This is a genomic window from Coleofasciculus sp. D1-CHI-01, from assembly GCF_040218875.1.
Classification (GTDB): domain Bacteria; phylum Cyanobacteriota; class Cyanobacteriia; order Cyanobacteriales; family Coleofasciculaceae; genus Coleofasciculus.
Map to the genome: position 1 here is coordinate 57,672 of NZ_JAVJQP010000153.1, position 57,671 is coordinate 115,342.

Consider the following 57,671-nt stretch of genomic DNA (forward strand, 5'->3'; position numbering starts at 1 on the left):
TTTAAAATTGCATTCATTTCTGGATCACTGCCTAAGTAGGCGTAGAACTGTTCGGCTACCTCTGGTGCAATTTGTTTTCCCCAATCAGCCTGGGAGTTCAAGAGGGATTTATCGGTTTCAGTGAAATGAATCCGAGCTTGCATTTTTTGCAGAAAATCATAAGCGTTCAGGGTCATATTTTTCTCTGATCTAGATTTATTTTAGGGTAAGTCTCAAAATAGAGTCTTCTCTAGTTTTAGCAATTTTTATAGAGTATTGTCTGCTTGTTTTATGATAAAAGTATGAATATTTTGAATAAATGGTAAAATGCAAAGGACGTAAGCTTTATTATGTGTAAGTGGTTGTTTAAGCCGTTCAATCTGTCCTAATCTTTATGGGGACAGCTATACCATTAAGGCTATTCAATGTTTTCCATGATTTTCTCCAAAATCCGGAAGATCTGGTATTTTTTTTTTGCGCTAAGTATGTATAGTTTTATGAAGTTAATTTTTAGAGTTACACAACTCTAAAAATGAGCCAGTGGATTAGATGTTTCACCCCGTTAACATAATGATAGACAGAATTAAACTCATCACCAGGATAAATGCGCCCCCCCAATAAAGAATGAGACGCTGAGGCTGAGGCGTCTGAGTGGAAGAAGAAGTTTCAACGCTTTGTCCTTGAATCGACTTTAACCATTCAGCGACTCGTTGAAACTTGGGTAAGTTTGGTTGAAGCTTAGTCAGCGAATCTTGCCATAATTGAATAGCTGGTATTGGCTGATTATCTTGAGCATAGTAAATGCCCATATTGGCTAATGTCTGACCTTCTCGGTTGCGATCGCCTAATTCCTTGAAAATGGACAGACTCTGCTGATAGCAATCGATCGCGTTTTGATTTTGCTGTTGCTGAAAGTACACATTCCCCAGATTATTCAACGTCTTCGCCATTCCGGGACGATTGCCCAACTCCTTAAAAATACCCAGACTCTGCTGATAACATTGATGAGCTTTCTCCCATTGACCCGCTAAGGAATACACATTCCCTAAGTTAATCAGCGTCTGCGCCTCTTTCGCCCGATCGCCTAATTCTCGGCTGGCTGCCAAAGCCAACCCATGAGTGCGTTCCCAGTCTTTCCAATACCCATAGGTATTAAAGAAGTTGACCAAATTCTGAGCGAGGGACACCACCACATCCCATATCTCCGCTTGATGCGCCCACTCCACCGACGCCAGTATATTTGGTCGCTCAATTTCAAACCAGTATAGAGCCATCAACAGCGAATGACGCTCGGTAGACCATTCATCTTTATCTTTATCCTTATCCTTATCCTTAATAAAGGATTGGACAAACTGACTACGAGTTTCTGGATTAATTGCTAAATCCACAATTAGAGCCTTTTCCAAATACCAGCAACTCAGCCGCAATCGAGCCGCTTGTCGGACATCAGCAGCTTCTTCTTGTGCTAGCTGTCCCCGGACAAACAGGCGTACCACATCATGGAAACGGTAGCGTCCTGGTGTCACTGGTGTGACAAGCTGCCATGCCACTAAAGTATCAAAGGATTGCTGGGCAATTGTCGGCTCAACCTCTAAAAACCTGGATGCAACATCAGCCGTAAAATTGACACCGACTAAAAGTCCCAGTAAGCGGAACAAACGCGCCGAGGGTTCATCCAGTGACTGATAACTCAGCACCAGGCTGGGGCGCACCGACAAATCACTCAGCTGCATTTTTGCCAGTCGCTGTTTTTCATGCTTCAGCGTGCTGGCATAATCCGCCAGTTTACAGTCGGGGAATTGACGCAGAAACCCGCCTGTAATGTTTAGCGCCAACGGCAGAGAATTGCACTGAGCCATAATCTGTTGAGTAGCGTCTGGTTCAGCCGCGATCGCATCTGCACCAATGAGATTTTCCAACAGCGATCGCGCCTCGGGTTCGCTCATCACCGATAACTTAACAATCGTTGCTTCCTCCAACCCCTTAATCTGGCGACGAGTCGTCATTAACACCGCACAAGTGGAACATTGGGGTAACAAAGGACGAATCTGAAACTCATCGCGGGCGTTGTCCAGGATAATTAATACTCGTTTCCCGGCAATCACCGAACGATACAGTTGAGAACGTTCACTCAAACTTTGAGGCATTGACCGATCCTCCACACCCCAAATCCGCAGAAACCCCGCGAGTACGTCTAAGGGGTCGAGAGGTTGCCCTTCACTGCCACGCAGGTTGACATACAGTTGAGCATCGGGAAACTCAGATTGTAACTCATAGGCAACTTGCACCGCTAAAGCAGATTTGCCCACACCCGCAACACCCGTGACGATTGCGGTCGGTGTCTGGAATTCTTGACCGGATGTTGCCCGTCTTAGCACACTGGTGATACATTCGAGTTCCTTCTGGCGACCCGTAAAATCAGCCAGTTGCAGGGGTAACTGATAGATCGAAGTAGGCTGAATCGAACTTTCTTGATAAATCTGCTTGGCGTGACTGGGTTCAACTGTCACTGCATCTTGCACTAGACCATGAAAGTGTAGTTCATACCTTGATTTATTTACACTCATGAATTGCTCCAATGGTTTATCGCTAAACATCATTACCACTCTGGCTTAGTTACCCCTAATATAAGCAGCTTATAGATTTAATTTTACGAGAACACAGACTGAAAATTGTCTGTTTTAATACAACCGTATTTTACTCTGACAAAGATATAAAAAGCCCTTAAATCTATCCTGACTCAAACTTTCATAAAACGCCAGCTATAAGTGTAAAATCTACTCAAAATAGCTTTATTTTTATCTGTTACAACATAAAATTAGCTAATGTCAACCTCTTTGAGGATATGAGATTTTATCATCATGAGGATATTAATCACCGAGGTATTATCCATCGGATTAACTGTCACGATGCTTGGGCAGGTTTCGTCATTGAGACAACCCATTTCTCTGGTCACGTCTTCTACAGACTTGGCGTTTGGGCAATCGGTATGAGTAAGACCAATGAGCATCGGCAGTTTGACACGCTGGCGCATATAGGCAAGAATTTCACGAGCTGAGGAAAAATCATCCGCACGATGGGCTGCTACTAACAGAATGTAAGCATCAGCTCTTTGAATTAACAACTCCCACATAAAGTCAAAGCGGGATTGACCAGGAGTCCCGTAGATATGCAGTTCCATTTCCGGACTGAGGATCAGGCGACTAAAGTCAAAGGCAACAGTCGTTTGTGGCTTCAACAAAGATGTGGCATCAGTGGCAAAACGTTCGGTTTCAATAACGCCAGTGTCACTAGCGGTTTTCACGAATGTAGATTTCCCCGAACTAACCGGACCTGCGACAATCACCCGTAAAAATTTCATTAATTTGACTCCATAACAACACAGCGCAATTCATTCATTTTTTTGCCGACTGCATCAACTGTCTTCCTGATTAATAGATATAAATCATTGAATCTATTGGATTTGAAGAGAATTGGTTGCAAGATTTTGCTCGTTTAGGGGCGACCCGCTAAGATGAATTCACAACTGAAGTTCATTCCATTGACCCGGGTCACCCGCTCCTAAGGTTGACAAGTTTTAAGATTTCGCCAAAGTGAGTTCGTACAGTAAAGCAGCTACAGCCCCTCCTAATAAAGGACCAACCCAATACACCCAGATATTACTAAGTCCTCCACCTAATAAAGCGGGTCCTAAATGTCGTGCTGGATTCATCGCCCCTCCACTGATGGGACCTCCAGCGAGGATATCTAGGGCTACGGTTAAGCCAATAAATAAGCCCCCCACTTGGGGAGCGCGGGGATCAATGGCGGTACCGAAGATAACGAAAACTAAGAAAAATGTCAGAAAAAACTCCATCGCCACTCCAGCAATGGGACTAATTCCTGATCCCAACGCTGGTGTACCCATACTGACGGCACTTAAAACCTGAATGGGAATACTCAGTTTAATCAGACTAGCGGCAAAAATTGCGCCTAAACATTGGAAAAGAACATATCCACCAGCATTTTTGGGATCAATTTTACCGGTGAGCAATGCTCCAAATGTCACAGCGGGATTCAGATGTCCACCACTGACGGCGGCTGTGGCGCTCACCATTACCGCAATGGTTAATCCATGGGCGAGAGCGATACCCGTTAATCCGGCATCTCCTTCGGTGATATGGTTTGCCGCGATTGCGCCGACTCCAATGAAGATTAAGGCAAAGGTACCAATAAATTCGGCAATGAATGCTTTCCATTTCATCGCTGTTCTTTCTCCTAACAGTACATCGTGTCCGTTGACTAGTTGATAAACGTTAGTTTGATTTAAGGCTACCAACGAGTCCAGTCCTAAATTTTTTTGATTGATGTCCCTGTATTGGAGATGCAACACCTTGATTGTTTTTTAACTGAGTTGGTTAACCTATGTCTAACTCAGGTTAACCAACTCATCGTGTGAAGCTTGAAACTGGATTGATTCAGACTTTACAGAAAAGCGAATGTCCTTCCCATTTTTGATGATTAACAAGAGAGACGATAGAGAATTGAGTCGGTTCTCTTAAACGTAGAGTGCCAATTGACTAGAAACTTACTGTAATTTTTACACAACCCACTTTTCTGTTAAGTTTATATACAAACTTTGACTACATCTTAGCCTAAGATTGGGGCGATAAAAATTACAACTTGTTTCGCAGGTTAGTCAATTTATAAATTGGCTAATATAGACTACCTCATTGCAACTTTCAAGTCAGAAACGATACGCTGAATTTCTAACTGTAAAACACCCTGTTTTGCATCTTTTCCAGCGAGTACGATTAAAACAGCATCGTTACCACAATTGGTCAAAATGCTAAACCCTTCACCACTGGCAACGCTGATTTGATCCATGCCGCCTTTAGCAAGTTCAGCTCCAACTTTCTCGCCCAGAGACAGCATCGTAGCTGACATTGCAGATACCCGCACATCATCAATACCACCGGGTAAACTGGATGCAAGTGGCAAACCATCTGGAGTTACCACGGCAGCTCCCTCAACATCAGAGATCTTAGAGACAAAGTTGTGCAGAATACGGGTCATTTTGTCAGAGTCAATCGGCATTTTTTTGCTCCTAATACATTTTAAAGGATTCAGATTCAGTTATTTGGTAGCCCAAGACTAATGAAACAAGCATGATTGGTTTGCTTCAATTAACCTTTCTGTCGAAGTAAGATAATATCCGGCATTTTTTGATAAAGTTTCATTGAAGACATGAAAAATAAATTAGAAATTATAGAAGTCAGCACCATCCTATATTTGGTATCTTTAAATACCAAATATAGAAGTGCCTATTGATAGAGTTATTGTATTGATTAGTTCACTTTTATTAAAATCATGATTTGATTATAAAGGTAAGGCTTGAAGTCTTTATCTGTGAAAAATATGACCCAATAGCGAGCGTCTCGCTCGTACTACTGTTGCCTTCTGCCTCTTCTGCCCACTACAAAACTTATTCAGCAGATTCTACTGAGTATAGGGCTTTCTGCACAACCCAAAAACCCTTAGCCAGCAATGCTTTGAGGTGTGTTAACAGTTACTTGTCTTCTCCTGAATCGGGTAGCATCCTTCACGGATTATGGCATCACTGAACCCAGGAAAATGTACTATGGCTTCCCCTTAGTGGTACTCATTAAGTGACCGACAGGTTTTGGCAAATAAGTGGATCGCTGATATTTGCAAATTTGCACTAGCTAAAAAATTTGACTCCCTGAGAAGTAGAGACATACTAGGTATGTCTCTAACAACCTGTATGGCATCTAAAGTCTAATGCGATCGCCGGAAAATTGCCAACCTAGTTAAGTATTTGTTTTTAACGTCAAGCCAGAAAAATTTTTTATTTATCATTGACATTCCATAACTGTTAGCTATCAATTTTTTGAGCCGTATTGACAGTTGTGCAAATACAAGGAAATAGGCTAAAACCTATTAAAACCCTAGCTTCCCCAGCTTCCCTGCTTCTCCTGCTCCCTAACCCCACCACAACACTCCCTACAGCAACCTCTACATTACTCTTAGACATGAAAAAACCCGGTTAAAACCGGGCCACACTACCATTTGATGGAAAACCTACTCAGTCATCAAGCTATGTTGACAAATTTTTGAATACCAAATTGAGTACTACTTTGTAGGTTCCGAGTCGCAGGTGAGTGGGCAAGCTGCAAAAATTGACTTATGAAGAATATTCTGCTCACCATGTAACCAGCTCAACCAACGGACTTCCTTCGGATTGACGCCCTTAAAGGTTAATACAGCGGCTCCGAATAAAATTCCCAAAACATTCGCGCCAATCAAACCAACGGCGACGAGCAAAACGGCACTAATCGGCAAAAGTGATTGTAAGGAAATCGCCATAATTGCTCCAAGCGCCACCATTAAGACAATCAGCGGAAACCCTGCCACTAAGAGACTTACGGTTAGGGTAAATGTCCAAATTAAGAAGCCTTTGACCTTTTCGTTGAATGAATACGTCTTTGTAAAGTTTTCACGGGTTGTCATTTCCATGGACGTTCCTCCTATCGGGGGTAAAAAATGGTCTTTATGTAACAAACCTTTAATCAATTTCTGTAATGTAAGAAATTACGAAGGTAAAACCCAGTATAGTTAACTTCTCCGGAGAAATGAGCTTTTTTTAAAAAAAATTTACAATCCAGCGAGACCCTTTATGGATCGCTAAGAGGATTAGACCAACAATTAAGGTTAAGCCTCAATTCTAGTTTGTCTCTTCCTATCGATAGATATTACTGCACTGCGTAATCTCTAAATCCTTAAACCGTATGCCTTTGACGCCTTCATCTTTTGACGATGACCCATCCTCTAGATAAACGGTGTTAACATTTCTTATACTTTTATGCCATGCTTCTCATAAATTCTCGGTAACTTCAAAATAAGTATCTGGATATACAATTCTATTCACTTTACTAAGAAATGTTAATGAGCGTCCAGTTCGCCCCTGTCCAACTAAGCAAGATCCCCGACAACTCCTACGAAGTCGGGGATCTGTATACCTGCCTAGATTGGTCAATCCATTAAGACAGAACCATCCGTAATTCACCAACGGTGCGCTTGATGTCCAACATCAACAGTCCTTGCTTCGCCGTTTTAGTCGCCAGAACTAGAAACACGGTATCTTCACCACAACTGGTGAGGATACTCAAACCTTTATCACCTTCGACATAAATACGGTCAATGGTACCGCGAACTAATTCTTTGCCAATCCGTTCCCCTAACGAAAGCATCGCCGCCGACATTGCAGAAACCCGTTCGTCATCCATACCACTGGGTAATGTCGTCGCCAGAGGTAAACCATCTGGGGTGACAATTGCAGCACCTTCCACATCAGAGGCGGCAGCAGCAAACTCTTTGATGATCATTCCCAGTTTTTCGGCATTAATAGCCATTGTGATACTCCTTGTTCAATTTCAAATAGTCTTTGTAGCGATAGATACTGAACGAAAACTCGAACCCTTTTAATGATTGACTACAGGAAGATCCGCGTACTCTAATAGATCAAAATTGCCACCCCGTAAGACGGATTCAGATTGAGTTCCCCGTAGGCGCTTACCTAAAAATGCTTCGAGAAATCCTTGAATTGCCCCCATGGTGAATGTACATTGCCGGGATGAGCCTTGAGATTCGCCGGCTGAACAAACAGTTTCGTGAGTATAAACTTTGTAGATATCACCCTCTTGGGTAACTTTGTCAATGACGCACAAACGAGTTCCCTCTTTGCCCAAGGCTTCCTGCATTTTTACCGTCACATCTTCCAGGGACATGGAGGAACCCTTGCCCGCCAAATCCAGATCTTCGGCTAGCTTTTTACCCCGTTGGCGACCCGCAGAAATCATCGCGATCGCGGCAGCTTTTTCGCCCAGCGCTTCTTCAACTCCGACAACGATTGCTTTCAAGCAAACAATGCTGCTATAGTCTCCAAGTTCTTGACGTAGTTCATTCTGTGCAATTGCCATAATATTTTCCTCATTTGAGGCTAAAAATGCTGACATTGATAGTTTGTTTAGCTGTATAAAAATAATATTCCTATACAGCTAATTTCTAGGGTTTGTTTTAGGTAATAATCCCTACTTCTGTTTTAGCAATTAATTATAAAAATGTCTGTAGTTTCCTATGATGTTTTAATGAAGCATATATAAAGTCTATGGCTGAAGTATATTTTTAAGAAAAAATAAAATTCATTGGCGCAATCAATGCCTGCACCAATGCAATATTGTCAAGCGATAATTTTTACGGCAAAAATAAATTAAATTGAGTAATCGTTCGTTTGATTTCTAATTTTAACAGTCCCGGTTTAGCTGTCTTACTGGCTAAAACCAGAAAAACAGCATCTTCCCCGCAACTGGTTAAAATACTTAAGCCATGGTTACCTTCCACAGAAATACGAGCAATAGTTCCCCGAGCCAGTTCCTTACCAATCCGCTCACCCAGAGATAACATCGCTGCTGATATTGCTGATACCCGTTCATCATCCATATCAACTGGCAAACTAGCAGCTATGGATAAACCATCGGGAGTCATCATTGCTGCACCTTGCACATCAGGAGTATTGCTTACAAAGGTTTGTAAAATACGCCCTAATTTGTAAGGATTAATTGCCACAGCCGTCGTTTTGCTTAAATTGATTCAATAATCTCCTTTGTGCAAACGTCATGTAGAGACGTTCTCAGAGAACGCCTTTACTCAAATCATGACGATGTTCAGCTTTTTTGCGTATTTATTTTATTGACGCTATTCTGTACTCGTACAATCCAATTGCAAAAACCAGATTATTTTTGGACAGCGCCTAAAATCTTGTACTCGAAAACGTCGTGAGTTCCTTCCCGTAATGTTGATTCAGTCTGAGTTCCCCGTAAACGCTTACCTAAAAAGGCTTCAAGAAACCCTTGAATTGCCCCCATCGTAAATGTGCATTGCCGAGACGAGCCTTGAGGTTCACCTGCTGAACAAACAGTTTCGTGAGTATAGACTTTATATCCTTCGTCTTCCTGGGTGATCTTGTCAATCACGCACAAACGAGTCCCCTCTTTCCCTAGAGCATATTGGACTTTTTGGGTCACATCTGCTAAAGAAATTTCTTTGCCCTTGTCCACTAAGTCAAGCTTTTCAGCTAACATTTTGCCCCGTTGACGACCCGCAGAAATGAGCGCAATTGCTGTAGCTTTATCGCCTAAAGCTTCTTCAACACCAGTAATAATGGCTTTGAGGCAAATAATACTGCTAAAGTCTCCAAGTTCTTGACGTAGTTCATTCTGTGCAATTGCCATATCCATCTCCTTAGTTGTGTTGATCTGATTGTAATCAGTTAACTTTCTATTTACTATTTCTTAATTAAAAACATTATTCAGATATTTCTCTATAAAAGTATTTTTAAGTTTGATTAAAGGCAAATTAAATACTTTTATAATAATATCTTTAGTTTATGAATTGTCTTGTAATTAATTCAGATAACTTTATTTGTTAAAACTTTTAGGGCAGTCACAACCGAAATTTTTAGTCGAGGATTAACCTTCAAAATAGCTGGATAATCTTTATCATTTAAAATGCCTAAATGTTGGACTATTTCTTCTGTCGGTATAGCCCCCGAACAATCAGTATGAGTTAAACCAATAACCATCGGTACTTGAACGCGATTATTCATAAAAGCTAAAATATCTTTAGCGTAGGAAAAACTATCTGCTTGATTAGCCTTCACCAGTAGAATATAAGCCTCAGCCCCTTTAATTAAAATATCCCACATAAAATCAAAGCGGGTTTGACCGGGAGTCCCATATATATGCAAGTTTTTATTGGCATCTAACGCCAATTTACCAAAGTCAAACGCAACAGTAGTTTTATCCTTAAATGAGTATTCTTTTTCGGAATTACTAACCTTACGTTCTATTTCTACAACATCAATTTCACTAGCTGTACGTACAAAAGTAGACTTACCTGCTCCGACAGTTCCAGTTATAACTACACGTATATTTTTCATGAACTTTATTTGACCATTTTTTGTTGTTAGTTTTATTAGGTGGCATAACGATAGCATAAATACTTATTACATAAAGTTGTTTTAGTCACCTCCAGAACTGCAAAAAATAAATCACAACTATCTTGAACTCAAAGAATACGTTTGGTATTTGATGTGGAAGTAAAAACAGAAAATGCTATTAAGGGGATAGTTGAGCAATGTCAGGATATTTATTGCTATCATTTTGTAATTAATTCCAGCCTTTTAAATAGTGCCTGACAATTGTTTTTTGCTTTACAGTAAGATAGACTTAAGGTCACTAAGAGTCCGTTTTATTTCCAACATCAAAAGTCCTTGTTTGGCTTGTTTAGTCGCTAAAACGAGAAAGACAGCATCTTCACCACAACTGGTCAAAATACTCAAGCCTTGGTTACCTTCAACATAGATGCGATCAATTGCACCTCGAACCAGTTCTTTACCAATTCTTTCACCTAAAGATAGCATCGCCGCAGACATAGCTGATACCCGTTCATCATCCATATTACTCGGCAAAGTAGTTGCCAGAGGTAAACCATCTGGAGTGACAATAGCAGCACCTTCAACATCATTCGTCGCCGAGACAAAATCCTTAAGAATATGTCCTAATTTTTCAGAATTAATCGCCATTGCTTGTTTGACTCCTGCTGAAATTTGAGAGATTGCTAATACAGTTAAGCGTTGAGTTACATCGAAGCTGCACCTGTGGAAATGAGGCGTTTGAATAAGCCTTCTGTCCAGCCAGTTTCTTGAAGTACGGCGGCTGACGTGACTTCAATGTAGGCTTGTTCAATAAACGCCAGATCGATCATGCAAATTAGACTGAGGGCATCCCGTAATTCTTCATTTTTGTCTGCCTCTTTTAGCTTTTTACCCACAGCATTAACCACAATTGCCATGGCTGGAACCACATGCTGTGGTCCAATGCCAATCTGCACATGCACTAGACCAATTCGCCAGCGGCGAGCGGCATAAGCATTACCCCAATCATCCATACCTGTAAACATTTCGTAAAACCATTCAGTAAAAGTTTCACGTAGGCGATGCATTCGTCCTTCTTTGGCATTCAAAATTTCGCTCATTTCTGGATCTCGTCCCAAATAAGCATAAAAATGATTTGCCATTTCTGGAGCGATGTCTTTGCCCCAAGTCGCGTTGGCTTTGAGGATTGCTTTGTCTTCATCGGTAAAGCTAATACGCTTTGCCATTTTTTCCATAAATGCATTAGCATCTAAGGTCATAGTTTTCTCCTAGCATTATGAACTTTTAATCTTCTTTATTAATAACAAATAATTTTTGTGTTTGTCCATATTTTTTTGTGTTGTTTTTGTAAAGAAACTTTGATGTATGAAATTAGGCAGCACATTTTATTTAAATACCCAATTAAAAGTAAGGCATGGTATTTAAATAAACTGAATACAACGCACGTTTAGAATTGTGATTGAATTCAAAGGTATTCAAGTATTAGGAAATAGATGGCAAATAGAATAAATACTATTGTATCTTGCTAGGCTCATGCAGAACTTTATCAGCCTAGACTAATGCTGTGTTAACACTAATACGGTTACACAAACTAAATCTGCCTTAAACCTTTGCCACTGACAAAGGACAAAAGACATAACGTTCCTGACATTACCTTTTTTCGTGGGTTAGCAGATAAGTCCGGAGGTTAGCTCAAATTAGTATTGTGGTTATCTCTAGTCTTGTCTCCAGATATACAGTTTCGCTTATGTATATTTTTATTATTTGTCATCATAATTTAAGGATACTTCGCTTTTGCTGCACGGAAGGGGAAGCAGGGGGAGCAGGGACACCCTCGCTGAAAATTAGGATTGGCAAGGGTTGTGGCTTAAGTTGACACCAATGCTGAAAGCCCCTCCCCTTGCAGGAGAGGGGTCTGAGGGGGCTGACGCCCCAGTTAATTGACCAGCAGTATCCTGGAAAAAGTCAGGGTGTGGGTAAGAGACTGACCGAATTAACCCAAACTGACTTTAATCTGGGTAACAGTTCGACCTATATCCAAGTTGAGAGCGCCTTGTTTGGCATCTTTCCCAGCCAGAACGATGAAAACGGCTTCTGGACCGCAATCGGTCATAATGCTGTAGCCATCATCACCTTCGACTAAAATACGACTGGTTAGACCTCCCAAGAGTTCTTTGGAAATCCGTTCACCCAGAGACAGCATGGTGGCGGACATTGCTGAGATACGCTCTTCAGCCACTGAACCCGGTAAGCTAGACGCCAGGGGTAAACCATCAGGCGTGACAATCGCAGCACCGATCACATCAGTTGTCGTTGAGACAAAATTCTGAACCAGGTGACTCAGTTTCTGAGTATTGATTCCCATTTTTGTGTTTCTCCTTAACGTTAATAGAGGACAATGAAGTTAAGTTATGTAACTAGGACAAGCATGGCTGACTGGTTCGATGTTAATATCCTTTACTTCTGGGTTTTAGCCCAAACGGTAAGGCTACCCAGTCAGCTCATGATGAACAAATGAAATGGCGGCTAAAAGAAGGTTTGCTGAGTGTGATAGCAGGGCAATCCTCATTAGCTGCTTTTTGTTGAATTACTCAACAGTAATAAACTCGAACAAGTCGTAAGAGTCACCTCGAAGGACTGATTTTGTTTGTGAACCCTTTAATTTGTGCTGAAGCAGTTCGGTTAAGACGCCCCAAACTAAACCGAGGGTAAAAGTACATTTGGGAGGTTCTTCATCAGTTCCGCCGATCGCGCAGAGGGTTTCAGTGGTATAAACCTTGACAGTGTCGCCCTCTTGCGTAATCTTGTCGATGATACACAAACGAGCGCCCTCTTCACCCAAAACTTCGGCGATTTGCTTGGTTGCATCTTCCAAGTTTTGGGTCGTCCCTTTGAACCCTAACTTTCCCGCTAGTTCTTGCCCATGCTTACGACCAGCAGCAGTCAGAGCAACGGCTGTCGCTTTTTCACCTAAGGCATCGCTCATCCCTTCAACCAGCGCCCGGAAGGATTCAATACTGCTGAATTGTCCTAATTGATCCCGCTTGAGCTCTAACACGTTTACTCCTTATTCTTGACAACATATAGTTAGAACACTTTATCAACCAAAAAAGTGTTTAGCAAGGCAATTATGGTGAGTTAGACTCCTCTTGTTTTGAGAATTTATTTTTGTTAAATAAATTCTTTTTTAATAGATGTCTAACTCGTTTAATATATATTGTCCTGCTGTTTCTAAAAATACTATACATATTTGATTGGTGAAATCCGGAAAATATATTTTTTTTGCTGCCCATCTAGACATTGATATTGCTGTAATTTATAATTAATATAGTCCCAATTATGTTTGAAAAATTCCTTTTAAAAAGAGTTTTAATTTAAAATATAAACAAATATAAAAATGCAGACCTCATAGTTGCGTAAAAATAGAGTACTCGTTAATAAAGCTGTATCAACAATTCTGTGAAACTTAGTTGGTACATACATTATTAACCTGCAAGTCCCTAATAAAAATCGGGCAAGATGCTTGCACTAAGAATTATGAACTGGCAACTTTAGTATGCACCCCAGCTCCCAGACGCGCCATGGCATGTCTGGAACATGGCTTTCATTCAGGTTCAGTTGGCATCCATGCTCTTGCCCCCGTCCCTCTGCACCTCTTACCTAAAACGTTTCGCTCTACTGAGATTCTCTTCCTGTTCGATTATATTATATGCAAGACATTTGGCAAGTCTTGACACTGACTCAACCCATAGAAGCTAATAAGTAAGCTATACTATAGACATGTGTTAAAAAGGATAACACAACTCTCTATTTTTCTCTGGATCATGGAATTTAGCCTCGAAAACTTGACACCATGTTTCAGATTTGCTAAGGAGAATCCATTCAAAAAAGAATAGTCCTAAGACTCATTAAAATCTGTTGATTAGAGGAAATCAACCATCAGGGCAAAAACTGAGACAATCCTAATAATTTTGAGTGTCTTCAGCAATACAGCCCAGGATTTGTAGAAAAACTAGCTAGTGCAGCGCACTTGAATTTAGCCAATACCTCTGAGTTCAGCGTCGCTACAGGTGTTCATTTTTCGGAAAACCCTGTAACCTGTATCCCACCTCATTACGTTATCAGCCTTTGGCATCGAACTCAGGTTAATACAACGCCGCGATTCAGCGGTAAGGTGAATTATGTTTGAATTAATTGTGCAAAACGAGATTGTCGGGGAAATCGTGTTTACCATCGCTCCCGATGGGTTTGGTGTTATTAATCTCATCGAAGTTAAGCCTAACTGTCGAGGTAAAGGATTCGGAAATCAGCTTTTAAACGAAGCCATCGCTCAACTTAAATGCCAAGGCGTTAAAGGAATACGTCTGACTCCGATCAAAACGAAGACTCCTTTTATCGTAGATTGGTACAAAAAGAAAGGATTTGTTTTAAACAGAGACAGGATGCTTTTAACGTTTTAACGGGTAATACTGAGAGTTTAATGGGCGCAAGGCTTTGCGCCCATTCGGTTTCTGGGTGTGAGGCTAATCTCTTCAATTAGGTGTGCCATGCCACTACTCTCCTACCTACCCATAACTAATATAGAGACGTAGCATGCTACGTCTCTACAAATAGCGGCTTTTATCCATTTAGAACTCTCCTGGAAGAGAATAAAAAGCCGCCCTCTTCACAGATTAAGTGAGTACAGTAAACTCAAACAAGTCGTAACTATCACCCCGGAGTACAGATTCCGTTTGAGTTGCCTTCAGTTTCGATTGAAGTAGTTCCCCTAAGACTCCCCAAACTAGACCGAGTGTAAAAGTACACTTGGGAGGAGTTTCCTCCGTTCCACCGATAGCACAGAGGGTTTCTAAGGTGTAGACTTTGATCGAATCACCGTCCCGAACAATCCGATCAATGATGCAAAGGCGAGAACCTTTTTCTCCCAAAAGTTCCGTAATTTGTTTGGCAGCCTCATCTAAGTCTTGTTCCGAACCTTTGAAGCCCAACTTTGCAGCAACTTCCTTACCGTGCTTCCGACCCGCAGAGGTCAGTGCTACGGCTGTAGCCTTGTCTCCTAAAGCGTCTGTCATGCCTTCCACAATCGCTCGGAAGGATTCAATGCTGCTTAGTTGTCCTAGTTTATCGCGTTTTAGTTCTAACACATTTGCTCCTTACTTTTAGGATAGATTAATGAGATGTGTTCTTCATTTATCTAGGTGTTTAGTTATACAGAAGTAATTCTATAAGTTTCTTAATGTTTAGGCATGATTAACAACCAGGCTTCAACTAAAAAACTCTCAAGAGTTTACACTCATTTTTACATCTGTAATACTTTTAAACCATACTAAGCCTAGCTTAAAACTCCGGAAAAAGCCCAACTTTTTCTGGTTCTATCAATCAAAAAAATTAAACGAAATATTGTTAGGTGAAAAATAATAAAAATTGAATAATTCGTTTCCCCGGAAATTTTCCAAAATATATCAACTCTAACAAATAAGGTTCAAGTTTTAGGTCAGTGGGGTCGTTTGCGAATAAATTTGGATATTTCGACGTTGCATCGCTTGTATAAATAACTCCGTTGCCAGCGCTTGTTCAACCGACCAAACACCAGGTTGACTGAGTTGACCTGCCAAGATAAACTGGGCAATGCTGCCTGTACCGGCACCAGCCGCTGCTGCCGTATTTTCATGCACCAAGGTTGAGATAACTGTGACAGGTTTGCCAGCCTGGTACCCTGTGACTTGGGCGCGAATGGCAATTCCAATGCCACTGATGCGATCGCTAAATTGGGTCATGCGGTAGCTGAGTTGGGACAGATACTCGATATTTTTGGGTTTCCTTAACCAATCGGCGGGAAACAGATGGGCGGTGATCCAGGTGAGGTGGTTATAAATATCGGGAATTGAACCAAACTTGGTGATCACCGTTTTCACAGGGAAGGAATTGACAAGGGTAACGGTTTCTGGTACGTCGAACCAGTAGATACCGACCTTGCCATAAGGTTGGGGGAAATGAACCGTTTCGCGATCGCTATAGGGTTTGACCTGACGCCACTGGTTATCAATCCACGCCTCAAAGGGGTCTGTTAACCCCAGAAACGTGGTTCGCATCACTGTGACGCCAGCGCCACCGGAACCGGCTACACCATAACTCAGGTGAATGGTTTCTGGCTGATCTAGTTGTTCAACCGCCTGACGCACCATGCTATTGGAGATTCCCGGAAAAACCCCAGTATTGATAATCGCCGTGACACCTGCCGCCGCTGCTGCTTCGTGATCGGCGAAGGCTTTGTGAATAAAGGCGCGATTATCACTCACATCCAGATAATTTACGCCCATCTCAATGCAAGTTTTGAGAACCGAGGCGTCGCGATAGAGAAAAGGACCGGCACAATGGATAACCAGATTATGAGACGCGATCGCACGCCTCAACCCATCCTGATCTGCTAAATCTAGACTGAGACACTGCACCTGTGGCGAAAATGCTGTCTCTGATGTCCTGTGACGCCCTGTAATCGTAATTTGTGCTTGGGTATGGGCAATGAGATCTTGCATAACATTGCTGCCGATACGTCCTCGTCCTCCCAGAATCAAAACTTGGTCTGTCATTGCCCAACTTCGTAATGTTCTTACTGAAGCTTACCAAGTCCTTTCCGGTAAGAAGACCTTCACCTTTAGTGGCGGGATGAATTGCCAGAAAAGATGGTAGTATCTGTACATACCGTCGGGCGGACGGAAATTCACGCTTGAGGAGTACGGAGCATACCGTAGACATGAGTGTATAAGACCACAGTCAGGGAAACAAACCTGAACGGCAATATTCAGCCCAAGAATCCCTCGCTTTAAGCCAAGGGAGCGTCAAAGTAAATGTGCTTACCGAAAAAATCCGGATGGATACGGCTGGACTCGGTAAGGAGTGACGTATCTCCGCCCAAGTTGAGATACATTCCATCCCTGACCAATGCAGATAGCTGATCCTGTGGAAAACAGAATGAAGTTACTCAAGAGAGATATCTCTATAATCTCTCCAGAGGATAAAAACTGCCTAAAAACGACACCTCTTCTCAGTTCAAAAATTTGGCTGATTTGAATTGTCGCGGCTATACTGGCAAGGTCTGGATATTTCTGTAACGGCAGTCATAAGTAGTATATGAGTCCTGTGGTTAAAGTTGTTCAACCCTCTGGTATCTTAGATGGCACAAAAGCCGGTCAATTTCGTCAAGAAATTAGCGACCTTGTGCAATCGAATGCCGACATCGTATTGATTGATTTTCAAGACGTTACCTTTATGGATAGTTCGGGCTTAGGGGCGCTGGTTCTTGCCCTTAAGACCGTTCGTGCTGCTGGGGGAAAGCTCTTTGTTTGCTCAGTCAACGAACAGATCAAAATGTTATTTGAACTGACAAGCATGGATCGGGTGTTTGAAATCTTTCCCACACGAGAAGCGTTTGAGGAGGCTGTCTCTTCTAGTGCATAATTCTCCGGGTTAGCCCAATTTGGCAAAGCCCAGTAAGAATCCCCGTGCTGAAGAGGGAGTGTTAAGCTCCTAAGTAACGGATCACCTTTTAGTAACAACCCGCCAGGAATACCAATCCTTGGCGGGCAACTCTTTTATCCAAAAATGGGGTTTTATGGCTAATACCAAAATACCAAATTTTATTAAGTTGGGTACTTTTGCCCTCTGCCCTGTCCTGAAAGGGGGTAGTCAACCCAGATTAAGGACGGGAGGGAATCCCCGACGTCAGCCGTTCCTTCGCCAGCTTAGGAAGTCGGGGAACCTATCAATCAAAGTTAATTTCTAGCAAAGACAAATCATCATCGAAAAAGTCGTTGGGATTTAATATGTCAACGCCCTCTAAGATCGAGTTGAGATTACACGAACTATCTATCCTACACTCACCCAAAAGTTTGACGAATGAGTCAAGTCCCCAGATATTACCATCGGGTTGGTGAATCTCGTAAATCCCATCGCTGAAAATGTAAAGGGAACTGGATTCGCTGACGTCGCAGCTATCATCAACATACTCAGCCTCAAGCAGCATACCCACAGGCAGTCCAGTTGTCTTCAAGAGATTGACCTCCAGACTAGACGATGGCTTACCCGAAAATAAGACAGCTGGTGGATGTCCAGCACTGGCATAAACAAGTTGACGCTTCGTCCGATTATAGACTCCATACCAGATGGTAAAGTATTTATCGTTGCGTTCTGTCATCTGAAAGGTCTGGTTTAACCCTCGCAGAACGTCGCTGGGTTGGTAATAGTCAATATTCGGCAGGGTGCGTGCTCTCAACAGATTTAACACCGACAGCGTTGGCAAAGCTGCTCTCAAGCCATGTCCAGCCGTATCTAACAGATAAATTGCCAGGTGTTCTGAATCCAACCAGTAGTAATCGAAGCCATCACCTCCTAATTGCCGAGATGGAATGAATCGAGAGTCAATAGTCACAGGCGGTTCGGTCATCTGGTCTGGCAGAATGGAACGGACGTACTCCGCTGCTTCTGCGAGTTCCATTTCCAGCAAATGTTTTTGGTGCTGCAAATCGCGGCTGAGTTCATGCAGTCTCAAGCCGGAACGTACTCGCGCCTGCAACTCAGCGATTTCGATTGGCTTACAGATAAAGTCATCCGCCCCAGCATCCAGTCCCTTGACGCGATCCCCAACGGAACCGAGAGAGGTCAGCAGAATGAACATAGTGGTTGATAGTGCTGGGGTTGCCTTAATTTGACGACAGACTTCTAGTCCGTTCATCCTTGGCATAATCCAATCACAAATGACCAAAGCCGGACGCAACTGCTGCACAAGTTCAAGACCCTCTTCGCCGTTACTAGCGATGGTGACGTCATAACCTTGGTTATGAAGCGTCCGTTTCAGCAGTATTTGAATGGCAGGGTCGTCATCAATAATTAGAATTTGGGTCATGGCATCGAGATAATACAAGTCACTCAAGGAGATTGCAGATGCACGCGCTTACAACAAGAAGGAAGACTCGATGAAGCTATGGGTACTTTCATGAGAAAGTGATAAAGATCGCAAGGTCAGTGAATAAATGGTAGAGCAAGGGATAAATCTAGGGTAGACTGGATTTTTTCACAGGGAGTATCTGTTCATTTTAATTCTGGATTTGATGTCGTTGATGTGAAAGGCTTTGAGCAGTTGAGAGAGCTTCAAACATTTAGCAAGCAATTTCCTTCCGACCTGAATGCGTTAGACCAGGTTTTATCGTGGTTTGGGGAGCTTCACCCCTCCTCAATCGAAACAAAAGTCTGGTTACAGTGCAAACTAGCGCTTGCGGAAGGATACACTAACGCGGTGAAATATGCCCAGAAAGACCTGCCACCCAGTGTTTCCATTGAGGTTGAGGTAATTCTGGGGCAATCCCCCCAACGCCTAGAGATACGGGTCTGGGACTGTGGAGCGCCTTTTGATTTTGAACGGCGGCTCCGAACTCCGCCGTCCTTGCCTGCTGATCAGGCGGAAGGAGGGCGAGGATTGGCTATTATGCAAAAAATTGCCGATAAGCTCAGTTATACACGCATGGATGATAACCGCAACTGTTTGACGATTGTTAAATTTTATTAAAAATCCCAGCCGCCCGGTGTCGGGAAGCAGGGGAACGGGGGCTGAGGTGCATGGGTGCATATTTCAATTGATCGGCTTTCCGATAAGCGAAAACCCAGCTTCTCAAGCTGGGTTACTGTTTCGGCTGTACCTTCAATCTAGCTTGATGCTTACTAGAATTCAGCGGCTTACCTGGTGATGTTATCACCATTTAGCGACCGCTGCCGCGATTGTCATCGTTGCCCTTAACATCAAACGTAAGACGCTTGGCTGATTGATTGGACAAAATGGCTACGCTTTCACGTTCTCCCCTAAAATAGGATGCTGGTGAAAACTTGCTCATGTTGTTGCACATCGCTTGTAGATCTCCGTGTCCAAGTTGCTACAGCCTTTTTTCCAATCGACAGCGGGCAAATCAGGACAAACCCTAAAATTGGGAGTAGGATGGGCGGGGGCTTGGGGAGATGAGGGAGATGAGGGAGATGAGGGAGATGGGGGAGATGGGGAAGCTGGGGGAGCTGGGGAAGCTGGGGCAGAAAAAATTCGATTTAGAAGTTATAGCAGCTACCTTGGCTGGGAAAGGAGATTCTTTACTATTCCCTGTTCCCTGTTCCCTGTTCCCTAATCTCACTAATCTCAACCGTTAACTTTCATGAAAGTCCACCTACTTAGCGCTATATCAGAGCAGTATTGGTATGCCGATATGGGGAATCCATTCAGGAGGATGTCAAAATAGAACTACTGCACACTGAACCCTGTGGGGTACAGTGTTTTTCGTCCCGTCCCGCTGTCGTCACCTATTGGAAAGAGCGAGTGTGAACGTTTCGACCCCGAAGATAGACCTTGACCCCAAAAATCTGTTTCCGTTTCCTCTGGATCAATTTCAGCTCCAAGCGATCGCGGCGCTGAATGCGAATCGCTCGGTTGTTGTCTGTGCCCCCACAGGTTCTGGAAAAACGTTGATTGGCGAGTATGCTATTTACCGCGCTTTGTCAAGAGGAGGGCGAGTTTTTTATACCACTCCCTTGAAAGCCCTCTCCAACCAGAAGCTGCGAGATTTTCGTGCTACGTTTGGTGCGGACAATGTGGGTCTGGTTACGGGGGATGTTTCGATTAATCGGGACGCGCCAATCTTGGTGATGACCACGGAAATCTTCCGCAATATGCTTTACGGCACACGGATTGGGGAAATTGGTACGTCCCTAGAAGGGGTGGAAGCGGTGGTCTTGGATGAGTGCCATTATATGAATGACCGACAACGGGGTACGGTTTGGGAGGAGTCGATTATTTATTGTCCTCCAGAAGTTCAGCTTGTTGCCCTATCCGCTACGGTGGCGAATTCCGATCAACTAACGGACTGGTTAAACTTAGTTCATGGCGCAACCGAGCGAATTTATTCCGACTTTCGACCGGTTCCCTTACAATTCAGCTTTGCCAACCCGAAGGGCATTTTTCCCCTGCTGGACTCTAGCCAAACAAAGTTAAATCCTCGTCTCAAACCGAAACGCAACAAAGGGAGAGGACGGGGGGGACGCCCCGAAAGCCCCAGTAATGCCTTTGTGCTGGCGCAACTCCAGCAACGGGATATGTTACCCGCGATTTATTTTATTTTCTCTCGTCGCGGTTGCGATCGCTCGGTGGAGGAGTTGGGAGAATTGTCTCTGGTGAATGCCAAAGAAGCGGCTGAATTGAAACAGCACATTGATGAATTTTTACGTCGGAATCCAGAAGCGGGTCGGGCGGGGCAAGTAGCCCCCCTGTATCGCGGCATTGCTGCCCATCATGCGGGGATTTTACCGGCTTGGAAGGGGTTTGTCGAAGAACTGTTCCAATTAGGGTTGGTTAAGGTGGTGTTTGCCACTGAAACTCTAGCAGCGGGAATTAATATGCCCGCTCGCACCACCGTGATTTCTACCCTCTCGAAACGAACCGATCGCGGACACCGACTGCTGACAGCATCGGAATTTCTGCAAATGGCAGGTCGAGCCGGACGCCGGGGGATGGATGCCACGGGTTATGTGGTCACAGTACAGACACCGTTTGAAGGAGCAAAGGAAGCGGCGTACCTCGCCACCAGTCAGGCTGACCCCTTAGTCAGCCAGTTTACCCCCAACTACGGCATGGTGCTGAATTTACTCCAAACCCACACCCTTCCCGAAGCCAAGGAGTTGGTGGAACGCAGTTTTGCCCAATACCTGGCGACACTGTACCTTAAACCCCAGCAACAAGCGATTACGGAGTTAACCACAGAACTGGCAAAATTAGATATTCAACTAGCACCTGTTGACTTAAACGCCCTGGGGCGATACGAAAAACTCAAGGAACGGCTCAAAGAAGAACGGCGATTACTCAAAACCCTACAACGGCAAGCCCAAGCCGCACAAGTGGCGGAAATTGCCCAAATTATCCCCGAAGCGCCCTTGGGTACGCTACTTTCACTCAAGGGCAAGTATATTCCAGTTCCGGAACCGATTCCGGCGATATTAGTCGCGAAGGAAAAAGGGCGGGGACAATCCCCCTATTTAGTCTGCTTAAGTGCCGATAATCGCTGGTATATCGCCACAACCGCCGATTTGGTTGGGGTGCATGGCTGGTTAGAGATGATTGATTTAAGTGTGCTCAACCCACCGCCTGAACTCACACTCAAACCCGGTCAAACCAGACGGGGGACACCAGACACGGAAGCGATCGCGGCTCAAATTCCCACTGATATAGAACCCATGGTTGCACCTGAAGTTGAGGCGCAGCAGCATCGAATGGATGCGGTAAAAGCCCAACTGGAAAACCATCTGGTGCGACAATGGGGGAATCCGTCTCAACTGATTAAGCGTGATAAACGCCGTTTAGCCTTACAAGAGGAGATCAATGAGCGTCAAACCCTTTACCGGGAAAATCAAGCGATGCACTGGCAAGAATTTCTCAACCTGATCGAAATTTTAAGGGTATTTGGTTGTCTGGAAGATGTCAAGCCGACATCATTGGGACAAGCAGCCGCAGCGATTCGCGGAGATAACGAACTGTGGTTGGGGTTAGCCTTGATGTCTAGTGCGTTTGATCAGTTAGATCCTCACCACTTAGCCGCCTGCGCCTGCGCTTTGGTGACGGAAACCCCGCGTCCCGATAGCTGGACAAATTATCCCCCCTCAGAACCTGTACTGGAAGCGCTAGATAGTTTAAGACAAACTCGCCGTCAGTTGTTTCAAGTCCAACGTCGCTATCAGGTGGCGTTACCCATTTGGTTAGAACGAGATTTAATTGGGTTAGTTGAGCAATGGGCATTAGGTGTGGAATGGACAGAGCTTTGTGCGGATACCAGTTTAGATGAAGGGGATATTGTGCGATTGTTACGCCGCAGTGTCGATTTTCTGTCTCAAATTCCTCATGTGCCATTCCTATCGGATGGCTTAAAACGGAATGCTACTCGAGCCATTCAGTTATTGGATCGCTTCCCAGTTAATGAATTGGGTTAGTAGGGGTTTGGTTGCCAAACCCCTTCCAGGTTATTCAAGGTTGCCAAACCCCTTCCAGGTTGCTTCCAGGTTCCCAAATCCCTTCCAGGTTCCCAAATCCCTTCCAAGATAGCTTATGAACAAATGGGTGATTGGCTTTGCGATCGCGACCACAATCAATACCCTGCTAGGATTACCCAGGGCGTTCGCTCAAACGGTCAACTTAGGGGTGGTGAAAAGTCCGGATAATCAAGCAAATTGGTCAGATATTACCGATCGCTTGCAGTCAACGGGTGTGGATTACTGCGTGGTTGACTTGAGCCAGGTTAATCAACGTTCTGATCTAGGCAATACCCAACTCCTATTTTTACCGAATATTGAACGCCTAGAACCCGAACACCTGGCGACTCTGCAAGAGTGGATGCGTCAAGGCGGACGGGTCATTGTCAGTGGTTCTGTGGGTATTTTATCTCAACCTGAGGTGCGGAATCGTTTGCGATCGCTCTTAGGTGCCTACTGGGGATTTGGTTTGACTCAGCCGTCTCGATTGGAACGATTATCGATTTCTTCCCCAAGCTGGATACCCAATGCGGGATTAGTGGGAGAGGTGCAAGGGGGTGTGGTGATTCCCGCCAGTTTGGATGCTCAAACGGTGGCTGTGTGGAATCAACCGGAAAGTCCCCCGGCTGTGGTGACGACGGATCAATCGATTTTTTTCGGCTGGCGCTGGGGAGTGGATGGAGAAGACGCCGCCCAGATGGATGTAGTTTGGCTGCAAGCTGCACTGAGTCATTATGATATTACGCCGACGCCTGGAAAGATGCCGAATTCATCCCCACCAAATTGTGGTCAACATCAATCCTTGGCGAGGACTTTTGTACCCGCAATCAAACCGGAGCAAAAACGCCAAGATACCCGCAGCGCAACTAATCCGACTCCTGTTCCCAGCGAAGGCGATCGCTTAGTGCTTCCCGCCCAAACTCCAGCGAACAATTGGGGTACTCTCACTCCCAATGAAGTGACGGCGATGAGTCGGGAGTTGGAAAACTTAATTGGTCGGGTGGAAAGTACATTATTAAGGGCTAATGCTCATAACAGTGAGGTTGGCTTGCTCACTCAAGAGAGCGTTGAGTCCTTAGCGGGGATGAGTGCCAAGGAATCGGAACATGGAAATCAACGGCATTCCCATCCAAATCCAAGCACGGTTTCGGCGTTGGCGCAAGCGAGAATCGGCTTAGAAAATTTTCGGGGTGCAGTTGAGCAAGAGGATTACACGGCGGCGCGACGACAGTGGATTAATGCCCGACGGCTTCTCTGGGATAATTATCCGATGGAGCGTCAACTTGCCCAACCGGAAATTCGGGCAATTTGGTTAGATCGGGGGACAATTGTCAAGGCAAAGCGTAAACAGGATTTAGTTCAACTCTTCGATAACCTGGCAAAGGCGGGATTTAATACGGTTTTCTTTGAAACTGTTAACGCCAGTTATCCGATTTATCCCAGTCAGGTGGCTCCCGAACAAAACCCTCTGGTGCGCGGTTGGGACCCTCTAGACGCCGCCGTGGAGTTGGCGCATGAACGGGGGATGGAGTTACATGCTTGGGTGTGGATTTTTGCGGCGGCGAATCAGCGTCACAATGCTCTATTAAATCAGCCGTTGGATTATCCGGGTCCAGTTTTATCGGCGCATCCAGATTGGGCGATTTTTGATAAGCAAGGACGCTTGTTTGCTCCGAATACGAGAAAGGCATTTTTTGATCCCGCGAACCCGGAAGTGCGGGAGTATTTAATGGCGCTGCTGGAGGAAATTGCCAACCGCTATGACGTGGATGGGATTCAACTGGATTATATTCGCTATCCGTTTCAAGATCCGCGCGTGAATCAAACGTATGGGTATGGGGTGGCGGCGCGTCAGCAATTTAAGGAACGAACCGGGGTTGATCCGATTGAGGTGTATCCTCGCGATCGCACCTTATGGCAACAATGGACAGAGTTTCGTATCCGCCAAGTGGACAGCTTTGTCGCATCAGTATCAGCGCGTCTGTTGTCGCAACGTCCAGATTTGATTCTATCGGCTGCTGTATTTCCCCTCCCCCCGGCGGAACGTCAGCAACGGTTGCAGCAAAACTGGGAAGAATGGGCGCTTCAGGGGTATATTGATCTGGTTGTACCGATGACTTATGCCTTGGATACCGAAGGGTTGCACAGTCTTACCCAACCGTTACTCACGGAATCGACACTCAACCAAGCGTTGCTGATTCCAGGGATTCGTTTGTTGAATTTACCCGATGTTGTGGCAGTTGACCAAATCCAACTGCTGCGGGATTTACCCACCGGAGGGTATGCTGTGTTTGCGGTTGAGAATCTTAACCAGAATTTACATCGCATTTTCCAACAGACTCAAGGTCAACCGGAGTCTACCTCAACCGAGCCAATTCCTTACCGTAAGCCATTCCAAGTCGCCATGGATCGATTTGTGGCGCTGCAACGGGAGTGGAACTTTTTGGTCACGAATGACCAACTCGCCATTCATCAAGACGCCTTTACTGAATGGGTGGCTGAAACAGAAAAGCTAAATCAGGCGCTCAATCAACTGGCTATTGAACCCTCACCGCAGCTTATGCAAGCCGCCCAAGCCGCCCTCGCCGCGTTCCGAGCTCAATTCCCCCAATGGATGCAGCAGCAAGGGATGCGCCACCCTTATCAAGTTCAGGTGTGGGATAATCGGCTGGCAACAATTGAACGGCTATTGAACTATGGTGAACGAACCACTTTGCCGAAAAATTCGTCAGATGCGATTAAACGTTAATAACTGAAACTAATTGCCGACATTTGGCTTGAGAGCATGGTAGTTTGTGTAAGGTAAACTATTTTGGGCAGCTAAGGCTCTCCCCATGGGTCTAGCAAGAATTAGCATTCAGAATAGTTGTCTACCCTATCAGTCTCAACTGGGGACACAGATTTGATTGTTCCCCGACATCAGATCTGGGTAAGATTCCCGATCAAGTCGTTTGCCCAAAGGACATATTAGTTGAGATAACGGTAAGGGGTTAGGAGATACTCCCAACAATAGGTTGATGGTTCACGCAGTACTTGCTCGTTTACAGTCGAGTTTTTACCTTGATGAAGTGGTATTTACAGCTTAATGTTTTTGTAAGTTTGCTTTCAGTTCTGACGGGAATTGGCATGGCAACCATGGCGTTTGGTGAAACCCCATCCAAGTTGACTGACTCAACCTCAAAGAGGGTAATGGGTCGCCAAGTCCTGAGTCTGGAAACGTCCAAGATGGGCAGGGTGAAGGGTCAATCGGTCAAGTCTCCCGCTTCACGCCTGAAACCGACTCCGTCTGCGGCGACTAAGCCTCAGTCGTTGAATGTTAAACCAACACCGTCTAGATCAACATCCCGAAAGCCCACGAATCTCAAACCCCAAGCGGTCAAACCCCAACCGCTCCAACCTGCCCGTTTGCCGATCGCAACGCTTCATGATTCTGGTGTACATAGGTCTCCTCGTTTAGAACGCTCAAGTATTGTTTTACATCATATAAATAGGCTAGATAGGCTGCGGGCGATTCTCTTTGAGCCCATTGGTGTACCTGGAGATATCCTCAATCCTACCCCGCCTGATCCCACTGTCTTTCCAAGGGTCAACGTTTCTCCATTCCGTCACCGGGGGGCTAATCTTCCGGGTGGGAGGGTAGATGTTGCCTACCCTAATCATCCCGAAACCCCTGTGATTAAGCAGGTTCCTGGTCATTGGGACAACCATCAACTGTCTAGTCTTTCTCTGGATAATTCTCTCAATGCCAATTCCTCAGAGGTAGAGTCAAAACCTGGGGATGGAGAGAAGGCGAGGATACAGGTTTTGGATACGAGTAACTTAGAGAGTCACTCTTCACGTCATTCTGAATCAACGCCAGATGACCGCCCGGTTCGGGGAACTCAAATTCATCCCACTCGCTTAACAGCGGAAAATCGACAGGCGGCAAGTTTAGCACCATCTCAGATTCACCCGGCGCGTCTCCAACCGGAAAATCGGCAAGCCGCGAGTCTGCTGGGTTCCCCCATTCAGTCTGTAATCGGGCAGGTGGAACGATTGCCAGCAACTCCACCAGAAACGGTTAACCCTCGGCAACGCCCACAACACTCATCCATTACAGTAGAGGAACCTCACTCCACTCCCAGGATTAACGTCGTTGAGCAACCTTTATCCTCCCCGAACCGGAATCAGTCGCCAATCGTTGCCAGTAGCCATGACATTCGTTTGATTTCGGCGAACACCAAACAGAATGATGACGCCTCGCCGGAAGAGAGGCAGATTCAAGTCCAAGAGATTAATGTCACCGGGAGTACGATTTTTGGCGAGGCTGAATTTAACCCGATTATTGAACCAGTGGAAGGAAATACCGTCACTCTCGAAGAACTTAGAAGTGTAGCGGATACGATTTCTCAACTGTATCTAGAACAAGGCTACATTACCTCTAGGGCGGTTCTGGTCGAAGAAACCCTGGATACAGGTGTGGTGGAAATTCGGGTGATTGAAGGGAGTCTGGAAGCCATCCAGGTGGAAGGAAGCAGACGGCTGAATCCCAGTTACGTGCGATCGCGTATTCGATTGGGGGCAGATACACCCCTGAATACAGGTGCGTTAGAAGACCAATTGCGCTTGTTACGAGTTAATCCGTTATTTGAAAATGTGGAAGCCTCGTTGAGGGCGGGAACTGGACTAGGACAAAGTATTCTGGTGGTGCGGATATCGGAAGCCGATCCCTTTGAAGGAAGTGTCGGTATTGATAACTATTCCCCTCCCAGTGTGGGGGCTGAACGTTTCACGACGAATGCTCGTTATCTCAATCTAACCGGGATTGGGGATGAAATTTCGGCACAATACAACCGGACAACGGCTGGGGGTGCCCATACCTGGGATTTTAATTATCGTGCGCCAATCAATGCGATGAATGGTACGGTGCAACTGCGAGCCTCGTTTAATGAAAATGAAGTCATTCAAGAAGATTTGCAGGAACTCGATATCCAAGGAGAATCCGAACTCTATGAAATTAATTATCGCCAACCCTTAATCCGCACACCACGTCGAGAATTGGCTTTATCCTTAGGATTTACCCATCAAGACGGTCAGACTTTTACCTTTGCTGGACCAACACCGTTTGGGTTTGGACCCGATGAAGATGGAGTTAGTCGCACCAGTGTATTTAAGTTTGGGCAAGAATACACCCTACGTCAAACCTCTGGGGCGTGGGCATTCCGTTCCCTATTTAGTTTTGGGACAGGCTTGTTTGATGCTACAGAAAACTCGGATGTTGATGAGGATTTTCCCGATGGTCAATTTGTCAGTTGGTTGGCTCAAATCCAACGGGTACAAATTATCAATCCGGATAACTTTTTAATTATTCAAGCGGATCTCCAGTTAGGCTTTGATAGTTTATTACCAGCCCAACAATTTGTCATTGGTGGCGGTCAATCGGTACGAGGATATCGGCAAAATGTCCGGGCGGGAGACAATGGATTTCGTATTTCGGTAGAAGATCGGATTACCTTAGAACGGGATGAATCGGGTATTGCGACTTTTGTTTTAGCGCCGTTTTTCGATGTCGGTTATGTTTGGAATCGAGGCACAAATCCGAATGAATTAGTAGACCAGACCTTTATTGCTGGGTTGGGTTTAGGGATATTATGGGAACCCTTACCCAATTTAAACCTGCGGCTGGATTATGGGTTACCTTTGGTTGATTTAGATGATCGCGGAGAAAATGCTCAGGATGATGGATTTTATTTTAGTGTGAATTACAATTTCTAGGGTAAGTTCATTATGCCTAAAGCTCCTATCATTGAACCCGGAAAGTCCTACACTTTCCGTAATTATTTCGAGATGACCTATGAGCCAGATGATATCTTAGCTGAATTTGGCTTTTCTCTCCAACGCATCAGTCTTGACTTACCCCTGTCTAATACGAACTTCGACCAATTAACTGAACTTAAGAATAGCATTCAGCGCCGCTTACCCTATGTTAGCCTTACCAGTGAAGCCGCTCGTCGAGAAATCCTGATTGCGCCCGTTGTTTTAGCGCTCATCGACTACACCCAAGCTCAACTCAGAATTGAGTATTCGATTAACGTCTCCGATCAACTCAAAGGCTCTCTCGACTACTACCTCCATACTCAGTATCATCTTCTAGTCATTGAAGCCAAAAATGCTGACCTCGCCAGAGGGTTTACTCAACTGGCTGTTGAACTCATCGCCCTTGATCAATGGACAACTTCAGACGAACCATTACTTTATGGTGCTGTCTCAACCGGAGATGTCTGGCAATTTGGGGTACTGAATCGTGAGCAAAAAAAAGTTCAACAAGACATCAACCTTTATCGGTTACCTGCTGATCTTAATGACATATTTAGTCATCTCGTTGCTATCTTAAATGCCCCATTCCCTACTTGAGGGTGTAATACGTAATGATTACGAACATTCTCACCATGAGATTACTCAAGATTCGTCAGTTTCATCAACAACAAACCAATCTTCATCCAGGGCTTGTTCTAAGGAAATATGAGCATCCTTTGGCAGTGAAAACAGCTTAGAAACCGACTTAATCGCCACAGGATATGCTTTTGCATACATCGCTTCTAGTTCAGGTTTTAAGCTGGGACTGTCTTCTAAACGCTGTTGAATTTGAGCGCGAAAATTGACAATTTCAGCAGCCCAATGATTTGCCGAATACTCTTTCTCGGCTTCCCAATACGATAATTTAAGCAGATGTTCTAATAAACGGGTTAAAAGACTTAATACAGCTCGTCTCTCACTTTTACCCATACTTTCTAATTCTTCTATCAAATTATTCCAATCAACCTGATTAAAATTACGTTCTCGTAATTGGTTGATCGTTTCTTGAATCCATTGATAATAGTCTGTTTTATATCGCGTTTTTGACATAGTATGCTTCTCCTATCAGTTTATCTAGGGTCTGCTGAATATAGCAGTAGACATATCGATTAGGACTTTCCGAACTGTTTTAGAGACGTTCCGCCAGAACTTATGCCGGAGAGATCCCCGACTTCTTCAAGAAGTCGGGGATCTGATTAATCTCGCGATAAATTGGCGTCAATAGATGCAATCGGTTGGGTGTGAGATTGAACCTGCATCACCTCAGAGTGCAGCATGGGCGTATTCGTCACTGAATTATTGGCGAGGGTAAATAGGGGATTCGACAAAATTCCCGCCAGAGACGTAACGACAACAGAAAGAACTAAACCCACCTGTAAGGGACGCATTCCGGGTAAATTCCAGCGGATTTCCGGATAATTTTTCACCGCGTCGGACATTTCTTGAGGTTCTTTAACCACCATCATTTTGAGTACACGGATGTAGTAGTAAATGGAAACCACAGTGGCGATTAGAGCGAGCAAAACTAAGCCATACAATCCGGCTTGCCAACCTGCCCAAAACAGGTAAATTTTACCGAAGAATCCCGCAAAAGGAGGAATTCCGCCTAAGGACAGTAAACAAATACTGAGTCCCAATGTCAGCAGGGGATCTTTCTGATATAATCCCGCATATTCACTGATTTGATCCGTACCGGTTCGCAGGGTAAACAGAATCACACAAGCAAAACCGCCTAGGTTCATAAACAAATAAACCAGGAGATAGAAAATCATACTGGCGTAGCCTGCATCGGTTCCCGCAATTAAACCAATCATCACAAAGCCAGCTTGGGCAATGGATGAATAGGCAAGCAGGCGTTTCATGCTGGTTTGGGTGAGGGCTACCACATTCCCCAACACCAGACTTAAGATAGCCAGGGCGGTGAAGACAAAGTGCCATTGTTCGCTAACCAGGGGAAACGCAGTTACCAGTAAGCGGATGGCGAGGGCGAAGCCTGCGGCTTTAGAACCAATCGATAAGAAGGCGACAACCGGAGTGGGGGAACCTTCGTATACGTCAGGAGTCCACTGGTGGAAGGGCACCGCTGAAATTTTAAAGGCAATTCCCGCGATCGCAAACACCAAAGCGATTAAAATACCCAAGGATGGAGTTGATTCTAAACTCGCAATCCCGGTGGCGATTTCATTTAAGGTGGTTTCGCCGCCAGATAAGCCGTACAGCAACGACACGCCATAGAGAAAAACCGCCGAACTCGACGCCCCAATCAGCAGGTATTTCAGCGCCGCTTCATTGGAACGGGGATCACGCTTCATGTATCCCGTTAACAAGTACGACGAGATACTTAGGGTTTCCAGGGAAATAAAGATGGTAACCAGTTCATTCGCACCACTGAGGCACATCGCCCCCAAGGTAGCGGTGAGTAAAATGCCGATAAACTCAGCTAACGAGGTGCCAGACTGCTGCACATAGCGAATCGACAGCAAAATCGTTACCGCCGTCGATAGGGCGATGATGCCGCGAAAGGCGATACTCATGGCATCCCCATTAAACCCGCCAAAGAAAGCTAGGGGTTGGGCAACATCCCATCGATAGTACAAGGCGACTATGGAAACCAGTAGTCCGCCAATGGCGACGTAAGGCAGGGTATTAGCAGAACGTTTACCTGCAATCAGATCAATTCCTAAAACCAGTAACAGGGTAATCACGACGATTCCCTCTGGCAAAATTATCCCAGCATTAAGCTGGGCAGCAAGAGTAGCAAAATCCATTATGGTCTATGCTTAGGGTCGTATCCAGAGAGTAACGTTCTTATCATATCGGTGATTGGCGCTGATTGTAGAGACGTTGCATGCAACGTCTCTACCCAACCAAGATTGAACGCCACAGCCAAAGTAATCCGAATCAGATGTCGGTTAATCCTTTTGCTTAGCATTTTTGCGCCCTCTAGAATGCTGTCGCTTCAGCACTATTATCTACATTCGCAACGCTGTATTGAGGACAAAAGCTTTAACTGTCACGCCGGAATTAGATAATTTTGCGGCTTGCTGCTCAAATTTTTCTTTGGCTTCCTCAATACTGATTTTTGGTGCTTGGCGCTTTCTAGAATCGCTATCATCCCACTGTTCACAATTAAACCAGGCGATGAGGTAAAGACCATGCTGACATCGATTATCCTGGAGATAGCGATTGACAAGTTGTTCTTCCATTGCAGTATCTAACTCTTTTTTATTCCAGCAGCCTTTCGCTTCAATGATGACAGTTATAGAATCATAAACCTCTCCATTTTGGTTCTTGACTACAGCATCAACTTTAATATCTGTCCGTTCACCTCGACGAATTTCAACTTCCCGGTTGACAATGACGCCTTTTGAATTGAGACAATCTAAGTATCGCGCTACATAGTCAGAAAACGGATTCTCATCTTTGGGAATATAGGTACTACCTTTAACCTTTTTCCAATCTACTTTACTCCAAACATCAATTTTATCAAGATTGAACTGCTTGACTAAGGAATCAGCTAACCTTCTAACTTGAGTCCATTTAATTTCGTTCCATAAATCTATAACAGCAGGATTCTGATCATGAAGTTTTTTCCGCAAACTTTCTAGCGATTCTATTAACACCGCTAACAGTTCATTCCCATCCTTAACCAGACGTTTGTCGGAGTCACTAAAAAGTTGCAGTATTTCATCAGGCTTGGGTGGAGTCCAAGTTTTACGCCGCCTGATATTTTGAGCCTCTCGCAACATCCATTTTAATTTCGTCTCTTCAGGAAATGCTTGAGCAATACGCTGAATCTCAGTACAGGCTTGAGGTGTTCCTTTTTCCTTCAGTTGAGTCAGTACGCTGTCTCTAAACCTAGCAATTGCTTCTCTAACCCCAAAAATGTGAGCGCCCTCATGAACAGGATCTTCATGGTGAGGATATTGCTGAACTAACCAGATATAAAGGTCAGCCATTTGTTTCTCTGTGATGTTTAAGTTAATATCCCATGAGTAACGGTGAGCAAGTTTTTCAAATATCTCTCGTACAAGATTTTGGTCTTTTTGAATAACTGACCAAACGACTGACCAGCTATTGGGTTCTGCATTTTCAATCAATACTCTAGCTGCAACAATAGTTCGTTCGCGTTCTTCTGGGCTTGAAGGAAGTGGAAAAGTAATCAGTGATTTAGCAAATTCTCTTGCTTCAATAGATTCATGAGTCAACAGTTCATCGAGTAACTGCCTCATCCATTGAGGACTCAGCGATTTATCTTTAGCCTTTTGCAAAAAAGCAGACTTTAATCGCTCGTCCCAACATCTTTCAAATTTATTGGTAGAGTTATCTGTCTCTCTTTCTTTGTCTATGACTAGAAAAAGTGCATTAATTACTTCAGAGGGAGCTTTAGAATAAGCTAGTTTGATTAACTCCAGATAATCATCTTGATTGGGGTTGCTGCTAGGGAATGCAATGATAACAGGTATCCACCTATGCCATATTTCGGAAGAAAGAGTATCTAGGCAATCTGGAGATTCCTTTAAAAGTAACTGCAAAGCCCTACATCCAGCGAATGCTGGTGGATTATATTTATTTGTCCCTATCCAGTCGTAAGCTACTTCGTTTTGCTCATGAATGTACTTATTAGCCCCCTCAATAATTCTGCATTGAGTATCTAAATCTGCTTCTCGCCATCCAGGAAGTTGGGTTAAATCTGATTCAAATTCGTCCCCATAATCTTGGCTATCTGGCTCAAGAGTCATCTCAAGGTTGAGTTGCAACCAAGCATCTAGGTTTACCGACTCTAGCTGTTCTAGTAATAAAATAATTGTTTCTTTCGGAGATGGCTCTAAAACAGTAGATGTTTGTCTAGAATTATTCAAATCCTGTCTCTTTCGATGGTTAGCTTTCATTTCTTCAGCTTTAGCTGAACCCAATTCAATAACTTCCAAATCAGAGGCAAACTCTCTACTCAAAATTGTATTAGTTCCAGCTATTGTAACAATAGCATCTATTTCTTTGGTATAGTTAGAGTTATTTTGTGGATTTCCTAGTTGCCAAAACCCCCAATTAATGAGTTTTGCCCAAATTGCTTGTGTTTGCTCAAAGCTAGACTGTTGGAGCTTACCAAGCATCCAAAGAATATCTTTATCTAAACACAGACTATTTGTTGCATAGTTTAGTAAATAAAGTTGCTCATCTTCTGATTCAGCAAGGAATAGAACTACTTGTTCTATTAATTTGTGTCGCTTATTATCTTCATCAGACAGAAGAGACAAAAACTTATTATAATTATAACTGCTCCTCGATGTTATGACTGGCTTATACCTTTGCCACTGGATCAGGGCTATCTTAGCAAAACTCTCTGCGACGCCAGAATTATCAAAATTTTCCCAAGCTTTTAAAAGAATAGAATTTGCTAATACTTCAAATTCAAAGGGATTTCCGCCAAGTCGCGCTCCTTGCTTTTCTACCCAATCGAGAGCTATTAATAAATCATCTGACTGAAGCTTTTCTACAAGTTTGGATTGAAGAAATCTCGGATAGTTACTGCTAGATCTTACTTTTTTAGGAGGAGTTATAACTCTAAATAATTCCTCTGCTGTTAAGTTATCCGACCAAACTGCCATCAGAGACGCACTTTTAAGTTCATCATTTTCATCTTCGGCAAGTTCACCAACAGCTAAAGGTTTCAACTTTAATCTTGTATCTGCATCACCAATTGAACAGATAGCTCTTGCCGCTTTTGCTCTGAGTTGTATAAGTTGTTCAGCTAATCCAGGATACTTTAACTTTTTGTATCTTGTGTAATTATCTAAATTTGGAAATAAATTTTCTTGATCATACTGCTTCAGTAAGTTCTCAATAATAATCTTCTTACTTGCATCTGTGGATATGTCACTTCTTAATATCACATCAGGGTCAGTCCTGATAATTTCCTGAAGAATGTCATCCCTCATACTGGCTAACCACGCAGCCGTTTCATGAAGTTGAGGAACTAATTTGTGTTCAGAATCATCGGAAGACACAATCAGACTCATGACTTGGACTAACGGGATTTTACGCTCAACTAAGTACCAAGCGGCTAGAAATTCAGCATAGGTTTGGTGAGCAAAACCGATGCGATTTGTTCCTCGTCCCGAAAATAAGCCTGTAACAGATAGCACTTCCTTAATACAAGCATCATCAACATCAAACTTTTGCTGTTCTCTGATTTCTTGACCACCCCGCAAATCCTTAATGGCTATATCCGAATCTGGCATATCTGTCGTGTCTGGACTTTTCCAAATAGCGGCTCGATTCGCTAAGATTGTTAAAGCCGCGATACGACCTGCTACAATTAAGCGCTGCTCCTCATTAAATCTACCTGTGACGGCAGAATCCAAGCGATCTTTGTTTACTTCCTTACACAGTTCTAAACACCCCTGTTTATACAATTCTTTCTGAGAATCAGGAAATTGTTGATTTTTCTGATAGATGCTCAGTAAGAATTTTAACGTAATTGGTTTAACTGCCAATGGAACGGCTTCTCGCTGAATAACCTCTTGGATGAATTCATCAGAATTTATGTTTTGCTGCTTTGCGGCTTCAATAACATCACTTTGGCGTAAGGGAGCAAGTTGATATATACCGACATTTTCTTCTCCCCATTTCTGTTTAAGCTTTTGTTCCAAACTATCCGACCAATCAGCGGTTCTACAGGTAATCCGTAGGTAAAGACGCTCACAAGGAAGGTTCTCAATCTCACGCTTCAAAATTCTAACCAGTATTCTTATTGAGAGTAGTCCCTCATCTAAACTATCGAGGAATAGATAGAGTTTATTACTTCCCTTGCGCCACGTTTGCACTGTCTGGTTATCGAAAATTTTCTGACACAATGTTGTATCTGTGTCATATTCACCAAGTTCAAACCACAGACACTCATCGTCAGAATCACGAACTTGCTCTAACCTTTGTTTGTACTCTTGCTTTGCTGCTGTTGTTTTCCCAATACCCGCCTCACCCAGCAACACTAAACAGGGAATATGGGATATATCTGTGAAGGGAACTACATCTGGGTTGGTTAAATATCCATAATCTTCAGGATCAGCTAAAAATCCCAAATAATCAAACTTTAGCTTACCCGTAATTGGACACCAAAAGCGTTTCCAGTTGTACATACTTTTTTCCTGAATCACTTGACTTATCTATACAAGAACACCCCATCAACGCAAAGAGCATTGGTTATGCACGGCTGATACCTCAATACTAGCCATATTAGCAACTTGCCCAGCCGCGCGATCGCACAATTCTTTATAGTGGTATGATGCCTCACTGTGAGTCAGTTTTCTGGCTTGGTAGAAACAGAAGTATCGTTTCCAAAAATCATGCGATCGCGCGTTTAAAACGTCTCATTGAACAATTTCTGATTTCAAAGATACTTTTTCATAATTTGGAATTGGTTGATCTGTTATTGTGGCGTATAAAACATCTGGGTCTAAATCCGCTCCACTTTCCCAGTAAATTGTCCCCCATTCAGGATTTATCTTGACTTGAGCAAAGTAGGTCAAGTCTTGTAAGGGAGCAAAAATTCCGGTGAAATCGATGAACTGGCTGATGTCAATAATTCCTTCTTGGTCATCCTCAAATTTGAGGTAAAGCTGATAATTCTCTAGAGGTTTAACCGATACAATATCTTTGAGCATTTTTTACTCCAATGGTGCGATGGGTTCTAATGGTGTTTGAAGTCGGGCAAGTTGCCAGTTTTGCCTGAGTTCTGCTTGATGAAGGGCAGCCCACTCTACAACTAATCCTAAGATACGAGGGGTAAGTTTGCCTTCTAGGATTGATAGGGTTTCGATGTCAATAATCGCTTTTTGTTGATTATAGCGAACATGAAAGTGAGGAGGTGGGTGATCGTTATAGTACATCGTGATGATGATACCTAAAAAACGGCTGAGTTCTGGCATTAGCTTACCTTTTTTGTTTGTGCATGGGTTGATGATATAAAACCATGAGTTAATTGTCGGTTAATGTTTCTAGGGCGTAGGGGTGGGGAACAATTAAAGTTAACAGTGAGGATCGTCATTCGTCATACTCACTTCGCGAGAAGCAAGCCACGTCATTCGTAAGGGTTTGAGGATTGTTAACATAACTTTTGTCATTCTCCGGGGATTAGTTCTGTTCAGGTAAAAATTCAGGGGATAATAGTTCAGTTAGGGTGTAAGGACAAGTTTCGGGAAATGAGGATAGTCCCGTTTCTTTTTCAGCGCTAAGAGTAGCGAGGGGGTAGATTTTTTCGAGGGCATTATCGAGGCTGGATTTGAGACTGAGGTTTTCTTGTAATAGCTTCTCTAAGCGAAGACGTTGCTCCTTAATCGTTAGTTGCCAACTACGAGAACGTAGATTCGGCTGAAATTGCCATTTGAGTAAGTGCATGACTAAGACTTCTAATCTGCTTTCGAGTTGTCGCTTTTCAGCACGTCCCATATCTTCGATTTCTTCAGCAATGTTTTGCCAGTCTATTTGATGGAGTTTTCCAGTTCTTAGTAGGTTAGCTTGTTCTTGTGTCCAAGCATAAAAGTCATTTTCGTATGAGGTTGAATTCATGATTTATCCTGCCTGATGAATTGCCTGTTAATTTATAATATATTCATCCACAAAAACATTGATAATAAAAACATTGTTTGTTCGTCCCACATTTTGCCCGTACAGGGGCGGGTTTAATGTAGGGGCGGGTTTTACTACTATCATTCAGGGTTGCACCCAGATATAAATAAACCCGCCCCGACTTGTTGCCATAATTTATCTGTACAACCCACTCAGATAAAACAATTTACCCTTTAACACCACTGCCACTATCATTAGGTACGATATACCGCTGCATTAGTATAAAAAATAGCAGAACCGGGGCAATAGAAATAACGGAACCCGCCGCAACTAAACGCCAATCTAGGGAAAAGGTTCCGGCTAACCTAGCCACACCTAACGGCAAGGTATAATATTCAGGTCGATCCAGAACGATTAGGGGCCAGAGAAAGTCACTCCATGAGCCAATAAACACAAAAATAGCCAACGTGACTAACGCCGGACGAACGGCGGGAATCATTATATGCCACCACAATCCTAACTCCGAACAACCATCGATCCTAGCGGCTTCTTCGAGTTCTTTAGGAACCCCTTGAAAAGCTTGGCGTAATAAGAAAATGCCAAAGGCTGAAGCTAAACTGGGAAAAATAATGCCTAAATAACTATTCCGTAAGCCAAGCTGCACCATCAAAATGTACAGGGGAATCATCACGATTTGGAAGGGAATCATGATGGTGGAAACAATAATCGCGAAAATGATATCACGTCCGCGAAAATTAAGTCGGGCTAAGGGATAAGCCGCTAGAGAACAAAAGAGAAGATTTAAACTAACAGTGAGAATGGCAACAATGCCGCTATTCCAAATATATTGACCAAAAGGATTCGTTTGCCAGACTTCGATATAGTTCTCAATTGTCGGTTGACTAGGGAACAGTTGAGGTGGAAAAGACCAAATATTCTCGGTGGAAGACTTCAATGATGTGCTAATTAACCAGAAGAGGGGAAACAGCATCACCAACGCGATCGCACTCAAGAGAATATACGTCCAAATCCTTTGCCAAATCTGTTTTCCCGGCGTTTTACTCATCGTATTTTCCCGTTCTGTAGTGAGGGAACCTTAGCCCTCTAAACCATCATAGTCAACCCCGTTTCCGTACAAACCATTCAAAGCCTCTCTCCTTGTAGGAGAGAGGTTTGGAGAGAGGTTTTCCAGCATCCCAACCAAAAGTAAGCTAAACCATCATAGTTATTCCTGTTTCTGTGCAAACTCCATTTAACGGTTGATCCCACTCATCGATAGGGAGTTGGGGAAATAACGCAAAATCAAAGATAATTCCGATAGTCGGCTTCGATATCCATTCTGCCGAACTCAACAGGCGATCGTAAAATCCACCCCCATAGCCTAAACGATAGCCTCGGCGATCGCACGCCACCGCCGGAACCAAGATTAAATCCACGTCATCAGGCTCTAAGATGGGGGAATTGGCATGGGGTTCAAAAATGCCATAAGCCCCCGTTTGCAGGGCTTCTCCGTGCTTCCAGCGATGCCAGAGGAGAGATTTGCCGACACATCGAGGGAATCCCCAACTGTGTTGGGTATCGGTAAACAGGGGATGGAGATCGGGTTCTTGGCGAAAACTAAAATAAGCCAGGATCGTTTTTGCTTGAGTGAATAGAGGTGACGACTTAAGCTGAGTACAGACGCGATCGCTCTTTTCTCGCCAGTCTTCTTTTGTCATGGCTTGTCGCTGTTTCAGCAGTCGCCGCCGTAATTCTTTTTTAGTCATTTTTGAGGGAATTTCAGTAGCCATTTATAGTTCCTTCCCCTCCAATACGGCGGCGACACGCAATATCATGGCTTCATGGTAAGGAGCAGCAATAATTTGTACACCTAAGGGTAGAGAACTAGACGATTTAACCGGAACCGATAAAACAGGTAATCCAATAAAAGATAAAGGTTGGGTAAACAGTCCCAAATTCGGGCGCACTAATATCTCTTCTCCCCCAATTACCATTGTTTCTTGATCGATGCGGGGGGCGACACAAGGCGTAGTTGGTGCGAGAATAATATCTACCGTCTGAAAAAGTTCCTGCACCCTTTGGCGATACCATTGGCGAAACCGTTGCGCTTGGATGTACCACGAGGCGGGAATTAAAGCCCCCGCTAGAAAACGATCGCGCGTGGCGGGGTCAAAATCTTGTGGACGCGATCGCAAGTTGGCAAAATGTAAGTTAGCGCCTTCTGTAGCCGTAATAATATAAGCCGCCGCTCTTGCCCGATGCGCTTCCGGTATGCTCACTGTAGCGGTGACATTCAGCGCTTGGACGACTTTGGCAACAGCATCTAAGGCGTCTGGGGTAGCGCCTTGAGCAAAATAGTCTCCCGCTACCGCAATCCGTAATCCCTCAATTCCTTGTTCGAGTTGCGGTAAACAAGGTTCTGGAAGACGTTGCGTACATACCGGATCACGTTCATCATGTCCCTGAAGGATATCAAACGCGGTAGCCATATCTCGTACTGATCGAGTAAACGGACCAATATGATCTAAACTACTGGAAAATAAAATCGCCCCCGCCCGTGATAAACGCCTGTATGTGGGTTTTAAGCCAAAAACTCCGCACAATGAAGCCGGAACCCGGATTGAACCATTAGTATCGGAACCCAAAGTAAGGGGAACTAATCCGGCTGCAACCGAAGCGGCGGAACCCCCAGATGAGCCACCAGAAACGCGAGTCGGATCATGAGGGTTCGGAGTTGCCCCATAATGGCTATTAACCGTCACAAACCCATAAGCATATTCATCCATATTTAACGCCCCCACCAGCACCGCCCCGGCTTGCTTAAGTCGGGTAACGGCGGTAGCATCGTGGTTCGCTGGGGGATTTTCGGTATTAATTTTTGATCCGGCTAGGGTGGTTAATCCCGCGATATCAAATAAATTCTTCACCGCAAACGGAACCCCCGCCAAGACGCCAGGAAATTCCCCTCTGCTAATCGCCTGATCCACCCGTTCCGCCTCGGCGATTGCCGTGTCAGCGGTAACGGCGGTAAAACAATTTAAGCTAGGATTACGGGCATCAATATGCGCCAAACAATCCCGCGCGATCGCACTGGCGGTTATTTCACCCTGATAAACGGCTGTAGCTATTCCCACAGCGTCAGCTTGTCTCCAATTAAAGCTCATGGTTCAAAGACTGGTGCGGCTTCTATATTATCCGGTAAGGGAAACTCATTCACCAATTGTGCGATCGCGGCAATGCGAGTAATGTTATCAACAACACCAGGACGGTATTCTGGGTCAATCGGCAAATCAATCAACTCTGCCATGCGATCGACATATTCACCAAAATCAACGGTTTCTTTAGTCATAACTTCATCAGTGTTGAGTTTCTCTTCCCTGTTCCCTGTTTCCTGTTCCCTGTTTCCTGTTCCCTGTTCCCTGTTCCCTGTTCCCTAACCAATGACGAATGACAAAGGACAAATGACCATTTAAATAACAAACGCTTCCTTAGGATAATTATTCCACGTTTGGTGACATCGTTCAGCAATAAATGGTTGAACTCGGAACTTCGGCGGATTACCCTCTAGAACATCAATTCGTAAAAATGAATAGAGTCGCTGCTTTTTAGAACCATGACCATGGCGTCCCGCATAAAAGTGCGATCGCGCCACCAAATGGGAGGGATTATTGTCAATAAACCCAACGGATTCCGTAATCTCTGACCCTTCTTTCCGTTGACGGCGTAAACTATGACCACTCCCACCACAAATAATCCAGGGCATATCAGAATCCGCATGTCCAGTATCCACCGTTTCTAGATATTCTAAACAGTGGGCATGACCAGTTAACACCAAATCTACCAAAGGACGCCCCTGTGCTAAATCACCCACCTCCGTCGCCACAGCATCCAAAACTTGGCGCAGGCGGCGGCGAACTGCCCTTGTTTGCGCCTGTTGCCATTTAGTGGCTTCAGTCACATAAGGAGGATGATGCAGATAAATCACTCGTCCTCTTACCTCGTCGGTATGCCAAGACTGGATTAGCCGTTGTCGCAGCCAGTCCAATTGTTCAAAATCAATCGTGTTTTCTTCATTTGATGCCAATTGTTTATTAATATCCAAGCTTAGTTCATCAATTTGCTCTAATTTCACATTCAAATCATCAAGCTGTTCCGCCTCTTCCGGGTTATCCGCATCCAAAGTATTGGAGGTTTCCATAAGTTGTTGTTTTTCGGCTTCTAATTCATCTCGTCTCTGTTCTAAAAGATGGCGAAAGGCTTTCCCTTCTGGAGTGTTGGGAATCGGTGCGGGGTCGTTAAAGGTATTGGAATCGAGGGCGAAAAAGTCAATTCCACCACTACGGAACGTATAATAACGGTTCGGTAAGCGGGTAAATTCTCCGGGTTGATAGCGCAAGCAACGTCCTGTATCCGTCTTCGCCGTATAGTGGTGATCTAAATGATTTTCCAACTGTCCCCATTGCTTCAATGGTTTCAGATAGTCTAAGAATGCTTTAGTATAAGCTTTGCCCTTATGCGATCCGTGCCAACCAACATTTAGATCGAGTTTAGTCTTAAACAGGTGGCGTAGGGGCCAAGTTACCTGTGCCATAAAGCCATAGACCAAGGGTAAATCGTAGTAATCGTGATTTCCAGGGATGGTGAGGAAGGGAAGATTAAACACCATTTGGTCATAAGCAATTTTATGGTGAGAGTCGCCATCGACGAGAAACTCGCGGTAGGGTTTAATAAAGTTTTGGGGATAATATTCACTCGAACCTACCTGATATACCACGTCACCGGTATGCAATACAAAGCGGCAGTTATCGCGGTGATTTAGCATCATTTCCCCAATTTTGCGTTGTGGATCATGTTGTTTGTGAGACCCAAAGCCTGTATCACCGACGACTAAAAAAGAGAACTCTGGATGATCGGGTTGATCATCGTCTAATACCAGCCGAGTTTGATCAATATCCCGTTCAACGATTAACGGATCTTGCCAGCGAACTCGTTGCTTCATCTGCTGGATTTTCTCGGCAATAGGGGGATCGGACACAAATTGCATGATGCTTCACTGCCAAAGGTTTGCGTTTTGAGATTATCGTCCGATATTGAGAATTATCATCTATCCTAATGTGGGGATCTCACCAAATCACCGTCAACCCTCTAGCGAGGAAAACACTTGCGGAGCATGATTTGACCGACCAAACCATTTTCCTTTGGGGATGCGAAATGGACAACCTCAATCACCGTAAAGCAGGGTCCGACATCGTGCAGCATCCCTTCAGCAAACGAAATCAACTCGCCGCAGCAGGGTAGACGAGATAATTCCACCCGTTCCCCGTTTAAGTCTTCTAACTCCGGTGAATAGTCTTTATGGGATGTTCTGGGGGCGTTCTCGAACATCATTTGTACTTTAACCAGTTCCATGGGTAACACACTCCTGATCCAACGCCTATATAGATTACCGGAGTTTCGACTAAATCCCAAACCCAACCCCACCCCCTCTAAATTTTCCCAGGAATTATCCTCAAGGAGAGGAATTCAGCGATCAAATTAGGCAGGTTAAATGGGAAATAGCTGATACCTGATATTTTTCTCAGCTCAAAGAATTAAACTGGTCACTATAGCAACAAATACTGTCTCGTCTATTTTGGAGATCGTGATGAACATGATACACAACAAGCTAGTTGCCACAACATTGGCGGCTGGAGCATCTGTCCTGAGTTTTGGCATGTTATCTCAACCTGCTGCGGCGATTGATTTAACATTTGTAAGTGAGGGTGACACTGTTCCCGAAGGCTGGACTAACTTGAACTGGACGGTGGAAGGGAGAGCAGGAGCTAAAGGCTTTGCTGACTGGGAGTTTTCCACCAAAGAAGATGATATCCACACAACCGTTGAGCAATTGCAGTGGAATTGGCAGAATGATCAAGAAGTGCCATGGCTTTTAAATTGGGATGGGAATACCGTTTCCTTTACCCTGGGTGGGCAAACCATTGCGTTCTACCAAGATAATCCACCCGCTAAGTCTTTAAATGGATTTTACCTCTGGACACGAGCGACAACGAAATCGGGTAAAGTCGATCCCGGTACTGAAATTTTGCTGAATGTCAACGCTGTTAACGGAATCGCAGTCGCTCCAGTATCCAGTTCTGCTATTGCACCCCTAGGTGAAGGGAACACCACTATCACAAAGAACTATTTTGCCAGTGATACCTCGATTACCTCTCTTTCAGGGATTGCTAATATGAGTTGGCTAGAGGGTTCTCCGAATCCCAACCTAGAGAATGCTCGTTCGCGAGTTGGCTTGAAAATTGAAGGATTTTCTTATGCTTCGATACCGGAACCCGGTGCAGTTGCAGGACTAGTGGCGATGGGGATGTTCGGTGTCACTTCTGTACTACGGCGTAAAAAAGCTTAGCATCAATGGCACTGAAAATGTGCCGTTTAGGATCGCCGAAACCTTGATATACCGTAGGGTGGGCATTGCCCACCAGCCTGAACAAGCGTGCCATTAAGTAGGGGCTTGGTAACCAAGCCCTTACAGGTGGTGTTAGCTTGGGGGCAACTTTGAGTAATTCTTATTTCGTCATCGGATCGCCCCGACAAGCCCTCAGATGGTTTTTGGACTTAAGCCAACGAGTGCGGCTTTTTTTTATGCTGGAAACAGGAATAATTAAAAAACTATGAATATGACCAGTCATAATCAGCCATCTATTACAATTGCCGTCGTTGGTGATGTTCACGATCAGTGGGAAGCCCAAGACGCGATCGCACTCCAAAAGTTGGGGGTTGACTTGGTGCTGTTTGTCGGAGATTTTGGCAACGAGTCTGTGGGAGTAGTGCAGCGAGTTGCTTCCGTTGATCTGCCCAAAGCGGTAATTCTGGGAAATCACGACGCTTGGTATACCGCATCGGCTTGGGGACGGAAAAAATGTCCATACAACCGTCAACAGGAAAATTGGTTACACGATCAGTTAGAGGCACTGGGAGATGCCCATGTGGGTTATGGGTATCTGGACTTTCCCGAACTTCAACTTTCGGTAGTCGGAGGGCGTCCGTTTAGTTGGGGCGGATCAGCGTGGAAAAATCAAGACTTCTATCGGGATTGGTATGGGGTCAACAGTTTTGAGGAGTCCGTTGAACGAATTGTCGCCGCCGCCCAAGCCACAGACTACAACAGGATTCTTTTTTTAGGTCACAATGGACCAACGGGGTTAGGCGAGGAAGCCGAATCGCCTTGTGGCAGGGACTGGCATCCCTTGGGCGGCGATCATGGAGACCCGGATTTTGAAGCCGCGATCGCGCAAGTTCAGGCATTAGGAAAACAGATTCCCTTGGTTACGTTCGGTCACATGCATCACCGATTACGCCACACAACCAAGCGATTGCGAACGATTGTCAAAACCAGTTCAGAGGGAACCGTGTATCTGAATTCAGCCAGTGTGCCCCGAATTGTGCAAACGGAAACAAACCGACTGCGGAATTTTTCGCTGGTGTCTCTGGAAGCGGGTGAGGTTGCTTCAATTTCTCTCGTTTGGGTGGGAAATGACTATTCTGTCGTACTCGAAGAGTTTCTCTATCGGCATCCTCAACCCGTTAGCGGACAATTTGTTTCCAGACACTCGCCATGAACGCTCAGGCTTGGTATTATAGATAAGCCTGGAGAGGTGGCAGAGTGGTCGAATGCGCTCGACTTGAAATCGAGTGACCCAAAAGGTCCGTGGGTTCGAATCCCACCCTCTCCGTTCCTGTTGGGGAAGCTGGGGAAGCTGGGGGAGCTGGGGGAGCTGGGGAAGCTGGGGAAGCTGGGGGAGCCGAAATTAAATTAGAATTCTCGGCGATTCGTCTTGATTCCTATCTCCTGTCTCACCTTAACCACCTAAATCGCGAGGGGCTACGGCTTCAACCGGAACAAAGTGGAGGTAAGCCGTAGGGGGAGAGCGGGAAAGACTTCGGCTAAACGCCCGAAGTATTTCCAGTTATTGCCCGCTAAGTGGTATAATGGCAGCCATGAAACAAGTCCTCACGATAGTTGTAAAGCTTCAACCCTCCCCTGAGCAGGTGGCCTTCTTAGAGGCAACTCTTCAGGCGTTTGCGGATGCTTGCAACTACGTCAACGGACATACAGATCCAAAACTGACCAACAAAATTGCGATTCAATCTTTGACTTATCAAACCATTAAAAGCCAATTCAATTTGGTAGCCAATATGGCAGTCAGAGCTTGTGCAAGAGTAGCGGCTAACCGAAAGGTAGCCTTTTCAAAAGGCAAGCCTGTTAAAAAGTTTGCCTCAGGCAGTATGGACTGCGATAAGGACTTGTTTCGACTTCGTGAACACGACTGGACGGTAAGCCTTGCTACTGTTCGCGGTAGAGAGCGAGTTAAATTGAACCCAGGTAACTACCAAAGAGGAAAACTCAAAGGGAGGAACCCAACTTCATCTCAATTATGTAAGCACCGCGACGGGCAGTTCTACCTGCACATTCAGATCAAGGATACCCCTCCAGACCCAAAAAATACCGATAAGGTAATAGGTGTCGATTTAGGGCGTCGCGACATTGCTGTTACCTCAGAGGATCAAAGGTGGGACGGTAAGCCGATTCAGTCGGTGCGAGATAAGTTTTCCTTTCTTAGAGCATCTCTCCAGAAAAAAGCCTCGAAAGGCACGAGAACAACTCGACGTAGATGTCGAGAAGTTTTGAAACGGTTGTCGGGGAGGGAGAGGCGTTACCAGCAATGGCTCAACCACAACATCTCCAAAACAGTGGTTAGACGGGCGTGCAAGTTAAACCGAACTATTGAGTATGTTCAGCTTAGCTTGTTCGATGACTTCAGGGCTACTAAAAACCCAGACCTCAGCTCTTAGCAGGTCTGGGTAGTTTATGTCAAATTCCTAAAATTCCTACATAACTGATACGGCTACCAACCCAAGCTGGGACAAATTTGTTCCCTGTTCCCTGTTCCCTTTCCTAACCAAAATGTCCCGCTTTAGACCGATAACCCTGATACTGATAACTGATAACTTATGCAGGTAGAGTTTCGCGAGTATAACCCATTCGATTTGTGGATTTGGCTAGAGTTTGCCACTGTTCCTTCCCCCATGGAAAAAGATTATATTGAAGAGTTATTCAATTCCTGGTTTTACCTAGGGAAATTAGGCGGATTTGATGCCGAGAACCTGCAAGTGCAGGAGACGGGTGTGGATATTAGCTATATGGACTATGATCACCGAGAGACAGACAGCACCCTCATGGCGCTGATGCATAATCAAGGAGACTTTGATTATCAGGGAACCTGGGGACGCTGCTGGTTTGACTTAGGCACATCCGATGCGATCGCACTCGATGTTCTGATCAATGCCCTAAAGCAACTGTCTAAAGAATATGTTCACCTCGAACGAGTCATCATCGGCGGTGAGAATGAAGATTGGCCCACAAAAAGCCGTCAAGAGTCTTTATTTTACGAATCCCAGGATAACGGGCGAGTGAGGTGAACTACTCAGGCTTACTTCGTTGAAGCCTGAGCTTCTGATCTCACAGGGGATTGCGTCAACTTAGACTTGCGCCCAAGTTTCGGTCTCACATCCCCTCCATCAGCAGCAGTCCCAGTCCCTGAGACCGATAGGATTCTGATGCCTTCCGCTCTGATATTTGCTGAAGCGTTACCATCTCTATCATGATGAGTACCACAGCTAGGACAAGTCCAACTCCTAACCTCTAAGGGCATCTCGTCTACCTGATAATGGCAGTTTGAGCAGAGTTTTGAACTGGGAAACCATCGGTCAATTTCTACCAATACCTTGCCCTCAAATTCAAGCTTGTACGATAGAAAATTGACAAACATTCCCCAGCCTACATCAGAAATAGATGCAGCTAGTTTATGGTTACGAACCATGCCCAAAGTATTTAGACTTTCGACTACGATGACTTGGTTTTCGTCAACAAGCTTTCTGGACAGCTTATGCAGGTAGTCTTGACGGACATTACTAACTCGTTCGTGAACCCTAGCTACCAGTTTTCTGGCTTTATCTCTTGAATTGCTCCCCTTCTCTTTTCTGTCTAATTTTCGTTGCTTCCGCTTGAGGTTACGCTTATGCTTGGCTAAATGCCTAGGGTTAGCAAACTTAGAGGTCTTGACCCCATCATTGACAATAGCAAAGTCCTTCAATCCTAAGTCAATCCCAGCTACTTTGCCATCACTTCGACTTCGCTCAGTGCTAACAGGTGGGCTATCCTCTTCTGTCTCGGTCAAGACGGATGCAAAATACTTTCCCGATGGGGTCATGCTCACCGTTACCGTCTTGATTGTTCCTTCAATGGGTCGGTGTATTTTGGCTTTGACTTTTGCCACGCGACCCGGAAACTTGAGGCAATCATCAACAACCTTGACCGATTGAGGGTACTGTATAGATTGCTTATTCTTTTTAGCCTTGAACCTTGGGTATCTAGCTCTACCCTCAAAAAAGTTTTTGTAGGCAGTCACTAGGTTTAGTGTGGTAGCTTGCAAAACTTGAGAGTAGCATTCAGATAACCATTCGGTTTCCTCCTGTTTCTTGAGCTTAGGCAAAAATGCGTTTAATGCTGAACGTGTCAAGCCTTTACCCGTTAACTGGTAAGTTTCAATGCACAAATTGAGTGCATAATTCCACCACCAGCGACTACAGCCAAAGTGTTGAGCTAGTATCACTTGTTGTTCAGTTGTCGGATATAGTCTAACTTTGACGGCTTGATGTCGCATCGCTTTCACCTCCTTTCCCCCCTCTTACCACTATAGACTATTTAGGGTAAGCTGATCCGGAAGATGGGAAATTTCGTGCCTCAATTTCCCGCTGTCCATCCTCACCCTACTATCGTTGAGAGTGAGGACTTCCGCGACATTGTTAAATATTGGGTAGGGGCGGGTTTTATCGCTAACGTTTAGTCGGGGCTTGGTAACCAAACCCCTACGGCGGTTTGTATCAACGAAACATACTGCTTACCGAACTGTCTTCATGAATACGCCAGATGGTTTCTCCTAGCAAGTTGGCGACAGAAAGCATAGTCAGTTGCTCAAAGTGATTGTTTTGGGCTACTGGAATCGTATTAGTGACAATCACTTCTTCAAAGATTCCACTGGAGAGGCGTTCAATCGCAGGTGGCGAAAAGACGGCATGAGTCGCACAAGCATACACTTGTCTAGCTCCCTCTTGACGCAGAATCTTGGCACCTGCAGCAATAGTCCCCGCCGTGTCAATCATATCATCGACCAAAACAGCCGTTTTGCCCTTGACATCTCCAATCACATTCATAACCTCTGCCACATTATGCGCTTGTCGTCGCTTGTCAATAATGGCTAAGGGCGCATCATTCAGCTTTTTGGCAAAAGCCCTGGCTCTAGCTACGCCACCCACGTCAGGGGAAACAACCACCAGATCAGGTAATTGTTTACTCGCCAGATAGTCTAAGGTTACTGGAGAACCGTAGACATGATCGAAGGGAATATCGAAATACCCTTGGATTTGGGCAGAGTGTAAATCCATGGCTAATACCCGATTCGCGCCCGCCTCAGTAATCAAATTTGCCACTAACTTAGCGGTAATTGATTCTCGCCCTGCGGTTTTGCGATCGGCTCTGGCATAACCGTAGTATGGAATAACAGCAGTAATCTGTCGTGCGGATGCTCGCCGACAGGCGTCGATCATAATCAGCAATTCCATCAGGTTATCGTTTACCGGATGGCAACTCGGCTGAATTAGGTAAACGTCGCACCCACGAATGGATTCTTGAATTTGGATGTATAACTCGCCATCGGCAAATCGTTTGCGAACCATTGGTCCAATGTCCATGCCCAAATAGCGAGCAACTTCTTGTGCTAGTGGAACATTAGCAGACCCAGAAAACAGTCGGAGACGATTATTATCCGCGATTAGCGGCAGCGCAGGCTGAAGCGTTAACGTTGCAGAACGGCTCACAGCAGACCCTCGAAGCTCATTTCAAGGCAATCTTAACATTTGCTGTTGTCTATGGTTCTAAGTAGGTGGGGACAATTAAAGTTAACGGTGGGGATCGTCATTGGTCATTGGTCATTGGTCATTGGTCTTATGTAAAGGTTTGAGGATTATTTACAAAACTTAATACAATTTCATTTTCTTTTGTCCGACTATTTAGTCTAACTATCCACTGAAAAGAGGGTCTCCTCAAGAGTCACAGATAAAATAACTGTAATAAATGCCAGGAAGTGACCGTCTTCTCATAAAATTTAGACGGGTAGACCATCCTGTTTTCCCCTAAACTCCAATTCACAAGCTCATGGAACAACCGATCGCCTCTGGAACTATTCTGCAAGCCCGTTACCACTTGACCAGGGTTCTGGGTCAAGGGGGATTCGGTCGAACCTACCTGGCGGAAGACCTGAATCGGTTTAAAGAACTTTGTGTCCTCAAAGAATTGATTCCGCCTCAGACTGAAGCCTATACCTTGGAGAAGTCCAAAGAACTGTTCCAACGGGAGGCAACCACCCTCTATCAAATCAAACACCCGCAAGTGCCGGAATTTCGAGCTACCTTTGAGGAGGATGGACGGTTTTTCTTGGCACAAGACTACGTTGAGGGGAAAACCTATCGCGAGTTACTCAATGAGCGCTTAGAAGAACTAGCGGGCAATTCCACATCCAGCACGGAAGCCGTAGGGATTCCCACACCGCCTCAAAATACACCCATGGGTAACCCCGTCTTCTCCGAAGCCGAAGTTAAACAGCTACTCCAGCAATTATTGCCCGTATTAGAACATATTCACACTAAGGGGATCATCCACCGCGATATTACTCCCGATAATATTATTCTGCGCCAGGGCGACCAACTCCCGGTATTAATTGATTTTGGTGTGGTAAAGGAACTCGCTACCCGTTTGCAGTCGCCGGATATGGCAACCCCAGCCACAACGGTTGGTAAACTGGGTTATGCTCCCAGCGAACAAATTCAAACCGGAAAATCCTATCCCAGTAGTGACCTCTATTCCCTAGCCGTTACCGCCGTGGTGCTACTGACAGGCAAAGAACCCAGGGAGTTACTGGATAATACCCAGTTAACCTGGAACTGGCAACGGTGGGTGACGGTAAGTGATGAATTTGCCCGGATTCTGAACCGGATGCTAAGTTACAGACCGGGCGATCGCTATCCATCTGCAACAGATGTATTACAAGCGCTGCAATCTCCACCCCCTCCAGCCGCCTCTACACCAGAACCAAACGCCAACGCTTCCGGTATGGCAACCGTAGCCGTAGGACGACGTCCGGAACCGCAGACACCACCCGCAAGACCACCCGCGCAATCAGAACCCGTGATTCCTGAACCCAGTAATGACTCGATTTGGGAAAAGCCTGGGATGGTTGTGGCAATTGGTGCAGTACTTGCCGTGATTGCAGGGTTGGGTTCTTGGGCAATTGCGAATCGATTAAGACAGGAACCGACTCCCCCAGAAACAATTGTGGAGTCTCCGTCTCCTTTACCCACCGAAACTGAATCTCCCTCACCTTCACCCACTCCCACCGAACCCCAAGTCTATAGTCAAACTCTGGCTTTGTCTCCTGGTAGAGAACTGTCTATCGAGAGATCATTACAGCCGAATACTATTGTTAACTACCAGATTCAGGCGGAACAAGACCAGACGTTAGAGGCTTTTATTCCCACGGAAGGCGTTTACATGACCGTCCTTGGACCCGATAATCAACCAGTAAGCGATCGCGCCACACGGGTACAGCAATGGCGAGGTCAACTTCCCTATACCGGAGAATACACGATTCAATTAAGTTTAATTCCGGAACTTCCAGAAACTGAGTACCAACTCAATTTAGACTTAACGGAAGCCCCCGAACCCACACCATCGCCATCTCCGTCGCCATCGCCATCGCCATCTCCATCGCCATCTCCGTCGCCATCTCCGTCGCCATCGCCATCGCCATCGCCATCCCCCTCTCCTTCTCCCACTTACGAAACCGAACGGCTGATAATTCCTGAAGGAGAACAGGCAATTCAGTTTCAAGGTCAAACCGCACCGCAACGGGTAAAACGGTATCGCGTCAACGTGGAATCCAATCAGCAACTAGCGGTAGAAGTTATTCAAGGTGATGTCACCTTAAATATCCGCAATCCTAATGGTCAGTTAATTGAAGATGCCTCAAACATCAACTTTTGGCAGGCACAATTGCCTCAAGGGGGCAACTATATCATTGATGTGATTGCCCAAAGACCCAGCAATTTCACCTTGGGTGTTAGTCTCACCAATCCTTAGGTCATTGGTCATTGGTCATTGGTCATTGGTCATTGGTCATTCGTCATTCCCTATTCCCTATTCCCTTCTATCATGACCCAAACACTACTGATTACGGGTACAAATACTGATGCAGGCAAAACAGTATTAACCACTGCCCTTGCCGCTTATTGGCAAACCTATTACCCGCAAAAACGTCTGGGAATTTTCAAGCCGATGCAAACGGGAACCGGGGATTGGGAACATTATCACCAGCAATTCAACCTGGATCAAACCCCTCAAGAGATTGCCCCGTTACAATTTAGCCACCCTGTCGCCCCACCAGTCGCGGCGGAACGGGAAGAAAGACCGATAGAATTAAAAATAGTCTGGCAGGCATTGAATCGCCTCCAGCAGCAACGGGATGTTGTTTTAGTAGAAGGACTAGGGGGACTGGGTTCACCTGTAACCCATGAGTTAACCGTGGCGGATATCGCCAGAGATTGGAAATTACCGAGTGTCATTGTGGTGCCTGTGGAACTGGGCGCGATCGCACAAAGCGTAGCAACTGTCGCCTTAGCGCGTCAGTCGGGCGTTCACCTCAAAGGAATTATCCTCAATTGTGTTCAGCCTCGTTCAGCAGAAGAGATTGCTGATTGGACTCCCATTGAGTTGATTCAGTCACTGACACAGGTTCCCATTTTAGGCATTCTGCCCCACTTAGCTGATCCCACTGATCTGAGCAAATTGGCTCAAGTGGCATCTGAGTTAGAACTAGAGCGATTGTTCTAATGTCAGTAGGTGTGGAAATTAAAGTTAACGGCAGGGATCGTCACAGTCGCTTCCCTTGAGACGCAAGCTACGTTTTATATAGGGATTTGAGCAGCATTTACAGAACTTAACCTAGTTCGGTGTATTGCCACCAACCGACTTACCGAAAAATCCTGGTATTGTTTTAAGAATTGAATAAAATCGGTTGAAATAGCTGATTTCTGTAACAGGTATATCAACATCATGGCGAATATCAAGGAAAATTAGCTTAATAATTCCTTGGGTCATCTACGTGACGTATTCCCTTAATCAATCCCCGATTAAGTAGCTTTACAGTTAAGAATTTAAGCCATCCTAGTCCACACAAGGGCTAATGACTCATAACAAATGACTCATAACACATGAAAAATGATCACCTTAATGTCTGCGATTGAACACCATCCGCTGACTGTTACACCAGACACCTGTCTGAGCGATGTCATCGCACTCCTAAATCCAGGAACCCACACCTGCCCATTCCCATCGGGTACAGGATCTTTGGGTTCAAGTTATAGCGACAGAACAGATGGAAGCTGTGTCTTAGTTATAGAAAACGGGCAGTTAGTCGGAGTGATAACGTTGCGAGATTTGGTTCAAATTGTAGCGGAGAGAAGTCCTCTAGAAAATCTTCCTGTTGCTGAAGTGATGACTCAGCCAGTGATTACGCTGAAGCAATCCGAGTTGCGGGATGGTTTCAAAATGCTGAATTTATTCGAGTGCCATGGTATTAGCCACTTACCCATTGTCAATGATGACAATCAAGTGGTAGGAGTTGTCACACCTGAGAGTTTGCACCACGCTATGCCATCAATGGAACTGTTGAAAAGGCGTCGAGTAGCAGACGTCATGACACCTGAAATAATTAACATTACCCCCACGAGTTCTGTACTAACTGTAGCGCAACAAATAGCAGAGCATGGAGTTAATTATGTCGTCATTTGTGAACAACAAGAAAATAGAAGTGCAGAGCCAATAACGTTGTCACAATCAGGAGATTCAAGAGCATTTTTTGTTCCACTTGGCATCATTACTGAACGAGATATTGTCCAATTTCAGGCATTGGAACTCGATTTAAACTTGCCAGCTTATACACTGATGAGTTTTCCCCTATTGTGTGTGAATCCAGAAGAGTCGTTATGGACAGCTCATCAGAAAATGCAGCAGTGGCGAGTGCAGCAATTAGGAGTCTGTAGTCATCAAGGAGAACTGTTGGGTATGGTTACTCAAACCAGTATCCTACAAACCCTCGACTCAGCCCAGTTGTATCACTTTATTCAAGACTTACAGCAGCAACTGAATCAACAGCGTCAAATCATTTCCTCACTCCACGCTGAAAATCGGCATCTGCGACAAAATAGCGATGAGGGAGCAGAGGGAGCATGTAGAGACGTAGCATGCTACGTCTGGGGAGCAGAGGGAGCATGTAGAGACGTAGCATGCTACGTCTGGGGAGCAGAGGGAGCTGGGGAAGCTGGGAAAATTTGGGATCAAGTGACCCCCATGGAACTGAGGGAGTGCCAACAAACGCAAGGGATTCTGCCAACTTTAAACCGTATTCTCAAAACCCTAAGTGAATCCCACCGAATATTGATGAGTGCCACCCAGGAATCTGAGTTATTCCAGAAGATTTGTCGTCTGATTGTGGAGGTAGGGGCGTATCGGGGGGCTTGGGTTGGCTTGACAACTGACGATACGTGCCAAACAGTGCAACCTGTAGCTGGATTTGAAGCGTTAAATAAGGCAGAAGACTTCAAGAAGTCAGAAGGTAAAGGGCAGAGGACAGAAGGCTCTTTGAAGGCAGAAGACAGAAAAGATCAGACGGAAGAGTTTGAACTAAATAATTCTGAAAATAAGCAGTATCTAGAACGATTTGTTATGCCTGAGTTTAACCCATGCTCAGGTGAATCTCCTGTTGATAGCGTTTGGCAAACTGGACAATCGATAGTTTGTCGCCATATTCAGACTGATCCAAAGTTTACACCCTGGCGATCGCACGCCTTACAACAAGGTTATGGGGCGTTGATTGTTCTACCGTTACAGGTTAAAGATCAACCGTTGGGTGTGTTAACTATCTACGCCGTGAACTCCGGAGCATTTGCGCCGGAAGAGGTGCAGTTATTGAAAGAATTAGCGAATGATTTAGCCTCTGGTATTGAGGGGTTACGCACCCACCTTGCCCGTGAACAAGCCGAAGCTGAATTATGTCAGTTAAATCAAGAACTCGAAAGTCGGGTGCAACAGCGCACAGCTCAACTTCAACAGGAAATTCAGGAACGTGAAGGGATAGAAGCGTCATTACAGCAAGAGTTTGATCTATTATCCCGTGTTATGGAAACCAGTCCTGTGGGGATCATTTGGGTGAATTCTCAGGGACAAATCATGCTGATTAACCATCAAGCGGAACAGATTTTAGGTCTAAAGTCGGAAAAGTTTTGCCCAGATTATCAAGATAAGCTGACTTGGTACAATCAGGATGAGTCAGGGAATTTAATTAAGTATAAACAGTTACCATTTTGGCATTTGGTGAAAACCAATCAGGCGGTTAATGACCTACGCTATACCATTGAACGAGATAATGGACGCCGAGTATTACTGTCAATTAACGGAACATCTTTATTTAACCAAGCGGGTCAGTTAAAGGGTGTCGTATTTGCGATCGATAATGTCACCGAGCGAGTAAAAGCCGAGGAGGAACTGCGACAAAGCGAAGAACGATTTCGGACGGTTGCTAACTTTACGTATGACTGGGAATATTGGCTGAACCCGGACGGTCAGTTTCTCTATATATCTCCTTCCTGTGAACGGATTACCGGGTATTGTGTCGATGATTTTCTCCAGGACGCCAGTTTATTAGAGTCGATTATCTATCCAGAGGATCGAGAAAAATTTGTCCAACATGGGTGTGCCACGGCGGTAATTCAGAGGGTGTCAGGAATTGATTTTCGCATCCTAACTAAAACCGGAGAGTTGCGTTGGATCTCTCATATTTGCCAATCTGTCCACAGTGCTGAGGGGCGTTGGTTGGGGGTACGAGCGAGTAATCGGGATATTACAGAACGCAAACAAGCTGAGGAAGCGTTGCGAGAGAGTGAGAAACGCTTCCGGAGTATGTTTAATCAAGTGGCTGTCGGCATTGTCCAAGCGACGTTATCGGGTCAGTTTCTGTGGTTTAATCAAAAGTTTACCGACTTAGTGCAGTATAGTGCAGAGGAACTGCAAAACAAGACGTGCAAAGACATTACTCACCCCGATGATGTTGATCAGGAACTCACTTGCCTGAATCAGTTATTGGCAGGAGAAATTGACACCTTCTCCCGTGAAAAACGCTATCTTCGTAAAGATGGATCTGAGGTTTGGGTGAATTTAAGTGGGTCGCTGATCCGCAATAGTCAGGGTGAACCGAAATCTTATATTGGCGTAGTCCAAGATATCAGCGATCGCAAACAGGCACAAGCGACGTTGCAGAGGCTGAATGAACAACTAACAGGGCGGGTGAATGAACTGGGTAGCCGCAACCGAGAAATGGTGTTACTCGGCGACTTGAGTGACTTTCTCCAAGCCTGTTTAACGGTTGATGAGGCATATAACGCGATCGCGACATTAGTGGCTCCTTTGTTTCCAGGGAGTTCAGGGGGAGTGTTTGTAATTAATCCCTCTGAGAATTGGGTAGAAGCCATGGCAACTTGGGGAATCGTTTTGGCGAGTCAGACGCTGTTTTCGCCGAAATCGTGTTGGGCATTACGTCGGGGACGCCCCCATTTGGTAACCCAGCCACAATCCGGTTTACGCTGTCCCCATATTCATTCAGATAGTTCTCCCTTAGAATCTTTTTGTGTGCCGATGATGGCACAGGGAAAAGCGTTAGGAATTTTATATATTAGTTCCCAGGAACGGGGACAATTAACTGAGGCGAAACAACGGTTAGCTTTAACAGTAGCGGAGCATTTAGCCCTGTCGTTAGCCAATTTGAAACTACGGGAAACGCTTTCCCAACAGAGTATTCGAGATGCGCTGACTGGGCTATTTAATCGGCGTTATATGGAAGAGTCTCTAGAGCGGGAAATTCATCGAGCGCAGCGTCATCAGCAACCGATGGGAATTATTATGTTGGATATTGATCATTTTAAACATTTTAACGATACCTTTGGTCATGAAGCCGGGGATGCTGTGTTACGAGAATTAGGCATATTTTTACAACGAAGTATTCGGGCGTCGGATATTGCCTGTCGTTATGGGGGTGAGGAATTAATGCTAATTTTGCCCGATGCTTCACTGGCTGATAGCAAGCAACGGGCAGAACAAATTCGCCAAGATGTTAAAGAGTTGCAGATCGAGTATCACCATCAACTCTTAGATGCGATCGCGATTTCTGTGGGTGTGGCGGCGTTTGCTGAACATGGTTCCACGGCACAGGAACTGATTGCGGCGGCGGATCGGGCACTTTACCAGGCTAAAGCCCAAGGGCGCGATCGCGTGGTGACAGCAGATAAGTAGGTAGGCACAATAAAAGTTAACGGTGGAGATCGTCATTGAAATCGCTGCTGGGTTATAAATTTGTAGGGTGGGTTAGGCGGAATTTAATTGAGGCGATAACCCATCAATGAACTATCCGCCGTAACCCACCGAGATTACAGCAGATTTTCTGGTTGATGAGTGTTGGGTAGGAAAATGGCTTGAATAAAGGGCGGGTTTTGTTGTTCAGTTATTGGTGACAAGCCAAATCGAGCGGCTAAACCCGCCCCTACAGATCGGCTTCCTCTGCTGCCAGACGTTTCATGGAGACGTTCCACCGGAACCTGGAGACGTTGCATGCAACGTCTCTACTAGCGTCCTTGGCAATGTGTCTGTTTTGCCTTCTGCCTTGTCTCCACTAAAAAGGCAGGAGTAACCCGGATTTACTATTAAAGGAAGATACCTCCAGATTTGCTCCGGAGGCATCTTGTCATCTTAAGTATAGTATTACAAGTTGTTAAGCAATTATGGTTGTTACCCCTTCTACTCCCCCTACCGTTAACGGTTCTCAGATCCGAGGTGAAATTCGCGCCTTGCAATCTCAACTTGTTGAGTGGCGGCGGTGCTTTCACCAACGCCCGGAATTAGGGTTTACTGAACACCTAACGGCTGGATTTGTTGCCAAAAAGTTACAGGAGTGGGGAATTGAGCATCAAACGGGTATTGCCCAAACTGGGATCGTTGCTACAATCGAGGGCGATCGCATAGGTCCGG

At 45.0% G+C, this 57,671-nt stretch carries 49 protein-coding genes, 1 tRNA gene and 1 pseudogene (2 of these 51 cut by a window edge); 18 read left to right on the top strand and 33 right to left on the bottom strand.

What is annotated here, in order from left to right:
- The 15 genes and pseudogenes from RIB93_RS26880 to RIB93_RS26950 form a co-directional block, all read right to left on the bottom strand.
- A pseudogene (locus RIB93_RS26880) lies at positions 1-143 on the bottom strand (protoglobin domain-containing protein) (its annotated part extends 112 nt beyond the left edge of the window); the annotation flags it as partial.
- A gap of 390 nt (positions 144-533) precedes the next feature.
- Positions 534-2,546 carry a tetratricopeptide repeat protein gene (locus tag RIB93_RS26885; RefSeq protein WP_446377431.1) on the bottom strand — a complete coding sequence of 671 codons (2,013 nt, stop codon included), beginning with the start codon at positions 2,544-2,546 and terminating at the stop codon, positions 534-536.
- Between the two features lie 251 nt (positions 2,547-2,797).
- The gene (locus tag RIB93_RS26890; RefSeq protein ID WP_446377433.1) at positions 2,798-3,340 is read right to left on the bottom strand and encodes a GTP-binding protein; all 543 of its coding nucleotides are present in this window, start codon (positions 3,338-3,340) and stop codon (positions 2,798-2,800) included.
- 216 nt (positions 3,341-3,556) lie between these two features.
- Positions 3,557-4,222 carry an MIP/aquaporin family protein gene (locus tag RIB93_RS26895; RefSeq protein ID WP_446377435.1) on the bottom strand — a complete coding sequence of 222 codons (666 nt, stop codon included), beginning with the start codon at positions 4,220-4,222 and terminating at the stop codon, positions 3,557-3,559.
- A 461-nt stretch (positions 4,223-4,683) separates the two neighbouring features.
- Positions 4,684-5,055, bottom strand: a complete 372-nt coding sequence (locus RIB93_RS26900; RefSeq protein WP_446377437.1) for a roadblock/LC7 domain-containing protein — start codon at positions 5,053-5,055, stop codon at positions 4,684-4,686.
- Positions 5,056-6,111: 1,056 nt separating this feature from the next.
- Positions 6,112-6,495, bottom strand: coding sequence for a hypothetical protein (locus RIB93_RS26905; protein ID WP_446377439.1), 384 nt, complete (start codon positions 6,493-6,495; stop codon positions 6,112-6,114).
- Between the two features lie 524 nt (positions 6,496-7,019).
- Positions 7,020-7,391 carry a roadblock/LC7 domain-containing protein gene (locus tag RIB93_RS26910; protein WP_446377441.1) on the bottom strand — a complete coding sequence of 124 codons (372 nt, stop codon included), beginning with the start codon at positions 7,389-7,391 and terminating at the stop codon, positions 7,020-7,022.
- 69 nt (positions 7,392-7,460) lie between these two features.
- Entirely contained in the window at positions 7,461-7,958 is a 498-nt protein-coding gene (locus tag RIB93_RS26915) for a hypothetical protein (protein WP_446377443.1), read from the bottom strand.
- A 274-nt stretch (positions 7,959-8,232) separates the two neighbouring features.
- On the bottom strand, positions 8,233-8,604 hold the full coding sequence (locus RIB93_RS26920; protein WP_446377445.1) for a roadblock/LC7 domain-containing protein: 372 nt from the start codon (positions 8,602-8,604) through the stop codon (positions 8,233-8,235).
- Positions 8,605-8,771: 167 nt separating this feature from the next.
- Positions 8,772-9,269: a hypothetical protein gene (locus RIB93_RS26925; RefSeq protein ID WP_446377447.1), complete on the bottom strand. Its 498-nt coding sequence runs from the start codon at positions 9,267-9,269 to the stop codon at positions 8,772-8,774.
- Positions 9,270-9,445: 176 nt separating this feature from the next.
- Positions 9,446-9,976: a GTP-binding protein gene (locus RIB93_RS26930; protein WP_446377449.1), complete on the bottom strand. Its 531-nt coding sequence runs from the start codon at positions 9,974-9,976 to the stop codon at positions 9,446-9,448.
- A gap of 273 nt (positions 9,977-10,249) precedes the next feature.
- Positions 10,250-10,621, bottom strand: coding sequence for a roadblock/LC7 domain-containing protein (locus RIB93_RS26935; protein WP_446377451.1), 372 nt, complete (start codon positions 10,619-10,621; stop codon positions 10,250-10,252).
- Between the two features lie 56 nt (positions 10,622-10,677).
- Positions 10,678-11,232, bottom strand: coding sequence for a protoglobin domain-containing protein (locus RIB93_RS26940; RefSeq protein ID WP_446377453.1), 555 nt, complete (start codon positions 11,230-11,232; stop codon positions 10,678-10,680).
- Between the two features lie 734 nt (positions 11,233-11,966).
- Positions 11,967-12,338, bottom strand: coding sequence for a roadblock/LC7 domain-containing protein (locus tag RIB93_RS26945; protein WP_446377455.1), 372 nt, complete (start codon positions 12,336-12,338; stop codon positions 11,967-11,969).
- Between the two features lie 222 nt (positions 12,339-12,560).
- The gene (locus RIB93_RS26950; RefSeq protein WP_446377457.1) at positions 12,561-13,031 is read right to left on the bottom strand and encodes a hydrocarbon-binding protein; all 471 of its coding nucleotides are present in this window, start codon (positions 13,029-13,031) and stop codon (positions 12,561-12,563) included.
- A gap of 1,123 nt (positions 13,032-14,154) precedes the next feature.
- Between RIB93_RS26950 and RIB93_RS26955 the strand changes: the two genes are divergently transcribed.
- Entirely contained in the window at positions 14,155-14,433 is a 279-nt protein-coding gene (locus RIB93_RS26955) for a GNAT family N-acetyltransferase (protein ID WP_446377459.1), read from the top strand.
- 213 nt (positions 14,434-14,646) lie between these two features.
- Here RIB93_RS26955 and RIB93_RS26960 read toward each other — a convergent pair whose 3' ends face one another.
- Together RIB93_RS26960 and RIB93_RS26965 are read right to left on the bottom strand one after the other, a co-directional pair.
- Positions 14,647-15,117: a hydrocarbon-binding protein gene (locus RIB93_RS26960; protein WP_446377461.1), complete on the bottom strand. Its 471-nt coding sequence runs from the start codon at positions 15,115-15,117 to the stop codon at positions 14,647-14,649.
- A 345-nt stretch (positions 15,118-15,462) separates the two neighbouring features.
- Positions 15,463-16,563, bottom strand: coding sequence for a saccharopine dehydrogenase family protein (locus RIB93_RS26965; protein ID WP_446377463.1), 1,101 nt, complete (start codon positions 16,561-16,563; stop codon positions 15,463-15,465).
- A 541-nt stretch (positions 16,564-17,104) separates the two neighbouring features.
- Between RIB93_RS26965 and RIB93_RS26970 the strand changes: the two genes are divergently transcribed.
- A complete protein-coding gene (locus RIB93_RS26970; protein ID WP_006101943.1) occupies positions 17,105-17,431 on the top strand; it encodes an STAS domain-containing protein in 327 nt (108 codons plus the stop codon).
- Between the two features lie 304 nt (positions 17,432-17,735).
- Here the strand turns inward: RIB93_RS26970 and RIB93_RS26975 are convergent, their stop codons facing one another.
- Entirely contained in the window at positions 17,736-18,875 is a 1,140-nt protein-coding gene (locus RIB93_RS26975) for a PP2C family protein-serine/threonine phosphatase (protein ID WP_446377465.1), read from the bottom strand.
- 216 nt (positions 18,876-19,091) lie between these two features.
- On the opposite strand from RIB93_RS26975, the gene RIB93_RS26980 reads away from it, so the two are divergent.
- The 6 genes from RIB93_RS26980 (at position 19,092) to RIB93_RS27005 (ending at position 29,416) form a co-directional block, all read left to right on the top strand.
- Positions 19,092-19,535, top strand: a complete 444-nt coding sequence (locus RIB93_RS26980) for an ATP-binding protein (RefSeq protein ID WP_446377467.1) — start codon at positions 19,092-19,094, stop codon at positions 19,533-19,535.
- A 349-nt stretch (positions 19,536-19,884) separates the two neighbouring features.
- Positions 19,885-20,139 (top strand): hypothetical protein, encoded by a 255-nt coding sequence (locus tag RIB93_RS26985; RefSeq protein ID WP_446377469.1) that lies wholly within the window; start codon positions 19,885-19,887, stop codon positions 20,137-20,139.
- Positions 20,140-20,329: 190 nt separating this feature from the next.
- Positions 20,330-22,984, top strand: a complete 2,655-nt coding sequence (locus tag RIB93_RS26990; protein ID WP_446377471.1) for a DEAD/DEAH box helicase — start codon at positions 20,330-20,332, stop codon at positions 22,982-22,984.
- 115 nt (positions 22,985-23,099) lie between these two features.
- The gene (locus RIB93_RS26995) at positions 23,100-25,772 is read left to right on the top strand and encodes a glycoside hydrolase family 10 protein (RefSeq protein WP_446377473.1); all 2,673 of its coding nucleotides are present in this window, start codon (positions 23,100-23,102) and stop codon (positions 25,770-25,772) included.
- 314 nt (positions 25,773-26,086) lie between these two features.
- Positions 26,087-28,777, top strand: a complete 2,691-nt coding sequence (locus RIB93_RS27000; protein WP_446377475.1) for a ShlB/FhaC/HecB family hemolysin secretion/activation protein — start codon at positions 26,087-26,089, stop codon at positions 28,775-28,777.
- Between the two features lie 12 nt (positions 28,778-28,789).
- Positions 28,790-29,416, top strand: coding sequence for a hypothetical protein (locus RIB93_RS27005; protein ID WP_446377477.1), 627 nt, complete (start codon positions 28,790-28,792; stop codon positions 29,414-29,416).
- A gap of 45 nt (positions 29,417-29,461) precedes the next feature.
- On the opposite strand, the gene RIB93_RS27010 is transcribed toward RIB93_RS27005, so the two are convergent.
- The 12 genes from RIB93_RS27010 to RIB93_RS27065 all read right to left on the bottom strand — a co-directional run bounded on the left by RIB93_RS27010 (position 29,462) and on the right by RIB93_RS27065 (position 42,835).
- Positions 29,462-29,908: a DUF29 domain-containing protein gene (locus RIB93_RS27010; RefSeq protein WP_446377479.1), complete on the bottom strand. Its 447-nt coding sequence runs from the start codon at positions 29,906-29,908 to the stop codon at positions 29,462-29,464.
- Between the two features lie 146 nt (positions 29,909-30,054).
- A complete protein-coding gene (locus RIB93_RS27015; RefSeq protein ID WP_446377481.1) occupies positions 30,055-31,626 on the bottom strand; it encodes an NAD(P)H-quinone oxidoreductase subunit N in 1,572 nt (523 codons plus the stop codon).
- 204 nt (positions 31,627-31,830) lie between these two features.
- A complete protein-coding gene (locus RIB93_RS27020; RefSeq protein ID WP_446377483.1) occupies positions 31,831-35,997 on the bottom strand; it encodes an NACHT domain-containing protein in 4,167 nt (1,388 codons plus the stop codon).
- Positions 35,998-36,228: 231 nt separating this feature from the next.
- Complete coding sequence (locus RIB93_RS27025; RefSeq protein WP_446377485.1) at positions 36,229-36,522, bottom strand: DUF2442 domain-containing protein; 294 nt, start codon at positions 36,520-36,522, stop codon at positions 36,229-36,231.
- 3 nt (positions 36,523-36,525) lie between these two features.
- Positions 36,526-36,786, bottom strand: coding sequence for a DUF4160 domain-containing protein (locus RIB93_RS27030; RefSeq protein ID WP_446377487.1), 261 nt, complete (start codon positions 36,784-36,786; stop codon positions 36,526-36,528).
- A 205-nt stretch (positions 36,787-36,991) separates the two neighbouring features.
- The gene (locus RIB93_RS27035) at positions 36,992-37,426 is read right to left on the bottom strand and encodes a DUF29 domain-containing protein (RefSeq protein ID WP_446377489.1); all 435 of its coding nucleotides are present in this window, start codon (positions 37,424-37,426) and stop codon (positions 36,992-36,994) included.
- Between the two features lie 226 nt (positions 37,427-37,652).
- Positions 37,653-38,492 carry a carbohydrate ABC transporter permease gene (locus tag RIB93_RS27040; protein ID WP_446377491.1) on the bottom strand — a complete coding sequence of 280 codons (840 nt, stop codon included), beginning with the start codon at positions 38,490-38,492 and terminating at the stop codon, positions 37,653-37,655.
- A 145-nt stretch (positions 38,493-38,637) separates the two neighbouring features.
- Positions 38,638-39,216 carry a 5-formyltetrahydrofolate cyclo-ligase gene (locus RIB93_RS27045; RefSeq protein ID WP_446377493.1) on the bottom strand — a complete coding sequence of 193 codons (579 nt, stop codon included), beginning with the start codon at positions 39,214-39,216 and terminating at the stop codon, positions 38,638-38,640.
- Positions 39,217-40,590: an AtzE family amidohydrolase gene (locus RIB93_RS27050; RefSeq protein ID WP_446377495.1), complete on the bottom strand. Its 1,374-nt coding sequence runs from the start codon at positions 40,588-40,590 to the stop codon at positions 39,217-39,219.
- A complete protein-coding gene (locus RIB93_RS27055) occupies positions 40,587-40,775 on the bottom strand; it encodes a DUF4089 domain-containing protein (RefSeq protein ID WP_446374925.1) in 189 nt (62 codons plus the stop codon). The genes RIB93_RS27050 and RIB93_RS27055 overlap by 4 nt, the downstream gene beginning before the upstream one ends.
- Positions 40,776-40,895: 120 nt before the next feature.
- Entirely contained in the window at positions 40,896-42,470 is a 1,575-nt protein-coding gene (locus RIB93_RS27060) for a metallophosphoesterase (protein ID WP_446377497.1), read from the bottom strand.
- A 101-nt stretch (positions 42,471-42,571) separates the two neighbouring features.
- On the bottom strand, positions 42,572-42,835 hold the full coding sequence (locus RIB93_RS27065) for a hypothetical protein (protein ID WP_006101951.1): 264 nt from the start codon (positions 42,833-42,835) through the stop codon (positions 42,572-42,574).
- A gap of 241 nt (positions 42,836-43,076) precedes the next feature.
- On the opposite strand from RIB93_RS27065, the gene RIB93_RS27070 reads away from it, so the two are divergent.
- From RIB93_RS27070 to RIB93_RS27095, 6 genes are all read left to right on the top strand, one after another.
- Complete coding sequence (locus tag RIB93_RS27070) at positions 43,077-43,829, top strand: choice-of-anchor W domain-containing protein (protein WP_446377499.1); 753 nt, start codon at positions 43,077-43,079, stop codon at positions 43,827-43,829.
- Between the two features lie 271 nt (positions 43,830-44,100).
- Positions 44,101-45,042: a TIGR04168 family protein gene (locus tag RIB93_RS27075; protein ID WP_446377544.1), complete on the top strand. Its 942-nt coding sequence runs from the start codon at positions 44,101-44,103 to the stop codon at positions 45,040-45,042.
- Positions 45,043-45,072: 30 nt separating this feature from the next.
- Positions 45,073-45,156 (top strand) — tRNA-Ser (locus tag RIB93_RS27080).
- Complete coding sequence (locus RIB93_RS27085; RefSeq protein WP_446377501.1) at positions 45,132-45,344, top strand: hypothetical protein; 213 nt, start codon at positions 45,132-45,134, stop codon at positions 45,342-45,344. Before RIB93_RS27080 ends, RIB93_RS27085 begins: the two co-directional genes overlap by 25 nt.
- A gap of 68 nt (positions 45,345-45,412) precedes the next feature.
- The gene (locus tag RIB93_RS27090; protein ID WP_446377503.1) at positions 45,413-46,276 is read left to right on the top strand and encodes a hypothetical protein; all 864 of its coding nucleotides are present in this window, start codon (positions 45,413-45,415) and stop codon (positions 46,274-46,276) included.
- A gap of 159 nt (positions 46,277-46,435) precedes the next feature.
- Positions 46,436-46,903, top strand: coding sequence for a DUF3531 family protein (locus RIB93_RS27095; RefSeq protein ID WP_446377505.1), 468 nt, complete (start codon positions 46,436-46,438; stop codon positions 46,901-46,903).
- An 11-nt stretch (positions 46,904-46,914) separates the two neighbouring features.
- Here RIB93_RS27095 and RIB93_RS27100 read toward each other — a convergent pair whose 3' ends face one another.
- Together RIB93_RS27100 and RIB93_RS27105 are read right to left on the bottom strand one after the other, a co-directional pair.
- The gene (locus tag RIB93_RS27100; RefSeq protein ID WP_446377546.1) at positions 46,915-48,147 is read right to left on the bottom strand and encodes an RNA-guided endonuclease InsQ/TnpB family protein; all 1,233 of its coding nucleotides are present in this window, start codon (positions 48,145-48,147) and stop codon (positions 46,915-46,917) included.
- 220 nt (positions 48,148-48,367) lie between these two features.
- Positions 48,368-49,360 (bottom strand): ribose-phosphate pyrophosphokinase, encoded by a 993-nt coding sequence (locus RIB93_RS27105; RefSeq protein WP_446377507.1) that lies wholly within the window; start codon positions 49,358-49,360, stop codon positions 48,368-48,370.
- Positions 49,361-49,697: 337 nt separating this feature from the next.
- Between RIB93_RS27105 and RIB93_RS27110 the strand changes: the two genes are divergently transcribed.
- The 3 genes from RIB93_RS27110 (at position 49,698) to RIB93_RS27120 (ending at position 56,939) form a co-directional block, all read left to right on the top strand.
- Complete coding sequence (locus RIB93_RS27110; protein WP_446377509.1) at positions 49,698-51,677, top strand: protein kinase domain-containing protein; 1,980 nt, start codon at positions 49,698-49,700, stop codon at positions 51,675-51,677.
- 72 nt (positions 51,678-51,749) lie between these two features.
- Positions 51,750-52,427, top strand: coding sequence for a dethiobiotin synthase (gene bioD / locus RIB93_RS27115; protein ID WP_446377511.1), 678 nt, complete (start codon positions 51,750-51,752; stop codon positions 52,425-52,427).
- A gap of 399 nt (positions 52,428-52,826) precedes the next feature.
- Entirely contained in the window at positions 52,827-56,939 is a 4,113-nt protein-coding gene (locus tag RIB93_RS27120; RefSeq protein ID WP_446377513.1) for a PAS domain S-box protein, read from the top strand.
- 134 nt (positions 56,940-57,073) lie between these two features.
- Here the strand turns inward: RIB93_RS27120 and RIB93_RS27125 are convergent, their stop codons facing one another.
- Positions 57,074-57,256 carry a hypothetical protein gene (locus tag RIB93_RS27125; RefSeq protein ID WP_446377515.1) on the bottom strand — a complete coding sequence of 61 codons (183 nt, stop codon included), beginning with the start codon at positions 57,254-57,256 and terminating at the stop codon, positions 57,074-57,076.
- A gap of 168 nt (positions 57,257-57,424) precedes the next feature.
- Here RIB93_RS27125 and RIB93_RS27130 point away from each other — a divergent pair, with 168 nt between their 5' ends.
- A protein-coding gene (locus RIB93_RS27130; RefSeq protein ID WP_446377517.1) for a M20 family metallopeptidase crosses the window boundary here: on the top strand, positions 57,425-57,671 show its 5' end (the start). 965 nt of this gene lie beyond the right edge of the window; 247 of the gene's 1,212 nt are visible here — the first part of the coding sequence; its start codon is at positions 57,425-57,427; its stop codon lies off the right edge, out of view.

Excerpts from the sequence above, each read along its gene's own strand:
- RIB93_RS26885 (WP_446377431.1), bottom strand. The coding sequence starts at position 2,546 with ATGAGTGTAAATAAATCAAGGTATGAACTACACTTTCATGGTCTAGTG.
- RIB93_RS26890 (WP_446377433.1), bottom strand. The coding sequence starts at position 3,340 with ATGAAATTTTTACGGGTGATTGTCGCAGGTCCGGTTAGTTCGGGGAAA.
- RIB93_RS26895 (WP_446377435.1), bottom strand. The coding sequence starts at position 4,222 with ATGAAATGGAAAGCATTCATTGCCGAATTTATTGGTACCTTTGCCTTA.
- RIB93_RS26900 (WP_446377437.1), bottom strand. The coding sequence starts at position 5,055 with ATGCCGATTGACTCTGACAAAATGACCCGTATTCTGCACAACTTTGTC.
- RIB93_RS26905 (WP_446377439.1), bottom strand. The coding sequence starts at position 6,495 with ATGGAAATGACAACCCGTGAAAACTTTACAAAGACGTATTCATTCAAC.
- RIB93_RS26910 (WP_446377441.1), bottom strand. The coding sequence starts at position 7,391 with ATGGCTATTAATGCCGAAAAACTGGGAATGATCATCAAAGAGTTTGCT.
- RIB93_RS26915 (WP_446377443.1), bottom strand. The coding sequence starts at position 7,958 with ATGGCAATTGCACAGAATGAACTACGTCAAGAACTTGGAGACTATAGC.
- RIB93_RS26925 (WP_446377447.1), bottom strand. The coding sequence starts at position 9,269 with ATGGCAATTGCACAGAATGAACTACGTCAAGAACTTGGAGACTTTAGC.
- RIB93_RS26930 (WP_446377449.1), bottom strand. The coding sequence starts at position 9,976 with ATGAAAAATATACGTGTAGTTATAACTGGAACTGTCGGAGCAGGTAAG.
- RIB93_RS26935 (WP_446377451.1), bottom strand. The coding sequence starts at position 10,621 with ATGGCGATTAATTCTGAAAAATTAGGACATATTCTTAAGGATTTTGTC.
- RIB93_RS26940 (WP_446377453.1), bottom strand. The coding sequence starts at position 11,232 with ATGACCTTAGATGCTAATGCATTTATGGAAAAAATGGCAAAGCGTATT.
- RIB93_RS26945 (WP_446377455.1), bottom strand. The coding sequence starts at position 12,338 with ATGGGAATCAATACTCAGAAACTGAGTCACCTGGTTCAGAATTTTGTC.
- RIB93_RS26955 (WP_446377459.1), top strand. The coding sequence starts at position 14,155 with ATGTTTGAATTAATTGTGCAAAACGAGATTGTCGGGGAAATCGTGTTT.
- RIB93_RS26965 (WP_446377463.1), bottom strand. The coding sequence starts at position 16,563 with ATGACAGACCAAGTTTTGATTCTGGGAGGACGAGGACGTATCGGCAGC.
- RIB93_RS26970 (WP_006101943.1), top strand. The coding sequence starts at position 17,105 with ATGAGTCCTGTGGTTAAAGTTGTTCAACCCTCTGGTATCTTAGATGGC.
- RIB93_RS26975 (WP_446377465.1), bottom strand. The coding sequence starts at position 18,875 with ATGACCCAAATTCTAATTATTGATGACGACCCTGCCATTCAAATACTG.
- RIB93_RS26995 (WP_446377473.1), top strand. The coding sequence starts at position 23,100 with ATGAACAAATGGGTGATTGGCTTTGCGATCGCGACCACAATCAATACC.
- RIB93_RS27000 (WP_446377475.1), top strand. The coding sequence starts at position 26,087 with ATGAAGTGGTATTTACAGCTTAATGTTTTTGTAAGTTTGCTTTCAGTT.
- RIB93_RS27005 (WP_446377477.1), top strand. The coding sequence starts at position 28,790 with ATGCCTAAAGCTCCTATCATTGAACCCGGAAAGTCCTACACTTTCCGT.
- RIB93_RS27010 (WP_446377479.1), bottom strand. The coding sequence starts at position 29,908 with ATGTCAAAAACGCGATATAAAACAGACTATTATCAATGGATTCAAGAA.
- RIB93_RS27015 (WP_446377481.1), bottom strand. The coding sequence starts at position 31,626 with ATGGATTTTGCTACTCTTGCTGCCCAGCTTAATGCTGGGATAATTTTG.
- RIB93_RS27020 (WP_446377483.1), bottom strand. The coding sequence starts at position 35,997 with ATGTACAACTGGAAACGCTTTTGGTGTCCAATTACGGGTAAGCTAAAG.
- RIB93_RS27025 (WP_446377485.1), bottom strand. The coding sequence starts at position 36,522 with ATGCTCAAAGATATTGTATCGGTTAAACCTCTAGAGAATTATCAGCTT.
- RIB93_RS27030 (WP_446377487.1), bottom strand. The coding sequence starts at position 36,786 with ATGCCAGAACTCAGCCGTTTTTTAGGTATCATCATCACGATGTACTAT.
- RIB93_RS27035 (WP_446377489.1), bottom strand. The coding sequence starts at position 37,426 with ATGAATTCAACCTCATACGAAAATGACTTTTATGCTTGGACACAAGAA.
- RIB93_RS27040 (WP_446377491.1), bottom strand. The coding sequence starts at position 38,492 with ATGAGTAAAACGCCGGGAAAACAGATTTGGCAAAGGATTTGGACGTAT.
- RIB93_RS27045 (WP_446377493.1), bottom strand. The coding sequence starts at position 39,216 with ATGGCTACTGAAATTCCCTCAAAAATGACTAAAAAAGAATTACGGCGG.
- RIB93_RS27050 (WP_446377495.1), bottom strand. The coding sequence starts at position 40,590 with ATGAGCTTTAATTGGAGACAAGCTGACGCTGTGGGAATAGCTACAGCC.
- RIB93_RS27055 (WP_446374925.1), bottom strand. The coding sequence starts at position 40,775 with ATGACTAAAGAAACCGTTGATTTTGGTGAATATGTCGATCGCATGGCA.
- RIB93_RS27060 (WP_446377497.1), bottom strand. The coding sequence starts at position 42,470 with ATGCAATTTGTGTCCGATCCCCCTATTGCCGAGAAAATCCAGCAGATG.
- RIB93_RS27065 (WP_006101951.1), bottom strand. The coding sequence starts at position 42,835 with ATGGAACTGGTTAAAGTACAAATGATGTTCGAGAACGCCCCCAGAACA.
- RIB93_RS27070 (WP_446377499.1), top strand. The coding sequence starts at position 43,077 with ATGATACACAACAAGCTAGTTGCCACAACATTGGCGGCTGGAGCATCT.
- RIB93_RS27075 (WP_446377544.1), top strand. The coding sequence starts at position 44,101 with ATGACCAGTCATAATCAGCCATCTATTACAATTGCCGTCGTTGGTGAT.
- RIB93_RS27090 (WP_446377503.1), top strand. The coding sequence starts at position 45,413 with ATGGCAGCCATGAAACAAGTCCTCACGATAGTTGTAAAGCTTCAACCC.
- RIB93_RS27095 (WP_446377505.1), top strand. The coding sequence starts at position 46,436 with ATGCAGGTAGAGTTTCGCGAGTATAACCCATTCGATTTGTGGATTTGG.
- RIB93_RS27100 (WP_446377546.1), bottom strand. The coding sequence starts at position 48,147 with ATGCGACATCAAGCCGTCAAAGTTAGACTATATCCGACAACTGAACAA.
- RIB93_RS27110 (WP_446377509.1), top strand. The coding sequence starts at position 49,698 with ATGGAACAACCGATCGCCTCTGGAACTATTCTGCAAGCCCGTTACCAC.
- bioD (WP_446377511.1), top strand. The coding sequence starts at position 51,750 with ATGACCCAAACACTACTGATTACGGGTACAAATACTGATGCAGGCAAA.
- RIB93_RS27120 (WP_446377513.1), top strand. The coding sequence starts at position 52,827 with ATGTCTGCGATTGAACACCATCCGCTGACTGTTACACCAGACACCTGT.
- RIB93_RS27125 (WP_446377515.1), bottom strand. The coding sequence starts at position 57,256 with ATGCAACGTCTCCAGGTTCCGGTGGAACGTCTCCATGAAACGTCTGGC.